General features: G+C 44.4%; 56 protein-coding genes, 7 tRNA genes, 1 rRNA gene, 3 pseudogenes and 1 riboswitch (2 of these 68 only partly in view). Of the genes and pseudogenes, 51 read left to right on the forward strand and 16 right to left on the reverse strand.

Annotated elements, in window-relative coordinates; translation table 11 throughout:
• The 10 genes from RJD28_00155 to RJD28_00200 all read left to right on the forward strand — a co-directional run.
• Positions 1-2,551: ribosomal RNA gene (locus RJD28_00155) — 23S ribosomal RNA — on the forward strand (it extends 344 nt beyond the left edge of the window).
• Positions 2,552-2,817: 266 nt separating this feature from the next.
• A tRNA-Asp gene (locus RJD28_00160) sits at positions 2,818-2,891 on the forward strand.
• A gap of 31 nt (positions 2,892-2,922) precedes the next feature.
• Positions 2,923-2,995 (forward strand) — tRNA-Val (locus RJD28_00165).
• A gap of 22 nt (positions 2,996-3,017) precedes the next feature.
• Positions 3,018-3,090, forward strand: a tRNA-Thr gene (locus RJD28_00170).
• A gap of 11 nt (positions 3,091-3,101) precedes the next feature.
• Positions 3,102-3,183 (forward strand) — tRNA-Tyr (locus RJD28_00175).
• 36 nt (positions 3,184-3,219) lie between these two features.
• A tRNA-Met gene (locus tag RJD28_00180) sits at positions 3,220-3,293 on the forward strand.
• Positions 3,294-3,319: 26 nt separating this feature from the next.
• A tRNA-Phe gene (locus RJD28_00185) sits at positions 3,320-3,392 on the forward strand.
• Between the two features lie 22 nt (positions 3,393-3,414).
• Positions 3,415-3,487, forward strand: a tRNA-Lys gene (locus RJD28_00190).
• Between the two features lie 104 nt (positions 3,488-3,591).
• Positions 3,592-3,670: riboswitch (Fluoride riboswitch) on the forward strand.
• A 220-nt stretch (positions 3,671-3,890) separates the two neighbouring features.
• Entirely contained in the window at positions 3,891-4,328 is a 438-nt protein-coding gene (locus RJD28_00195; protein ID WNV58035.1) for a hypothetical protein, read from the forward strand.
• A 50-nt stretch (positions 4,329-4,378) separates the two neighbouring features.
• The gene (locus tag RJD28_00200; protein WNV58036.1) at positions 4,379-4,573 is read left to right on the forward strand and encodes an FAD-binding protein; all 195 of its coding nucleotides are present in this window, start codon (positions 4,379-4,381) and stop codon (positions 4,571-4,573) included.
• Positions 4,574-4,642: 69 nt separating this feature from the next.
• Here RJD28_00200 and RJD28_00205 read toward each other — a convergent pair whose 3' ends face one another.
• Entirely contained in the window at positions 4,643-6,058 is a 1,416-nt protein-coding gene (locus RJD28_00205; GenBank protein ID WNV58037.1) for an ATP-binding cassette domain-containing protein, read from the reverse strand.
• Between the two features lie 115 nt (positions 6,059-6,173).
• Positions 6,174-6,953, reverse strand: coding sequence for a DeoR/GlpR family DNA-binding transcription regulator (locus tag RJD28_00210; protein ID WNV58038.1), 780 nt, complete (start codon positions 6,951-6,953; stop codon positions 6,174-6,176).
• Between the two features lie 211 nt (positions 6,954-7,164).
• On the opposite strand from RJD28_00210, the gene RJD28_00215 reads away from it, so the two are divergent.
• From RJD28_00215 to RJD28_00240, 6 genes are all read left to right on the forward strand, one after another.
• Positions 7,165-8,649 carry a sugar ABC transporter ATP-binding protein gene (locus RJD28_00215; GenBank protein ID WNV58039.1) on the forward strand — a complete coding sequence of 495 codons (1,485 nt, stop codon included), beginning with the start codon at positions 7,165-7,167 and terminating at the stop codon, positions 8,647-8,649.
• A gap of 14 nt (positions 8,650-8,663) precedes the next feature.
• Positions 8,664-9,605, forward strand: coding sequence for a ribose ABC transporter permease (locus RJD28_00220; GenBank protein WNV58040.1), 942 nt, complete (start codon positions 8,664-8,666; stop codon positions 9,603-9,605).
• A 75-nt stretch (positions 9,606-9,680) separates the two neighbouring features.
• A complete protein-coding gene (locus tag RJD28_00225) occupies positions 9,681-10,259 on the forward strand; it encodes a sugar ABC transporter substrate-binding protein (GenBank protein ID WNV58041.1) in 579 nt (192 codons plus the stop codon).
• Entirely contained in the window at positions 10,168-10,746 is a 579-nt protein-coding gene (locus RJD28_00230; protein WNV59525.1) for a sugar ABC transporter substrate-binding protein, read from the forward strand. Before RJD28_00225 ends, RJD28_00230 begins: the two co-directional genes overlap by 92 nt.
• 89 nt (positions 10,747-10,835) lie before the next feature.
• The gene (locus RJD28_00235; protein ID WNV58042.1) at positions 10,836-13,115 is read left to right on the forward strand and encodes a DUF3029 family protein; all 2,280 of its coding nucleotides are present in this window, start codon (positions 10,836-10,838) and stop codon (positions 13,113-13,115) included.
• Positions 13,115-14,008, forward strand: coding sequence for a glycyl-radical enzyme activating protein (locus RJD28_00240; GenBank protein WNV58043.1), 894 nt, complete (start codon positions 13,115-13,117; stop codon positions 14,006-14,008). The genes RJD28_00235 and RJD28_00240 overlap by 1 nt, the downstream gene beginning before the upstream one ends.
• A gap of 280 nt (positions 14,009-14,288) precedes the next feature.
• Here the strand turns inward: RJD28_00240 and RJD28_00245 are convergent, their stop codons facing one another.
• From RJD28_00245 to RJD28_00255, 3 genes are all read right to left on the reverse strand, one after another.
• A complete protein-coding gene (locus RJD28_00245; GenBank protein WNV59526.1) occupies positions 14,289-14,927 on the reverse strand; it encodes an ATP-binding protein in 639 nt (212 codons plus the stop codon).
• A complete protein-coding gene (locus RJD28_00250; protein ID WNV58044.1) occupies positions 14,812-15,273 on the reverse strand; it encodes a hypothetical protein in 462 nt (153 codons plus the stop codon). Before RJD28_00250 ends, RJD28_00245 begins: the two co-directional genes overlap by 116 nt.
• A gap of 81 nt (positions 15,274-15,354) precedes the next feature.
• Positions 15,355-15,786 (reverse strand): hypothetical protein, encoded by a 432-nt coding sequence (locus tag RJD28_00255; protein WNV58045.1) that lies wholly within the window; start codon positions 15,784-15,786, stop codon positions 15,355-15,357.
• A gap of 643 nt (positions 15,787-16,429) precedes the next feature.
• Here RJD28_00255 and RJD28_00260 point away from each other — a divergent pair.
• Complete coding sequence (locus RJD28_00260; GenBank protein ID WNV58046.1) at positions 16,430-17,104, forward strand: DUF1287 domain-containing protein; 675 nt, start codon at positions 16,430-16,432, stop codon at positions 17,102-17,104.
• A gap of 38 nt (positions 17,105-17,142) precedes the next feature.
• Here RJD28_00260 and RJD28_00265 read toward each other — a convergent pair whose 3' ends face one another.
• Together RJD28_00265 and RJD28_00270 are read right to left on the reverse strand one after the other, a co-directional pair.
• Positions 17,143-17,781: an SdpI family protein gene (locus tag RJD28_00265; GenBank protein WNV58047.1), complete on the reverse strand. Its 639-nt coding sequence runs from the start codon at positions 17,779-17,781 to the stop codon at positions 17,143-17,145.
• Positions 17,765-18,049, reverse strand: a complete 285-nt coding sequence (locus tag RJD28_00270; protein ID WNV58048.1) for an autorepressor SdpR family transcription factor — start codon at positions 18,047-18,049, stop codon at positions 17,765-17,767. Before RJD28_00270 ends, RJD28_00265 begins: the two co-directional genes overlap by 17 nt.
• 320 nt (positions 18,050-18,369) lie before the next feature.
• Here RJD28_00270 and RJD28_00275 point away from each other — a divergent pair, with 320 nt between their 5' ends.
• From RJD28_00275 to RJD28_00310, 8 genes are all read left to right on the forward strand, one after another.
• Positions 18,370-19,275: a prepilin-type N-terminal cleavage/methylation domain-containing protein gene (locus RJD28_00275; GenBank protein ID WNV58049.1), complete on the forward strand. Its 906-nt coding sequence runs from the start codon at positions 18,370-18,372 to the stop codon at positions 19,273-19,275.
• 151 nt (positions 19,276-19,426) lie between these two features.
• The gene (locus RJD28_00280) at positions 19,427-20,707 is read left to right on the forward strand and encodes an O-acetylhomoserine aminocarboxypropyltransferase/cysteine synthase family protein (protein ID WNV58050.1); all 1,281 of its coding nucleotides are present in this window, start codon (positions 19,427-19,429) and stop codon (positions 20,705-20,707) included.
• A gap of 112 nt (positions 20,708-20,819) precedes the next feature.
• Positions 20,820-21,425 (forward strand): hypothetical protein, encoded by a 606-nt coding sequence (locus RJD28_00285; protein WNV58051.1) that lies wholly within the window; start codon positions 20,820-20,822, stop codon positions 21,423-21,425.
• 37 nt (positions 21,426-21,462) lie between these two features.
• On the forward strand, positions 21,463-22,929 hold the full coding sequence (locus RJD28_00290; GenBank protein WNV58052.1) for an aminopeptidase: 1,467 nt from the start codon (positions 21,463-21,465) through the stop codon (positions 22,927-22,929).
• A 274-nt stretch (positions 22,930-23,203) separates the two neighbouring features.
• The gene (locus tag RJD28_00295) at positions 23,204-23,446 is read left to right on the forward strand and encodes a hypothetical protein (GenBank protein WNV58053.1); all 243 of its coding nucleotides are present in this window, start codon (positions 23,204-23,206) and stop codon (positions 23,444-23,446) included.
• A gap of 255 nt (positions 23,447-23,701) precedes the next feature.
• Positions 23,702-24,136, forward strand: a complete 435-nt coding sequence (locus RJD28_00300; protein WNV58054.1) for an Rrf2 family transcriptional regulator — start codon at positions 23,702-23,704, stop codon at positions 24,134-24,136.
• Between the two features lie 313 nt (positions 24,137-24,449).
• Complete coding sequence (cysK, locus tag RJD28_00305) at positions 24,450-25,379, forward strand: cysteine synthase A (protein WNV58055.1); 930 nt, start codon at positions 24,450-24,452, stop codon at positions 25,377-25,379.
• Positions 25,380-25,601: 222 nt separating this feature from the next.
• A complete protein-coding gene (locus RJD28_00310; protein WNV58056.1) occupies positions 25,602-26,912 on the forward strand; it encodes an O-acetylhomoserine aminocarboxypropyltransferase/cysteine synthase family protein in 1,311 nt (436 codons plus the stop codon).
• Between the two features lie 214 nt (positions 26,913-27,126).
• On the opposite strand, the gene RJD28_00315 is transcribed toward RJD28_00310, so the two are convergent.
• Complete coding sequence (locus RJD28_00315) at positions 27,127-27,621, reverse strand: HD superfamily hydrolase (protein ID WNV58057.1); 495 nt, start codon at positions 27,619-27,621, stop codon at positions 27,127-27,129.
• 195 nt (positions 27,622-27,816) lie between these two features.
• Here RJD28_00315 and RJD28_00320 point away from each other — a divergent pair, with 195 nt between their 5' ends.
• The 11 genes from RJD28_00320 (at position 27,817) to RJD28_00370 (ending at position 38,707) form a co-directional block, all read left to right on the forward strand.
• Positions 27,817-28,341, forward strand: a complete 525-nt coding sequence (locus tag RJD28_00320; protein WNV58058.1) for a sigma-70 family RNA polymerase sigma factor — start codon at positions 27,817-27,819, stop codon at positions 28,339-28,341.
• A 58-nt stretch (positions 28,342-28,399) separates the two neighbouring features.
• Entirely contained in the window at positions 28,400-29,302 is a 903-nt protein-coding gene (locus tag RJD28_00325; GenBank protein ID WNV58059.1) for an RsiV family protein, read from the forward strand.
• A gap of 291 nt (positions 29,303-29,593) precedes the next feature.
• Positions 29,594-30,745, forward strand: a complete 1,152-nt coding sequence (locus RJD28_00330) for an ATP-binding protein (protein ID WNV58060.1) — start codon at positions 29,594-29,596, stop codon at positions 30,743-30,745.
• A 179-nt stretch (positions 30,746-30,924) separates the two neighbouring features.
• Positions 30,925-31,383, forward strand: a complete 459-nt coding sequence (locus RJD28_00335) for an N-acetyltransferase (GenBank protein ID WNV58061.1) — start codon at positions 30,925-30,927, stop codon at positions 31,381-31,383.
• The gene (locus RJD28_00340) at positions 31,335-32,360 is read left to right on the forward strand and encodes a lysozyme inhibitor LprI family protein (protein WNV58062.1); all 1,026 of its coding nucleotides are present in this window, start codon (positions 31,335-31,337) and stop codon (positions 32,358-32,360) included. The genes RJD28_00335 and RJD28_00340 overlap by 49 nt, the downstream gene beginning before the upstream one ends.
• 70 nt (positions 32,361-32,430) lie before the next feature.
• A complete protein-coding gene (locus RJD28_00345; GenBank protein WNV58063.1) occupies positions 32,431-33,009 on the forward strand; it encodes a hypothetical protein in 579 nt (192 codons plus the stop codon).
• 332 nt (positions 33,010-33,341) lie between these two features.
• On the forward strand, positions 33,342-33,581 hold the full coding sequence (locus tag RJD28_00350) for a DUF6061 family protein (protein WNV58064.1): 240 nt from the start codon (positions 33,342-33,344) through the stop codon (positions 33,579-33,581).
• 249 nt (positions 33,582-33,830) lie between these two features.
• Positions 33,831-34,520, forward strand: coding sequence for a response regulator transcription factor (locus tag RJD28_00355; GenBank protein ID WNV58065.1), 690 nt, complete (start codon positions 33,831-33,833; stop codon positions 34,518-34,520).
• On the forward strand, positions 34,517-35,548 hold the full coding sequence (locus tag RJD28_00360) for a HAMP domain-containing sensor histidine kinase (protein ID WNV58066.1): 1,032 nt from the start codon (positions 34,517-34,519) through the stop codon (positions 35,546-35,548). The genes RJD28_00355 and RJD28_00360 overlap by 4 nt, the downstream gene beginning before the upstream one ends.
• 151 nt (positions 35,549-35,699) lie before the next feature.
• On the forward strand, positions 35,700-36,365 hold the full coding sequence (locus RJD28_00365; protein ID WNV58067.1) for an ABC transporter ATP-binding protein: 666 nt from the start codon (positions 35,700-35,702) through the stop codon (positions 36,363-36,365).
• Positions 36,366-36,379: 14 nt separating this feature from the next.
• A complete protein-coding gene (locus RJD28_00370; protein WNV58068.1) occupies positions 36,380-38,707 on the forward strand; it encodes an FtsX-like permease family protein in 2,328 nt (775 codons plus the stop codon).
• Between the two features lie 196 nt (positions 38,708-38,903).
• Here RJD28_00370 and RJD28_00375 read toward each other — a convergent pair whose 3' ends face one another.
• From RJD28_00375 to RJD28_00395, 5 genes are all read right to left on the reverse strand, one after another.
• On the reverse strand, positions 38,904-39,611 hold the full coding sequence (locus RJD28_00375) for a DUF6040 family protein (protein WNV58069.1): 708 nt from the start codon (positions 39,609-39,611) through the stop codon (positions 38,904-38,906).
• A complete protein-coding gene (locus tag RJD28_00380) occupies positions 39,589-41,310 on the reverse strand; it encodes a MobA/MobL family protein (protein ID WNV58070.1) in 1,722 nt (573 codons plus the stop codon). Before RJD28_00380 ends, RJD28_00375 begins: the two co-directional genes overlap by 23 nt.
• On the reverse strand, positions 41,267-41,638 hold the full coding sequence (locus RJD28_00385; protein WNV58071.1) for a hypothetical protein: 372 nt from the start codon (positions 41,636-41,638) through the stop codon (positions 41,267-41,269). The genes RJD28_00380 and RJD28_00385 overlap by 44 nt, the downstream gene beginning before the upstream one ends.
• Positions 41,638-41,952 (reverse strand): relaxasome subunit MobC, encoded by a 315-nt coding sequence (locus tag RJD28_00390; protein ID WNV58072.1) that lies wholly within the window; start codon positions 41,950-41,952, stop codon positions 41,638-41,640. The genes RJD28_00385 and RJD28_00390 overlap by 1 nt, the downstream gene beginning before the upstream one ends.
• A gap of 140 nt (positions 41,953-42,092) precedes the next feature.
• Positions 42,093-42,323, reverse strand: a complete 231-nt coding sequence (locus RJD28_00395) for a helix-turn-helix domain-containing protein (protein WNV58073.1) — start codon at positions 42,321-42,323, stop codon at positions 42,093-42,095.
• Positions 42,324-42,494: 171 nt separating this feature from the next.
• Between RJD28_00395 and RJD28_00400 the strand changes: the two genes are divergently transcribed.
• The 14 genes and pseudogenes from RJD28_00400 to rsmI all read left to right on the forward strand — a co-directional run bounded on the left by RJD28_00400 (position 42,495) and on the right by rsmI (position 55,142).
• Positions 42,495-43,124, forward strand: coding sequence for a helix-turn-helix transcriptional regulator (locus RJD28_00400; protein WNV58074.1), 630 nt, complete (start codon positions 42,495-42,497; stop codon positions 43,122-43,124).
• Positions 43,125-43,210: 86 nt separating this feature from the next.
• Positions 43,211-44,506: a tyrosine-type recombinase/integrase gene (locus RJD28_00405; GenBank protein WNV58075.1), complete on the forward strand. Its 1,296-nt coding sequence runs from the start codon at positions 43,211-43,213 to the stop codon at positions 44,504-44,506.
• A 325-nt stretch (positions 44,507-44,831) separates the two neighbouring features.
• Positions 44,832-46,121 carry an ATP-binding protein gene (locus RJD28_00410; protein ID WNV58076.1) on the forward strand — a complete coding sequence of 430 codons (1,290 nt, stop codon included), beginning with the start codon at positions 44,832-44,834 and terminating at the stop codon, positions 46,119-46,121.
• Between the two features lie 353 nt (positions 46,122-46,474).
• Positions 46,475-46,990: a flavodoxin gene (locus RJD28_00415; GenBank protein WNV58077.1), complete on the forward strand. Its 516-nt coding sequence runs from the start codon at positions 46,475-46,477 to the stop codon at positions 46,988-46,990.
• Positions 46,991-47,040: 50 nt separating this feature from the next.
• On the forward strand, positions 47,041-47,577 hold the full coding sequence (locus RJD28_00420; protein WNV58078.1) for a DUF4143 domain-containing protein: 537 nt from the start codon (positions 47,041-47,043) through the stop codon (positions 47,575-47,577).
• 110 nt (positions 47,578-47,687) lie between these two features.
• Positions 47,688-48,290: a Type 1 glutamine amidotransferase-like domain-containing protein gene (locus tag RJD28_00425; protein ID WNV58079.1), complete on the forward strand. Its 603-nt coding sequence runs from the start codon at positions 47,688-47,690 to the stop codon at positions 48,288-48,290.
• Positions 48,291-48,370: 80 nt separating this feature from the next.
• Positions 48,371-48,955, forward strand: a pseudogene (locus RJD28_00430) (flavodoxin family protein).
• A gap of 225 nt (positions 48,956-49,180) precedes the next feature.
• The gene (locus RJD28_00435; GenBank protein ID WNV58080.1) at positions 49,181-49,336 is read left to right on the forward strand and encodes a hypothetical protein; all 156 of its coding nucleotides are present in this window, start codon (positions 49,181-49,183) and stop codon (positions 49,334-49,336) included.
• Between the two features lie 72 nt (positions 49,337-49,408).
• The gene (locus RJD28_00440; protein ID WNV58081.1) at positions 49,409-50,920 is read left to right on the forward strand and encodes an aminotransferase class I/II-fold pyridoxal phosphate-dependent enzyme; all 1,512 of its coding nucleotides are present in this window, start codon (positions 49,409-49,411) and stop codon (positions 50,918-50,920) included.
• A 7-nt stretch (positions 50,921-50,927) separates the two neighbouring features.
• Complete coding sequence (locus RJD28_00445) at positions 50,928-51,512, forward strand: guanylate kinase (protein ID WNV58082.1); 585 nt, start codon at positions 50,928-50,930, stop codon at positions 51,510-51,512.
• Between the two features lie 99 nt (positions 51,513-51,611).
• Positions 51,612-52,601 (forward strand): DNA polymerase III subunit, encoded by a 990-nt coding sequence (locus tag RJD28_00450; GenBank protein ID WNV58083.1) that lies wholly within the window; start codon positions 51,612-51,614, stop codon positions 52,599-52,601.
• 1 nt (position 52,602) lies between these two features.
• A pseudogene (locus RJD28_00455) lies at positions 52,603-53,545 on the forward strand (stage 0 sporulation family protein).
• The gene (locus RJD28_00460; GenBank protein ID WNV58084.1) at positions 53,535-54,272 is read left to right on the forward strand and encodes a tRNA1(Val) (adenine(37)-N6)-methyltransferase; all 738 of its coding nucleotides are present in this window, start codon (positions 53,535-53,537) and stop codon (positions 54,270-54,272) included. Before RJD28_00455 ends, RJD28_00460 begins: the two are co-directional and overlap by 11 nt.
• Positions 54,273-54,289: 17 nt before the next feature.
• Positions 54,290-55,142, forward strand: a pseudogene (gene rsmI, locus RJD28_00465) (16S rRNA (cytidine(1402)-2'-O)-methyltransferase).
• A 100-nt stretch (positions 55,143-55,242) separates the two neighbouring features.
• Here the strand turns inward: rsmI and RJD28_00470 are convergent.
• A complete protein-coding gene (locus tag RJD28_00470) occupies positions 55,243-55,500 on the reverse strand; it encodes an AbrB/MazE/SpoVT family DNA-binding domain-containing protein (GenBank protein WNV58085.1) in 258 nt (85 codons plus the stop codon).
• A gap of 226 nt (positions 55,501-55,726) precedes the next feature.
• On the opposite strand from RJD28_00470, the gene RJD28_00475 reads away from it, so the two are divergent.
• Positions 55,727-56,455: a nucleoside recognition domain-containing protein gene (locus RJD28_00475; protein WNV58086.1), complete on the forward strand. Its 729-nt coding sequence runs from the start codon at positions 55,727-55,729 to the stop codon at positions 56,453-56,455.
• Here the strand turns inward: RJD28_00475 and RJD28_00480 are convergent.
• Both RJD28_00480 and RJD28_00485 read right to left on the reverse strand, forming a co-directional pair.
• Entirely contained in the window at positions 56,391-57,455 is a 1,065-nt protein-coding gene (locus RJD28_00480) for a PilT/PilU family type 4a pilus ATPase (protein WNV58087.1), read from the reverse strand. The two genes, RJD28_00475 and RJD28_00480, sit on opposite strands and share 65 nt — an antisense overlap.
• A 10-nt stretch (positions 57,456-57,465) precedes the next feature.
• Positions 57,466-57,671: the end of a hypothetical protein gene (locus tag RJD28_00485; GenBank protein ID WNV58088.1), read on the reverse strand. It continues 490 nt past the right edge of the window; only the last 206 of its 696 coding nucleotides appear in the window; its start codon lies beyond the right edge, outside the window; its stop codon occupies positions 57,466-57,468.

The raw sequence follows: 57,671 nt of genomic DNA on the forward strand, positions 1-57,671 counted from the left end.
GCCGGCCAGAGAGGGTGAAAGCCCCGTAATCGAAATCAGGAAGGAGCGAGCAGGATCCGAAGTACCGCGAGACACGTGGAACCTTGCAGGGAAGTCGGGGGGACCACCCCCCAAGGCTAAATACTACTTAGTGACCGATAGCGCATAGTACTGTGAAGGAAAGGTGAAAAGGACCCCGGGAGGGGAGTGAAAGAGAACCTGAAACCCTGTGTTTACAAACTGTGGAACCGCTTTACATGCGGAACCGCGTACTTTTTGTAGAACGGTCCGGCGAGTTACATGATCTGGCAAGGTTAAGCACTTAAGGTGTGGAGCCGAAGGGATACCAAGTCTTAATAGGGCGTCAAGTCAGATCAAGTAGACCCGAAACCGGGTGATCTATCCATGTCCAGGCTGAAGTTGCCGTAAAAGGCAATGGAGGGCCGAACCCACATCCGTTGAAAAGGGTGGGGATGAGGTGTGGATAGGGGAGAAATTCCAATCGAACCCGGAGATAGCTGGTTCTCCTCGAAATAGCTTTAGGGCTAGCCTCATACAAGTCTTGCGGAGGTAGAGCACTGAATTTCCTAGGGGGCGTCAAAGCTTACCGAAGAATATCAAACTCCGAATGCCGTAAAGATGGTGTATGGGAGTCAGACTGCACGAGATAAGTTGGGTAGTCAAAAGGGAAAGAGCCCAGACCTCCAGCTAAGGTCCCAAAGTGCGTGTTAAGTGGAAAAGGATGTGGGATTTCAAAGACAACCAGGATGTTGGCTTAGAAGCAGCCATACATTAAAAGAGTGCGTAATAGCTCACTGGTCGAGAGGTCCTGCGCCGAAAATGTCCGGGGCTAAAACACGACACCGAAGCTGAGGAATGATACTTTTAGTATGATTGGTAGAGGAGCATTGCATGCGAGACGAAGCAGTACCGTAAGGAGCTGTGGATTGCATGGAAGAGAGAATGCCGGAATGAGTAGCGAGAAGAAGGTGAGAATCCTTCTGGCCGAATATCTAAGGTTTCCAGAGTAAAGCTGATCTGCTCTGGGTAAGTCGGGGCCTAAGGCGAGGTCGAAAGACGTAGTCGATGGATAACAGGTTGAAATTCCTGTACCTCATAATAACAGAACTGTGGGGACGCAGAAAGAGAGCACGAGCCGGGGATGGAAGAACCGGTACAAGCGAGGTGGGAGGTTTGTTGGCAAATCCGCAAACCAATCCGAAGGCGTGATGTGGACCGAAATCTAGTAGGGAAGCGTGTGAGCTGGCTGCCAAGAAAAGCCGCTATTGTTTATTATGAGCCCGTACCGTAAACCGACACAGGTGGATGAGGAGAGAATCCTAAGGCCGACGGGAGAAGCATTGTTAAGGAACTCGGCAAAATGACCCCGTAACTTCGGGAGAAGGGGTGCCTCTGTAACAGGAGGCCGCAGAGAATTGGCCCAAGCAACTGTTTAGCAAAAACACAGGTCTATGCAAAACCGCAAGGTGAAGTATATGGGCTGACGCCTGCCCGGTGCTGGAAGGTTAAGGGGAGGGCTTAGCGTAAGCGAAGGTCCGAACTTAAGCCCCAGTAAACGGCGGCCGTAACTATAACGGTCCTAAGGTAGCGAAATTCCTTGTCGGGTAAGTTCCGACCCGCACGAAAGGCGTAATGATTTGGGCACTGTCTCAACAATGGACCCGGTGAAATTGAAGTACCAGTGAAGATGCTGGTTACCTGCGCCAGGACGGAAAGACCCCATGGAGCTTTACTCTAGCTTGATACTGGGATTCGGTATTGCATGTACAGGATAGGTGGGAGGCTATGAAAGAAGGACGCCAGTCTTTCTGGAGCCGCTGTTGGGATACCACCCTTGTGGTACTGGGTTTCTAACCTGCCGCCATGAACTGGCGGAGGGACAATGTCAGGTGGGGAGTTTGACTGGGGCGGTCGCCTCCGAAAGGGTATCGGAGGCGCTCAAAGGTTCCCTCAGAATGGTTGGAAACCATTCGTAGAGTGCAAAGGCAGAAGGGAGCTTGACTGTGACACCGACGGGTGGAGCAGGTACGAAAGTAGGACTTAGTGATCCGGTGGTATAAAGTGGGATTGCCATCGCTCAACGGATAAAAGCTACCCTGGGGATAACAGGCTTATCACTCCCAAGAGTTCACATCGACGGAGTGGTTTGGCACCTCGATGTCGGCTCATCGCATCCTGGGGCTGTAGTAGGTCCCAAGGGTTGGGCTGTTCGCCCATTAAAGCGGTACGCGAGCTGGGTTCAGAACGTCGTGAGACAGTTCGGTCCCTATCCGGCGTGGGCGTAGGATATTTGAGAGGAGCTGTCCTTAGTACGAGAGGACCGGGATGGACTGACCTCTGGTGCATCGGTTGTTCCACCAGGAGCATGGCCGAGTAGCCAAGTCGGGACGGGATAAACGCTGAAGGCATCTAAGCGTGAAGCCCCCCTCAAGATGAGATATCCCAGCGAAAGCTGTAAGACCCCTTGAAGACGACAAGGTAGATAGGGCAGAGGTGGAAGTGCGGTAACGCATGCAGCTGACTGTCACTAATAGGTCGAGGGCTTGACCAAAGAACTTGGAGAGCGGCATGGAGTAGCTGGAGGCGGAGAAGAATGTTTACATTCTGAGACGCTGACAGATGGGACATGACATTCGCGAAGCGAAAGGCAGCGAGAAGAAGCGAAGCGGATTCGAGCTGACCGCCGCGGAGTGTTCAAAGAGTGCGTTGGTCGTTCGAGTGAATGAAGATGAGTTCGAACTTCCGACAGTGGTTCAGGAAAACAAACAATTCGGATGTAATACAATATGTGGTTTTGAAGGTACATTTCCTTTATACGGCCCAGTGGCTCAGTTGGTTAGAGCGTCGCCCTGTCACGGCGAAGGTCGTCGGTTCGAGTCCGATCTGGGTCGTTTGTTTTTATAAGCTACAATTTATCAGCGCGGGATCTTAGCTCAGCTGGGAGAGCATCTGCCTTACAAGCAGAGGGTCATAGGTTCGAGCCCTATAGGTCCCATTTAGAGGTAATCGCCTCGAATGCCGATGTGGCTCAATTGGCAGAGCAGCTGATTTGTAATCAGCAGGTTATCGGTTCGAGTCCGATCATCGGCTTATAAAAATATGGATGGATTCCCGAGTGGCCAAAGGGGACAGACTGTAAATCTGCTGCAAATTGCTTCGGTGGTTCGAATCCACCTCCATCCATTTTCAGACAAATGTCTGAGAATAACCATATACCGTCGCGGGGTGGAGCAGTCTGGAAGCTCGTCGGGCTCATAACCCGAAGGTCGTAGGTTCAAATCCTGCCCCCGCAATTTTTAGCTGTAGCACAGCGTAACATGCCCAGATAGCTCAGTTGGTAGAGCAGAGGACTGAAAATCCTCGTGTCGCTGGTTCGATTCCGGCTCTGGGCATTTGGTTGTATCAATCAACCGTGGGATATTAGCTCAGTTGGTAGAGCACTTGACTTTTAATCAAGTTGTCCGGGGTTCGAATCCCCGATGTCTCATTTTTTGAAATTGTGGAAGTACTGAGAAATTAGTACTTCCATTTTTTATAAGATCATATGAGATTGATTGAAGCTTGCTATTTATCAAAATATTAAGTATAGTATTATCTATCGGGAATGAAGTGCTCCCTTGGCATCCATAATACCAGAACCGCTTATAAAGCTGATGACTTCTGCGATCAAATCACGCAGATAGTATCAGCTTTTTCTGCGTATAAAGGAGGATTTTATGTTAACTTCTGGCATGTGGGGGATATTCTGCCAACCGTAAAATGGTGCAGGAATATAATACGAGTGGAAAATGGGCAGATCTTAGCTGTGTTCCCACGACAAACCGGACGTCCTGTGCGCAGGGAGAAGGAATCCGTCTGGCAGAACAGGCAGGAGCCGGGGAGTGAGAGATATGGATCAGATTCAGCTGCTGTATCTTGGCAACATGAAAAATGGAAATATGACGAAATATCCGCCGCGGTGTGTATGTGCCACACCGGAAACAATTTTTGTGAATCAAAACGGGGACCGTTTTGTGAGAGAGGATGGACGAAGAGATGATATCTGTGCAGCAATTCTGAGACAGCCCGGGCGGCGATATTATGTAATCGAGTCTGCAGATGGAGCACATTATACAGATATTACAAGTCCAAAATGGCGCTCCGGAGATGGCTTTGACAGAAAATATTTGGAAGAAAATGGATACATTCAGGTAGCGGATACACTGACAGAACTGGCTGAAAAAATTGGGATTTCTCCGGAACATCTGCTCCAAAGTGTGAACAGTTATCATGCATGGAAAAAGGCAAAGATGCGGAATTTGGAAGAGTGGCATTTGGATGCAGGCTGAAACATGGGCCGTATACGGCAACGCCACGTCAGGTTAGCATTCACTATACAATGGGCGGCGTGACGATTGATTCGGATGCGCATGTATTGGACAAGGAAGGCCGCATTATTCCAGGGCTTTATGCAGCCGGTGAGATTACAGGAGGGATACATGGCAGTAACCGGCTGGGTGGCAATGCAATTACAGATATTATCGTATTTGGGTTACAGGCCGCGAAAAGTATGGTAAAAGATACGATTGGCTGATGATTTAAAAAAATTATTGGCGTGTATGGGCCACAGTGTAAAGCCCACCGAGAGTGCAATCGGTGGACTTTAGTTTACCGTATAGATCATTTTGTAGAGGTCATCAGCCGTCGTTTCCTGAGAAATGATTTCGTCGACGATTTCCCCGTCCTTAAGAATGAGGATTCGTTCACACATGTTGATTACTTCCAAAACATTGGACGAGAAGAGAATAATTGCTTTTTTGCTCAGAAGTAAATTGTTTATGATGTTATAAATCTGTACTTTTCCTATATTGTCGATGCTGACAGATGGTTCATCCAGCAGAAGCAGTTGAGCACCTGACATGATAGAACGAGAGAAAGCAATTTTTTTCTGTGTGCCATTACTGAGATGTTTTACTTGTTCACTTTTACTAAGTTCCATTTCCAGATTGTCTTGAAGGTTAATAGAAATCAAGGTTTCTTTTGTAGAAGAAATTACAAATGGCAGGAAACGATGAGAACTCTGTCTGTAATTACCTAGTAAAATATTATCAGATAGGTTCATGTCAGGAACCAGGTTATTATTATCTACCGTGTTGGAAATCAGAGCTATTCCATGGCGGCGGGCATCAGATTTGTTACGAATCTTCACAGTTCGGTGGTTGATACGGGTTGTACCCGATGTGTTGTGTAAATGTCCGGCAATTACTTTGGCAAGCGTGCTTTTCCCGGAACCTGATGCACCAATGATTCCGATAATTTCTCCTTCATGAATTTCCAAAGAGATATTTTTCAGAGCATTTCCATAAGATAATTGACTGCACTGATAGATGATATCTCCTTTTGTTAGATGCATTTTGGGAAAAAGAACACGGTTTTTCATAACATCCGTTAAATAGGTGTTTTCATCTTTTGTGTGATACTTCGATGAAAGGTAGCCATCTTGGATGATTTGAATGGAATCGCAAACTTGGGTCAGTTGTATAATGTTTTGAGATGCAATTAGAATTGCAAAACCTTCGGAGGACAATTGTTTCAATAGTCGGATAAATTCCTGCTGTTCTTTTCGATCCATTTCTGAAAGACAATCATCAATCAGAAGAACTTTTGCAGAGCGTACAACCGCACGCATAATGAGAATAATATAACGTTCTGCAACTGTGAGCGTTTGTAATTTGGCATTTAAATCGATGGAACACTGATAATGCTGCAAATGTTTATTTGCTTCTTTTTCCAAAGCCTTTTGATGATACCAAGGAGTATAAAAGGCTTTTGGCTGAAAAGAACCGAGATAAATATTATCGCCTGCGGACATATTGAAAGCGAGCTGTTCATCTCCCAGGATTGCTGAAATACCAAGAAATGTTCCCTTTTGACAGCTTATTGAGGAATAAGGCACATTTTCAATATAGAAAATTCCGGTATCTACGCTGACGATTCCGGAGAGTACTTTGATTAAAGTGGTTTTTGCAGAGGCATTAACACCCCAAATTCCCAGTATTTCTCCTTGGGTGAGATCCACGGATACATCATTTAAAATGTAATGCTGGTTGTATTGTTTGTTTAAGCCTACAGCTCGAAAAAATAGAATCGTTTGTTGTCATAACAGCCTCTGTAAATAATAAAACCGGAGAAAATCAGTGAATGGATTCTAAATCGTAGGAAGAATATACACGAATGGAATTATTAATGAAATATTCAATATATTCTTCCGGAAGATTTCCGCTGGACACAACTAAATCGACTTGATCCAGTGGAGCTAACTGGAAGAGTGCATTTTTATCAAAAGCATCTTCATTGACACATATAATTTTTTGACTTGTATTGGACAGAACCGTTTTATAAATTGCACACCTATCAGAATTACGCATAAGAAAACCACGCGTTTTATTGATAACATCCACGCCAATGATTGTTTTATCATAGACCAGCTTGGATAAATAAGCAGTTACATCGTTGCCGGAAGTATAACTGCAGGAGTCTTCTTTGGTAAGAATTCCACCGGGAATAATTGTTTGAATGTGAGGATAATCGGCCAGTATTACAGCGGCAAGCATGTTGTTGGTTACCACGGTCAGCTGGTGCTTTTCCGAAAGAAGCGGGGCAATGGATGTCCCAAAAACATCTGAACCAAGATAAATGACATCGCCATCATTTACCAGGGAAGCTGCAATTTTACTAATATTTTCAGTATAGCGAGAGCCTGTATTAATGGAAAAACCTGTAGGTGAAGCGGCATCTTTTAAAACAGCGCCCCCATGGGTACGAATCAGAAATCCGATACTTTCTAGATATTCAAGATCCTTTCGAATCGTAACTTCTGAAACTCCGAACTGTGTACTGAGTCTTGAAACATTAATTTGCCGATTTTCCATTAATAATTCTTGAATGGCTTTTCTACGGTCTTTTGTAAACATTTTCTGCCTCTTTCTTACTAATCTCTATCGTCGTTATTATATCACACATTAAAAATAATGGCAAAAAAGTTTTGAAAAAAAGTGTTTGATTTGTCATAATTCACAAAAAATTAACAAAAATATTGTGAAAAGAAACACTAGAAGTTTTGAAACGAAAGGTGTATTGTTGTTATATGAAGTACATAAACGAGAAGAAGGGAGGAGATGTGAAGTGGCAGAAAAGTTTCTTGAAATGAAGTCGATATGCAAATCATTCGGAACAACCCAGATCTTATTCAATATTGATTTTGATATTGAATGTGGAGAAGTTCATGCACTGGTTGGTGAGAACGGAGCCGGTAAGTCAACCTTGATCAAGGTACTTGCAGGGGTACATAAACCGGAAAGTGGACAGATATATATAAATGGGCAGGAAGCAAAGATAGAGTCTCCAAAGAATGCGTTTGATTATGGAATCAGTACAATTCATCAGGAATTTAATTTGGTCGAGGAATTGGATGTTGCAGCAAATATTTTTCTTGGCAGAGAACCTTATACGATGAAGGGAATTATTGATAAAAAGAAAACATATGAAGTAACACAGCAGTTACTTGATCGAATTTCGGCTACAATCAGTCCTAAAGATATTGTAAAAAATTTGAGTGTTGCTGAAAAACAAATGGTTGAGATTTGCAAGGCACTTTCAATAGAATCTAAACTTTTAATTATGGATGAGCCTTCTGCAGTATTATCACAAAAGGAAATTGTTAAGCTATTTGAAATTATTAAATCGCTGCAGAATCAAGGAATTTCTATCATTTATATTTCTCATCGTCTGGATGAACTTCCGGTTATCGCTAATCGATGTAGTGTTATGAGAGACGGACATATGGTTGGACAATTGAATAAAGAAGAACTTCAGAAAAATCGAATTACAACAATGATGATTGGCCGAGAATTAAAAAATCAATTTCCAGCTGTTGACAAGAACATTACAGACGTTGTTTTGAAAGTGGAAGATTTGAATGAAGAAGGTGTTTTGAAGGATATTTCTTTTGAGGTTAGAGCAGGAGAGATTCTAGGGTTTTCCGGTCTGGTGGGATCTGGAAGAACGGAGATTATGAGAGCGATCTTGGGTGTGGATAAGAAGACGAGTGGTAAGATCTATTTAAATAATCAGGAAATTGAATTCAAATCGACGATAGATGCGAAAAGAAAAGGCGTTGTCATGGTTCCGGAGGAAAGAAAACTTCATGGTTTGGTTCTGACTATGTCTGTGGAGGATAATATTGGCCTTCCGTATTATAACACCATGAGTAAAGCCGGAGTACTGCGTTTCCGGCAGATGGAAAAACAGACAGACAATCTGATTGAGGATTTTAATATCAGACCAAATCGGAAGGATATTCTAACCGGAAACATGAGTGGAGGAAACCAGCAAAAGGTAGTAATTGCCAAATGGTCATATCAGCCGCAGAAGGTTTTAATACTGGATGAGCCGACAAGAGGTGTTGATGTAGGAGCAAAAGCGGAAATTTATCGAATCATACAGAATATTGCAAAACAAGGAGTGGAAATTATTATGATCTCTTCTGACTTGCCGGAAATTCTAGGTATTAGTGATCGTATTCTTGTAATGCGGGAAGGAAAAATCTCCGGTGAAATTACGAATAAGGAGATGTTTACGGAAGAAGAAGTTATGAAATACGCATTCTAAAAGGGGTTAATACAATGGATAAATTTAAAAAATTTAAAAATTCATTTTCTGTAGGCGGGGCGTTGATAGGGCTTATTGTTTTGTTTATTGTATTTTCAATTTTGTCACCTGCTTTTTTAAAACTTTACAACATTACAAATATTTTAAGACAGAGTTCTATCAATCTAATTCTTACGGTCGGAATGACCTTTATTATTCTTACAGGCGGTATTGATTTGGCAGTCGGTGGTATTCAGGCCTTAGTAGGAACATTGGTGGCAGGAATGCTGGTAAATGGTTTGGGTTTGGTTCCAGCGTTCATTTTAGGACTCCTTGTAGGGGCCGTATTTGGAGCGTTGGCGGGAGCACTGGTTGCGTATGGAAAAGTCCCGGCATTTATTACTACCATGGCTACCTGTATGATAGCAAGAGCAATTGCATTCCTGTATAGCGGTGGTTATCCAATTACTGGTTTGCCAAGTTCATTTTCTTATATTGGGACAGGCATGGTTGGAGGCATTCCGGTGCCAGTTATCATCGCAGTTATTGTTGTTATATTTGGATTCTTTATTTTAAAGAAAACGATTCTTGGCAGATATATTTATGCAATTGGAGGAAATGAGCAGGCGGTTGCATTCTCTGGGGAGAATGTTAAAGCGCGTAAGGTAATCATTTACACATTATCGGGGGTACTTACAGCAATTGCGGGGTGTATTTTGATTGCTCGAATGAATTCCGGACAGCCGAGTGCAGCAGATGGAGCTGAGACGGATATTATTGCTGCTGTGGTTATTGGCGGAACAAGTTTGAGTGGAGGAACCGGTGGATTATTTGGATCTGTGATAGGGTGTTTACTGATTACGGTTTTAAGAAATGGATTGACCCTTCTTGATGTTAATACTTATATTCAGAGTATTATTCTTGGAAGTGTTATTCTGGGAGCTGTTTTGCTTGATATGAAGAAAAAAGATAAATAAAGGGGAAAAGGGATTTTCACTGCGCAGTGATTTCTATAAAAACTAAAAATAATGTATATTTGGGAGGTTTTCACTATGAAGAAAAAAATGATGGCTCTTGTTCTTGCTGTAGTTATGAGTGCTTCAGCAACAGCGTGTGGTTCTTCGACAGGCACAACAGAAACAAAGGGAGAAAAAACAGAAGATGCAGCTTCTGAAGAGGGAACTGTAGTTGTGGCACAGGCAATGCCTACTTTAAACAATCCCTGGTATGTACAGTTTGCAAATGGATCTAAAGATATGGCTGAGAAACTGGGAATTAAGTTTTCTCAGGTTACAAACCCGGGTGATTCTGAATGGGATCCGGAAGCACAGATTGGTATAATTGAGAATTTAATTGCAACAGAACCAGATGTTATTGAGATTGACCCGACTTCCACAGATGGTATTAATACAGCCATTGAAGAGGCAGCAACTATGGGAATTACGGTTGTAACCTCCGGATCCAGAACATCTTCTGAACATGTATCCTGCTCCATTACAGCCGATAATTATCAAGGTGGCGTATCTTGCGGAAAAAGAGATGGTAAAACTTTTGAATGGTGCTGGGAAGATTATTGTTTTGGATGCGACACCTGGAAGAGATGTTATGGATGCACGTGTAAAAGGTTTTAAAGATGGAATTGCTGATTCTCAAATTGAAATCGTTGCAGAGCAGTGTGGTAATTCCACAAGAGAAGAAGCATTGACGGTTATGGAGAATTTATTACAGGCAAATCCGGATATTGATGCTGTATGGGCTGCAAATGATGAGATGGCACTTGGTGCAGTTGAGGCACTCAGAAGTGTTGGTAAGGTCGGCCAGGTAATTGTCGGCGGATTTGATGCAACTGAAGATGCTACGAATTCTATTCAGGCAGGAGAAATGACATATACAATTGATCAGATTCCTTATGAAGAAGGTGTTCGTGCAATTGCGATTTCTTTTATGCTTGCCAAAGGTCTTGATATTCCGGATGAAGATATCGAGCTTCCGATGACAGAAGCTTCCGTTGTTGACCCTAATACAGTTGACGCATTTGTAAATGATAAAGATTCTATTAATGCTGAAACGCTTGACAGTGTTATTGAAGCGTATGGATTAACAGACTATGTAAAATAGTATCCCCCTAATAAAGAATAATACGGGCAGAGGCTAGGATAATACAGCTTCTGCCTGTATTATCCCATCCTGATGAGCGAGGTATGAATATGAAAATAGCAAAGGAAAATATCCCGGTTTTTAGTTTAGAAGACTTTATGAAGTCTATCACATATCCGCCGGAAGGTATGACCACAAATCTTGCAAGAAAGCAAGTGACTGCAGATGGCATACAGCAGAATAATATTCTGGACAGAGAAATGGAAATCTTAAAGCGTGCACTGGAACTTCTTCCTATAGGCATCGGAGATGAAGATGTGATTGCCGGAAATTATGGATCACAGTTTGCCAGTCCGGAATTAATTAGTCAAATCGCACAAGCAGATGCAGATGAATATAATAATAGTGAAGAATATAAGATTTACAGTGAGGATGAGTATATGATTAGTGGAAGATATTTACTGTTTGGCATTTATACTCCTTCACATATATGTTTAGATTACGAAACCATTATTTCTAAGGGATTGAAAGCATATGAAAAAAGAATTGATGATCGTTTAATGCGCCCAATAGATTTTTATGGCAGGAATTATTTGCTGGCGATGAAAAAAGGTATCCGCATTTCGCAGAGTTATGCGATGCGGTTCCATAATCTTGCCGTTAAGAAATTGGAAACTTGTCAGGATGAGAAGCAAAGAACTAATTTGAAGCGTATGATTCACGCTCTTGGACGTGTGCCCTATGAACCTGCGGAAGATCTGTTTGAAGCATTACAGTCGATCTTTCTCATACATACAATTGTGCCAACTGCAGAACGCTCCTGGGCATCAGTTTCTTTTGGGAGAACTGATCAATACTTGCTTCCGTATTATGAAAAATGGATTGCAGATGGAAATACCCGTGAAGATGCTAAATTTTTGCTGATGGAATTTTTTAAGACATTTGATAAGTACGGAGATGGTTCATGTGCCATGAACTTAGGACCGGAATATAATGAGATGACAAAGTTGCTTCTGGAAGTGGAAAAGTCTGTTCGATTGCGGGCACCTATTATTGCTACAAGAATGAAATCTGATTCAGATGATTTTTACGATGATTTGGTTAATAGGACGCTGTTTGAAATTGGACAACCAACATTTTACAGTGAACCTTCTTGTAAAGCAGCAATGACCTACCGTGGTATGCTGAATGAGCAGGATTATTCTATCAATAGCTGCATGGGTGAAGTGATTGTAGGAAAAGAACTTGCAGACATGTGGGGATGCTGCGTTAATATGAATCTTGCCTTGGAACTTTCGGTAAATAAAGGAAAACCTTTCAGTGGAGAACTTCCGGAATCTCTGAATATTTATTTTAAAGATGTGATTCCGATGGAACCTACCAGTATGGAGATAATCAAGGCGCAATACTATCGTTATACACAGTGTATTGTAAGATATGTGACTGATTTGAATAAAAAACGCTCTGCGTGGGTTGCCTGGAACAGACCGAATCCGGTTCTATCTATGCTATTGGATGACTGTATTGAATATGGCCGAGATCGTGCACACGCATCTATCCACTCCATGGGAATGGAGGCGAAAGAGTGGTTAAAGATTCCGGATGAACAATTTGAGGCTGTTCGATCTGGAAGGGGAGTAAAATATCATAATGTAACTGTTCTTGCACAGGGGTTTGCCGATGCAGGAGATTCTCTGGAAGTTATCAAAAAGCTGGTATTCGAAGAGAAAAAATACACACTTGAAGACTTGATTCAGGCAACGATTTATAATTTTGAAGGTTCTAAGAGAAATTTAGAGATTTTTAGTGCGGTAAAAAATTGTCCGAAATATGCAGATGGAAGTGATGATGCAGATGACATGGCTGCATTTGTTCTGAATGCGTTAGCAGATGCAGCAGAAAATTGTTATCATGGAAATGTCAGATATTTGCCTACCTGCCACACAATTGATTCCAATGTTCAGTTTGGTCGTTGTGTTTATGCAAACCTTGATGGAAGAAAAGACGGGGAAGCCTTTGGTAAAAATGCAGGTCCTGTTATGCAGGTAATTAAGAATACACCTACCGATTTGATGACAAGTGCACTTCATTTGCCGCAGTATCGATTCAGTGGAGGTGTGCCGATAGATATATACATACCGGCAAATATTCTTGATGATGAAGAGGGAAGAGCAAAAGTGAAGGGGCTGCTGAAGGTATATCTTGAAAATGGTGGCATGCAGGTTCAGGTAAATAGTGTAAGTCTTGATCTTTTGAAAAAAGCCTATGAGAATCCGGAAGAATACCCAAATGTTATTGTCAGAAAGGGTGGCTTTAGCATTTACTTTACAGATATGTTAAAAGAAGTTCAGAAGGATATGATTGAGCGATTTGAAAAGGAAATTAGTTAATGGGACTTTTAATTTTTGATGTGCAGAGATTTTGCGTGCAGGATGGACCGGGAATCCGAACCACGGTATTTCTGAAAGGATGTGGTCTGCAATGTCGTTGGTGTCATAATCCGGAATCCCTGGATATGAAAAAAATACTTCTTTACTATAGTGAGAAATGTATACTTTGCGGAATGTGCGCTTCAGTATGTCCGAAGATAGTTCATCAGGTTAATGAAGAAATGCATGCGGTTCAATGGAATAAATGCATTAGATGTGGTCGATGTGCAGAAGTATGCCCGGAAAAAAGCCTGGAAATAGCAGGAGAATGGATAGAAAATCCGGTTTTAACAGAGAAAATATTCAGAGATCGATTATTCTATATGAAAACCGGAGGTGGCGTAACATTCTCTGGAGGTGAGCCACTTCTTCAGGCAAAAAATCTTCTTCCGGTTATAAGGGCCTGTAAAGAACAACAGATTCATGTGGCGATTGAAACAGCTTCTTATGTGACATGGGAGAATATGGAAAACCTGCTTCCTTATGTAGATTTGTGGATTTGTGATATCAAAGCAATCTCGGCCTCCTTATTTAAAGAGGGTTGTGGTCAGAATATTGATGTTATATGTGAAAATTTGAAACGATTGTCTGCTTGTCAGGGAGCTAAGATGTGGATCCGTGTTCCGCTTATAACGAACTTTAATGATACCAAAGAAGAATTGGGAAAAATAAGGAAATTTATTGATAGCCTGGGGAACTCTGTAGAACGGGTGGAAATTCTTCCTTATCACGATATTGGAAAGACAAAATACTATGCAATGGGTAAATCTTATGAATTAGAAGAACTTCCTATTCCCACCGAAGAGATGATATTGTTAGCGGAACAATGTTTGCGTGCAAAACGAAGAATATAAATAATATGGAAGCATTGGAAGGAGTCTTTCAAAAGATTACTTCTGATGCTTTCTTTTTTAACAGCTTGCGTTTTTTCGATGCCAAGAACAAACTTTGCATAAGTGTTTGAAGTGATATATATTTTAGCCGAAGGATTTTAAATATCATTATTAAATTAGACATTATTCCTGAAAAAATTGACAAAGTTCCGAAATGTGCATATTCCGCAAGAACTGCGCATCCGTTCCAGAGGAACGGAGCGCCATTCCGCTTTAAACTGAGCAAAGCTCAGCACGTTTATTAGTTACCATTATTTACTCTGCGATCCCTACCAGGAAATTCAAGACGATATGCCTTGTATGTCATTCGGCTTAAGCAGGCATCTGCATAGGTGGAATCCCCAAAAAGTTGATACCATCCGGATACTGGAATCTGAGAGATAATAATAGTTGCCTTGCGGCAGTCTCTGGACTCGATGATTTCAAACAGGTCGCGGCCTTTTTCGATGTCCAGATCCATTAAACCGAAATCATCTATCACCATGAGATCATAAGCTACCATTTCATTCGAATACTCAAAGTAAGTACCTTCCTGTCTGGCATGATCGGATTCCTTTAAAAGTGTGTTCGCACGTATATATTTAACAGTACGATTCTGATGCATTGCTGTGATACATAAGGCGCAGGCAATGTGCGTTTTCCCAGCACCGGCCCCTCCGGTCATCAGCAGGTTATTCGGCTCATTGATCCAATCACACTTGGCCAGAAGTTCTATGACGTGTGTATTCAGCTGACGTTCTGGATCATAGATTGAACGGTCAAGATCAGCTGCAGGATATTTCAGGGATGCTTTTGGGGATTGAATGTGGTATGGCTGTATGAGGGGAAATATCTTTCGTTTCCACAGCGGGGTTTTCCTGTGGCTGCTCTTCGGTTTTATCCGTAGATTCTGCTGTATCCTCTTTCAAGAGCTGGTTGCGTTTCCTCGTTTCCAATCGTTTGACATTGATCTCTTCCCGCTGTGCTTTTTGATAGGCCATGACAGCATCTGCGGATGTCTGAAAGTAATCCAAGTGGGTGATTTCATAATTTTTATCCGTGTTTAAATGATGAAGGACTGTTTGTGGATAAGGCTTCCGCTTAATGTTGTAGTTTCCAGGAATCCGCATGATATGACTTGGATTGCGGCAGGCGATATCTCCGTGAAAATAAGTAAGCAGATAGCCGGTGTAGGTTTTTCGCATCTCGGATTGTGTTGGATCAAAAAGATCCAGCTCATGGATCATGTAATATAGGTGGAGACCGTGTCCGCTGGCAACAACCCAGTTGGGTAAGAGATGATCCGGCAGGCGGTAGGTGTTTGTGAGCTACTGTTTTATTTGCAAATCGTCCATGTCGGGAAAGTATTCGTCAATGCCGTCGATGTCGATAAATATTGTGCGTATGTAGTGTGCATGAGCATCCGTTCTCCAGCCGAAAAATAAGGCGGGCGTGAAGAAAAGATTGTATTCGTTGGGCAGGAGAGCGGAGATCGTCTGGATGAGGTCTGACTGGTTGGTATACCCGTAGTTGACCTGGCGGTTGTGATCAGATACCATAATCCAGCGTTTCAAGTCGGTTCTGTTATCACTGCCATATATATCATCAAAAAATTCGATGGTTTGCGGGTCGCATGGAAGGGCTGTGTTCTGAAGAATGTCCGTTGTTTCGATTTTCAAGAAGTCTTTGTCTGTAAAATCATCCAGATCTTTGCCGATCATCTCTTCATAAGTCATGATTAAATTTTTGGTTGCGCTCATTTGTATAAACTCCTTTCGTAGTATTGTGTGTACAACATGAGTATGACGGACGAAGGGGAAACGAAAGATGCATATATAGAAAATTTTTGACATTTTGAGTTAGGCGTGATAATATGATGATATAAAAGAGTGCTACCGATAGACGGTTAGTCCAATAAAAGTATTTAGCAAAAATTGCCGCTTACTTAGTTTGTCAGACTTGGGCGGCTATTTTTGCGTCTTATCACTATCTTTGCCGAATGTGTATCCGGCACAAAAGCAGGTCAAACCGAAGCTTGCGACTGCAATGAAATCCAAGATACTCATGGCTTAGCCCTCCTTTCCAGTGGATTCCCTTTCGGGTTTCTATGTAATCAGAGGGTCGCAGTCCCTCTGGAGAAGGACTAACCGCCTACCGTTATGGCAACACCCATATCTTAATTATAACAGTGAGGAATCAGGGATGCAATGAAAATCTTGTTGAATCTGGATAGTAGATTTTGTTGTCAAAATGAGATGGCAGCTTCAAAAACCTCCTTTTTATGGTCTTTTCACGAGTTTGTTGTGGGGTTCGAATCCCCGATGTCTCATGAAAGAGAAAGACCGTACAGATTTGTATGGTCTCTTTTTTTATTTTGCATAATTGAAGGAGCAGTGGCAGGTAATGAGAAAACAAAAACGACTATATAACTTATGTATCTTCTTGGGAGTTGCAGGTGTGATGGCACTCCTGGTTATTGGTGGGATTATATGTCGATACCAGCATACTTCTCCAGAAAGATTGCCTGATCTGGCAGAAATGGAATTTACAAAGATTCACAGTGAATCGGATGCGGATCAGGATGGAATAGATGACCAGACGGACATTTTGCAGGGAGCGCTTGCTTATGTGAATACAAAGCCAAAATATAAGAGTAAATACTATGAAAACGGTTATCCGGATGATGGCTATGGTGTATGTACGGATGTGGTGGCGTTTGCGATGAAAGATGCCGGATACGATCTCAAGGCGCTGGTAGAAAAGGATATAGAGGAGCATCCGGATGCGTATGAGGTTGCGCAGCCGGATGCCGATATTGATTTTCGGCGGGTAAAAAACCTGCAGATATTTTTTAAAAATCATGCCAGAAGCCTGACTACAGATGTATTTCAAACAGAAGAATGGCAGGGTGGCGATATTGTTATTTTTCAAAAGCATATAGCAATTGTATCGGACAGGCGCAATGAAAAGGGGATTCCATATATCATCCATCACAATGACCCCTGGCAAAAATCTTATGAACAGGATATTTTGGAAAAAAGGGATGATATTGTAGGACATTATCGCTGGGAGCCATAATTATAAAAAATCCAGAAAGAATGCATGCATATCTCATCTTAGTGTTTTTTATAGTAGAGATAGGATGCAATCGCCGGAATCATGGTCACCACAACTATAATGGTCAGGGATACTGCCATAGGTGGAACAACCGTCTGAAAACCAAGAAGGATGATGAGTACTCCTCCGATCATCCATAATTTGCCGGCCAGTCGGTGAGTATAATCCCAGTTTTCTTCGTCGTCCAGCGTCCAGGGCAGTTTGATGCCGATGGTGTAATTTTGTCTGCACTTGGGCAGGTAGTTTCCGGTAACAAGAAAGATAACACCCATGAGAAGACTGCCCCAGTTGATGAAATGAAGCGGGGCGTGCAGCGCATTACTGTAGATCAGTGCGGCACACCAGAGAGAAACCAGTGGACAAATGCACAGGATCAGACGATAAATCTTGGGACTGACGTTCTTTTTCTTTGGATCGAGACATGTCATTATAGCACAGAACATGTGCATAAACAGGCAGAATACATAAATACCGATGACAGCAAATCTTTTACTGCTGTATCCGTTCGGTGTACCGTTGAAGTCAAAATGCGTGGCAATCTGGTCAGGCAGACGATTCCACAGGAAGAGACCTAGGAATATGGGCAGAATCGTGATAATACAGGTTACAAGGAAAAATTTTCTATTCTCTTTCGGCATCGGAAGATCCTCCTTTCAGGTCTGACAGCCAGAGTAATACTTCTTCTACGACTGAAGTATTCAGAGTGTAATAAATATAGTTCTTTTCTTTTTGTTCAAAAATAAGGCCGGATTTCTTTAAAATACTCAGGTGATAAGAAATCGTTGCCCCTGTCATATCAAAATGTGCGCCAATTTCTCCGGCAGACAGTCTTCCGTCCTTCAAAAGTGTCAGGATTTCCCGGCGGGCAGGATCGGAAAGTGCTTTAAATGTCTCTGCAAATCCCATGTGAAACAGCATCCTTTTCTGTATATATCTTTTGTTGATGAATCTATTTAGAAAAGTTTCTAATTACTTTATAACACAGATGTTTGGAGGAGTCAACAAGTATTTAGAAGAATCTCTAAATAACAAAATAAGATTCATTTCATCGTTGTCTGAGACAGAAATAAGAAAATTTATGGAACAGAATGATCATAACTTATTTGTTATTTGGTAATTTTTCGGAAATTACTGATATTGCATTGATTTTATCATAATGCTATGATAATAAAAGACAGGAACAGCAGACAGGAATAGCTGTTGCTTTGAATATTTTGAGGTGAAATATGCAAAAAGACAGGAATAAAGGATTTACACTTGTAGAGCTGGTGATCGTAGTTGCAATTCTGGCAATTCTTATAGGAATTCTTATGCCAACTTATTCAAAATATGTGGAGAGAAGCCGAGAGTCAACGGATCTTGAGAATGTTCGAACAGCGTATAGCAAAGTGATGATAGAGACGGGAATAGAAGAAAAAGAGGATGTGAAGGAGATTGTTCATCTGAAACAGAAAATTGCAAAATGGCAGTCAGCAGATACGGTTACGATTGCCGGAATTTCTCATTCAAACAGTGATCCTGATACCGTGCACTGGAAAGGCTATCCGGTTCCGGGTGGTATATGTGAAGTTTCCATAAATCCGGAAACAGGTGTACTGTTTGAGTGGAAGGATGGAGACGGAGATAGCATAAAAACAAACTGGTTTAATATGAATGAAGATTTTGATAAGCTTTTGAAGGAGAGCGGTGCCCTGAATGGTGTGAAGGGAACATTTGAGATTGATTCCAGATGCCAGAAGTCGTTGATGGTTTCTAAAATTGTGGACAAAATGGAGTCTGACAGTTTGCTTAAGCGGGGAACATGGGCATTTTATGGAAATCCTTCTACGGCATCCAAGCGTTGTATGATTTGGACTTCAGCAAATACAAATGAGGTTGGCGAAGGTAAAAAGATTCCGGTAATTATCTGTACAGCAGATAATAAATTCTATGTTTCAGAGTCAACAACTGCAAAACGGGTCGGTTATGGTCCTGATTATATAGCAATTGCCGGTCATTTAAATGCAAGTGTGAGAACGGAAATAGCGGGTGCTGCGAAAAAATATGACAGTTTACAGGATGCTTATAATGCATATGAAAAGCTGCTTACAGAAGGGGACTACAAACAATATAAAGACACATTGCCCCAATAAGGACATTTCCATAAAATCGGGCGGCAGCTGAAGTTGATTCGTCCGCGAAGATGTAAAGCCTTTGAGAAACAGGATTCTTTTCCCTTTACAGGAGTAGGAAATGCGTATAACATAGAAAATAAAAAATATCATATAAATGTGGAGGAAAACTATGGATTATTCAATTAACACAAAATGTGTGCAAGCAGGTTATACTCCCGGCAATGGAGAGCCGAGACAGATTCCGATCATTCAGTCAACCACCTTCAAATACGATACCAGTGAGGATATGGGTAAGTTATTTGATCTGGAGGCATCCGGCTATTTCTATACCAGACTTCAGAATCCAACCAATGACCATGTGGCGGCGAAGATCGCGGCACTGGAGGGTGGTACTGCAGGAATGCTTACTTCTTCCGGACAGGCGGCAAACTTTTTTGCCCTGTTTAACATCTGCGAGGCAGGCAGCCATATTGTCTCTTCCTCATCTATTTATGGCGGAACATACAATCTGATTTCCGTAACAATGAAGAAAATGGGCATTGATGTAACGTTTGTGGATCCGGACTGTTCCGAAGAAGAGCTGAACGCAGCTTTCCGGGAGAATACAAGAGCGGTATTCGGGGAGTCCATTGCCAACCCGGCGCTGACGGTACTGGATATTGAAAAGTTCGCAAAAGCAGCCCATGCCCATGGTGTACCGCTGATCGTGGATAATACTTTTCCCACACCGGTAAACCTGCGGCCGATTGAGTGGGGGGCAGATATTGTAACGCATTCTACTACAAAATACATGGATGGTCATGGAGCTGCTGTGGGTGGTGCAATTGTAGACAGCGGCAAATTTGACTGGATGGCCCACGCAGACAAGTTTCCGGGACTGTGTACGCCTGATGAGTCCTATCATGGCATTACTTATGCAGAGAAATTCGGCAAAGAGGGGGCATTTATCACGAAATGTACATCCCAGCTTATGCGTGACCTGGGCTGCATTCAGTCCCCACAGAATGCGTTTATCCTGAATCTGGGACTGGAATCCCTGCATGTGCGCATGCCGAGACATGTGGAAAACGGTCAGGCAGTGGCTGAATTTCTGGAAAGCCAGGAGAAGGTGGCGTTCGTCAACTACCCCGGCCTGCCCTCCAATAAATACTATCAGGTGGCGCAGAAATACATGCCCAACGGCGGCTGCGGCGTCGTTTCCTTCGAGTTAAAGGGCGGAAGAGCAGCGGCAGAGAAGTTCATGAAAAATCTGAAGCTGGCAGCCATCGAGACCCATGTGGCCGATGCCAGAACGTGCTGTCTGAACCCAGCAACCTCCACCCACCGGCAGATGAACGATGAGCAGCTGGCTGTAGCAGGCATCCCGGCAGGGCTGATCCGGATTTCCTGCGGCCTGGAGGACAAAAAAGACCTCATCGCAGACATTGCTCAGGCGCTGGAGGCGATCTAAGGACATAGAAAAATGACGGTCTGTGTGAAATGCAGGCCGTTATTTTATGGGGAACTTTAGTCTTGGCACAGGGTTGTGAGGATGTTATGCTATGGAAAAGGAGGGGATATATATGTACCAGTTGAACGTCATAGATGGAATGGGAATTGCGGGAAAGACCCGTTTCCTTAATCGGATTTCGCAGAAGGGCTGGCGGCTGACCGGTGGAAATGTGTGGTGCTTTTGCTGGGAAAAGGGCGAGCTGGAGCAGTATGCAGTCGTGCCGGACAGATATTTTACGCTGTCCTGGACGGAGGCCGGGGAGAAAGGCTGGGAACATGTGTGCACGGTGAATAAGACCAGCTATTATCGGGCAATCAAGGGACAGGAGCAGCAGCCCCTGTTGCAGCAGGAAAATCTGGATCTGAAAGAACAGCCGCAGTCGCAGTTCCTGTTGGTAGTGCTTTTGTGCGTAAGTGTTTTTTATGCCGGGAAAACATATCTGACAGAACAGCCGGTACTGGGTATTTTATATTGGGTAAGTTTTCTGATGGTAATATTGCATATACTGCTCAGAGCGATCATGGAAAGCCGTGATATTTCCCAGATAAGGGAAAATGGAAAGCCGCAGGAAGGATCGGCGACAGGATACCGGCTGCAGGAAGGCTTTGGCTGGGTAGAATGGGTGGCTAAGATCGTATTCCTTGCAGTTGTTGTTGTAAAACTGTTTCTGGAGTAGGAGGGGACTTTCGACGGCTGCGGGTGTTGGAGTTTCAATGGTTACAGGCGTTGGATTTGTGATTGTCTTTCCCGATCTGCTGCTGTACAATGAAGAAAGTATGACAGCAGGAAAGGAGTATTACAAAATGGAACAGTTTTCTTATAAAAGAACCAATGTATATGAAGTGGCAGACGAAGTGCTGATGCAGGATATCTTTGCTTTTGCAGAGGAGTATAAAACATTTCTGGGAAAGGCAAAGACAGAGCGGGAAGCGTGCTCGTATGTGGAGGAGGAAGCGCAGCGGCAGGGCTATCGGCCTTTCCGGTTCGGTACTAAGCTGGCACCGGGAGATAAGGTGTATTACAATAACCGGGGAAAGAATATTTATCTGATCCGGGTGGGCAGTCGGGATGTGGCCGAGGACGGCATCCGCATTGTGGGTGCGCACATCGACAGCCCGCGGATCGATCTGAAACAGATGCCGCTCTATGAGTCGGACGGCGTGGCACTGGGTAAGACCCACTACTACGGGGGCCTGCGCAAATACCAGTGGGCGGCAATTCCGCTGGCGCTGCACGGCGTGGTGGTGTTGAAGGACGGCAGTGTGCTGACTGTGAAGATCGGCGAGGATGCGGCGGATCCGGTGTTTTACATTAGTGATCTTCTGCCCCATCTAGCGGCCAAGCAGAATAAGAAACCGTTGGGCGAGGCCATTGAGGGTGAGGATCTGAATATCTGGTTTGGCAATATCCCTTATCAGGCAGCGGACAATGATAAAGACAAGACGGTGAAAAACAACCTGCTCCATATTTTTAAGGAAAAATACGGCATCGAGGAGGCAGATTTCCTGAGCGCAGAGCTTTCCCTCGTTCCGGCATTCCAGCCCTCCGATGTGGGCCTGGATCGCTCCCTCATCGGCGGCTATGGCCATGACGACAGGGTGTGCGCCTATGCGGCCCAGAAAGCCATGTTTGACGAGACTTCCCCGGAGCACACGGTGATGGTCGTTCTGGTGGATAAGGAAGAAATCGGCAGCGAGGGCACCACCAGCATCCAGAGCGCCCTGTTTACAGACCTCATCGACGCCATTGCGGCTTCTTTCGGTGCGTCTTCGGCAGCCGTGCGCGCGGTGTCCAAGTGCATTTCCGCGGATGTGGATGCGGCCTTTGATCCCAACTATCCGTCCGTCAGCGAGAAAAACAACGCGTTTTATCTGTCCTGCGGCGCAGGCATGATGAAATTCACCGGTGTGCGCGGCAAGGGCAATTCCAGCGACGCGGATGCGGAGTACATCGCTTTCCTGCGGAAGATTTTCGATGAAAACGGCGTTATCTGGCAGACCGGTGAGCTGGGCAAGGTAGATTTCGGCGGCGGCGGAACCATCGCCAAATTCGTGGCCCAGATGAACATTGACACCATCGACCTGGGCGTGCCGGTGATCTCCATGCATTCACCCTATGAGGTGATCTCCAAGGCCGATCTGTATGAAAACTACCTGGCATTCCGGGCGTTCCTTAAGTAAAAACCCAGATGCCTTACAGAAAGAGAATGATGCCTTTCGAATTGCTCCGTACGTTGTACTCCCGCAATTCTCCCCCACATTCGGATATCGTTCGACATGCGTCGAACTTTTATCCTCATATTGGGGCGGGTCTCAAGTTCAAAAGTTTTATTGTGCAAGCACAACCGTCTTTTGGACCTTTCGACCCTGGCATCTATAACATAATTTCTACATAAAGGAAAAGCAGATTTCATATATCCTCTTTACAATGAAAGACAGTAAGGAGGAGAAACAGATGCGTTATTTATATGAAAAAGCAGATCATTTACACGATAAATGCAAGATCAGCACCAATACGATATTTCTCCTGTACACGATCGCAGCATCGTTTGTGATCGGATTTGCCGTGATGACGGTGGGAGCGCTGGCTACAGGACATCCGCTGGGAGAGAGCCTGATGCTGATTATGGTCGGAGCGCTTTATATCAGCGCGGGGCTTGGATTTTTCGGAGGCGTGCTGTATCTGATGCGGCGCTGATCCGGGAAAACACGATAAAAGAATATGAGATACCCCTTTGGGAGGTGCGGGAAGAGATTCCTGTGCCTCCTTTTTGCATGCCCTTGTCATCCGCGCTATTCTGCAGTTCACGCGCGCCATTCGCAAAACTGTATCCCTGTAAATATATAGGAAAAAGAGGTTGCTTTTTTCCTATCAGGATAGTATGATATAAGAAACGAATGAAAAAACCGAGAAAATCTCAAAAGACTATATAAGGTAAGGAAGGGATATCATATGAAAATTTCAACGAAGGGAAGATATGCGCTGCGGCTCATGCTGGATATTGCGCTCCACGATACAGATGAACCCGTGCGGGTGAAGGACATTGCAAAGCGGCAGGACATTTCTGTGAAATATCTGGAGCAGATCATTTCCGTGCTTGTGCGGGCGGAATACCTGCGGAGCATCCGCGGTCCCCAGGGCGGTTATCGGCTGACGAAAAAGCCGGAGGATTACAAGGTAGGCATGATTCTGCGGCTGACAGAAGGCAGCCTGGCGCCGGTGGACTGCCTCATGGGCGAGGACAACGACTGCTCCCGGGCATCAGAGTGCGTGACACTGCGGTTGTGGAAGGAGCTGGATCAGGCCATCAAGAGCGTGGTGGACAAATATACGCTGGCTGATCTCATCGAGTGGCACCAGGAAATGGGAAACGACTACGTGATCTAACAGTTCACGCAGATTTTAAAAAAAAGGTATTGACAAATCCAGAAAAAAGGAAATACAATCTACTTAATTCCTACGGAACATATAGGAAAACAAAACTTAGTAGGAAAGCAAGAGAATACAAATTAAGAAAAGAGGAGATGCATATGAGGTATAAGGCACAGAGCAGTACGGATCGTTGTTGGATGCAGCGAATGTGTAGCGGCAAGATGGATGCAGCCGTCATGTGCAGCTGCCTGAACAGATAAAGCAACCGATGGTAAATGGGATCATATGAAAAAATCAGATTTGAAAAAAGGAAAGGATGGAACAAACAATGGCTATTTATAAAGGAACATTAGGACTGATTGGAAATACACCTCTGGTTGAGGCAGTGAATATTGAGAAGAAATACGACCTGAAAGCAAGACTTCTGGTGAAGCTGGAGTATTTTAACCCGGCAGGAAGCGTAAAGGACCGTATCGCCAAGGCGATGATTGAGGATGCAGAAGAGCGCGGCCAGTTAAAGCCCGGCTCCGTCATCATCGAGCCCACTTCCGGTAACACCGGTATCGGCCTGGCAGCCATCGCAGCAGCCAAGGGCTACCGCGTGATCCTCACCATGCCGGAGACCATGAGCGTGGAGCGCAGAAACATCCTGAAAGCTTACGGTGCAGAGATTGTTCTGACAGACGGCGCCAAGGGCATGAAGGGGGCCATCGCCAAGGCAGATGAGCTGGCAGCAACCATTGAGAACAGCTTCATCCCGGGACAGTTCAACAACCCGGCAAACCCGAAGGTTCACAGAGAGACCACCGGCCCGGAGATCTGGAATGACACCGAGGGTGCTGTTGACATTTTCGTAGCTGGTGTTGGTACCGGCGGAACCGTAACCGGTATCGGTGAGTTCTTGAAGAGCAAGAAGCCGGAAGTGAAGATCGTGGCTGTTGAGCCTGCAACTTCCCCGGTGCTTTCCGAAGGAAAATCCGGCCCGCACAAGATTCAGGGTATCGGCGCAGGATTTGTTCCGGAAGTGCTGAACACACAGATTTATGACGAGATCATCCCTGTGGAGAACGAGAAAGCTTTCGAGACATCCAAGGAGCTGACAAGAACCGAGGGCGTCCTCACCGGTATTTCTTCCGGTGCAGCCCTGTACGCAGCACTGCAGCTGGCACAGCGTCCGGAGAATGAGGGCAAGACCATCGTGGCACTGCTTCCCGACAGCGGAGACCGATATTATTCCACACCTCTGTTTACAGAGTAAGAGGCGGAAGGGCTAAATATCATTTGTGTTTGCACAATCGCGGGAAAAGGCTTCGTGATGTATTTTCCCATGAACATAAAAGCAAAGCACTATTTCACAGTATGTGGATAGCGGAGCATGCATGGTGAGCGTGTGAAGCACGGAATAATTTGAGAGATAAAGATAAGAAAATAATGATATAGGAAAAGTAAAAGTAATATTAAAAAATGGAGGATATATAAAATGGGTGAAAAAATTAAGAGAGCAGACAGAAAATTCAAATTTGAGACATTACAGCTTCATGTGGGACAGGAGAATCCGGATCCGGTCACTGACGCAAGAGCCGTGCCGATCTACCAGACCTCTTCCTATGTATTCCGCAACTGCGACCATGCAGAGGCCAGATTCGGCCTGGCAGATGCCGGCAACATTTACGGCCGTCTGACCAACCCCACCGAGGATGTTTTTGAGCAGAGAATCGCAGCCTTAGAGGGCGGCGTTGCAGCACTGGCTGTTGCATCCGGTGCAGCTGCCATTGCATACACCATCGAGAACCTGGCACACAACGGCGATCATATCGTTGCTGCTGAAAATATTTACGGCGGTACTTACAATCTGCTGGCACATACCCTGCCGGAGTACGGCATCACCGCTGATTTCGTAGATCCTTTCGAGGAAGGCGCTTTTGAGAAAGCCATCAAAGAGAACACTAAGGCAATTTTCATCGAGACACTGGGCAACCCCAACTCCGATGTGGTAGATATCGAGAAGGTGGCAAAGATCGCGCATGCGCACAAGATCCCGCTGGTTGTAGACAATACGTTCGCAACCCCTTATCTGGTACGCCCGATTGAGTACGGCGCAGACATCGTGGTACATTCCGCAACCAAGTTCATCGGCGGCCACGGAACAACCATTGGCGGCGTTATCGTAGACAGCGGTAAGTTTGACTGGGAGGCATCCGGCAAGTTCCCGTCTCTCACAGAGCCCAACCCCAGCTACCACGGCATCAGCTTCACCAAGGCAGTTGGCCCGGCAGCATTTGTCACCAAGATTCGTGCGATCCTGCTGCGTGACACAGGAGCAACCATTTCTCCGTTCCATGCATTCATTTTCCTGCAGGGCCTGGAGACACTGTCCCTGCGCGTAGAGCGTCATGTACAGAACGCATTAAAGGTGGTAGAGTACCTGAACAACCATCCGCAGGTAGAGCGCGTACATCATCCTTCTGTTACCGATGATCCGGAGCAGCAGGCATTATATAAGAAATATTTCCCGAATGGCGGCGGTTCCATTTTCACCTTCGAGATCAAGGGCGACGAGAAGAAAGCCCGCGACTTCATCGACAATCTGGAGCTGTTCTCCCTGCTGGCAAACGTGGCAGATGTGAAGTCCCTGGTCATCCATCCGGCTTCCACCACCCATTCCCAGCTGAACGAGGAGGAGTTAAAGGAGCAGGGTATCTACAAGAATACCATCCGTCTCTCCATCGGAACGGAGAATATTGACGATATCATCCAGGATCTGGATGAGGCGTTCAAGGCGATCCAGTAATATTCGCCTACATCATTATTTTCATATTACCCATATATACCTCAGAAAAAGAGCTGACGCGACGCAGAGCAATCTGTGACGCGGAGGCTCTTTTCATTTCATATGAGACAAATGAAAAAGAAAAGAGACTGCCTAGTACAGACAGTCCTTTTCGGTCGTTCTGCCACCCACAGAATATAAATGTAAAAGGTGGTAATTTTTTTGATAAATGATATTAAGCGGGCAGAATGGTAATCCGTCCTTCTCTTGCCAGCGCAATGTCCACGTGGAAGAATTCCACGGAAGCGCACACCTTATCGGTAAACGTGAGCAGCCAGGCCTCTCTGCTGGTGGGCACAGGCCCCAGAGGGAACATGTGGGACAGGATTGCCTTACGCTCCTTCTCGGAAATGTCAAAGCGCTCTGCACTGTTCTTCGCAGCTGTCCGCGGGTGGTCAAAGGCCATCAGCTTGCCGGAGGGGGTATCCTCGCCGTATGCGTATAAGAAAAAGTCATGCAGCAGACCTGCTCTTGCGGCTGCGGTCGCGTCCCATCCCAGCTTTCTGGCGATCAGCCAGGAAATATAGGAGACGTTGATGCTGTGCATCAGTCTGGTTGTCTTTCTGTGCTGCCGGTACAGACTTAATTTCTGAAATTCTGTGTCTTCCAAAATATCACGGACAAGCGCAAGAAATTCCTGCTCAATATCACCGGAGACTGTAATGTCCATCGGTAATCACATCCTTTCCGTTCATAAGAAGAAAATCTTCTGTTACTATCAGTATGACTTTATGGTAACCAAAAGTCAATCGGGTAATTGCAATCATCATAAAAATTTAAGAAATTAAAAAAAAGAAAAGTGAAACTATTTTTTCGGTTTCGTGGTCTAATATATGTAGCTACAAAGAAATACGAGGTGGTAGACATGAGAGATGTGCAGACACCGGAAGAAGTGATCCATGCAACGCTGGTAAAACAGTATGACAAATATTACCGGCTGGCCTTCTGCTATGCGAGCAATCAGGAAGATGCCATGGACATTGTGCAGGAAGGGGCCTGCCGGGCCATCGCAGCAGCAGAGCAGTTAAAATATCCCCAGTTTGCAGATACATGGGTTTACAGAATTATGATCAATACGGCGCGGGAATACCTGCGCAGGAACCGCAGGGAAGTGGCAGCAGGCGAGGAGCTGCCCGAGGAAGGACGGGAGGATACCTACGAGGAAACCGATCTTTACCGGGCATTGCAGCAGCTGGACGAGAAGGAGCGCACCGTGGTGATCTGTAAATATTTTGAAGATATGACACTGGATGAGATCGCGGATACGGAAAAAGAAAACGTCAATACCGTGAAATCCCGGCTTTACCGGGCGCTGAAAAAGCTGCGGGGGTATCTGGAGGAACCGGCAGGGGCCGGAAGCAGCAGAACAGGAAAGAGGGGTGTCGTTTAAATGAAGGACAGAGAAGAAAAGAAAAAATGAAGCCGGGGAATGCAGGATGGAACTGTATATGCAGAAGCTAAAAAAACAGTATCAGGCAATTCCGGTCCCGGAGGAGGGCATTTTCCGCATGGAGCAGGCCATCCGGACAATGAAAAAGCAAAATGGGTATAAGATACAGAGGCAGAGAAGATCATTTTGGAAGGGTGCCGGTATGACAGCCGCTGCAGCAGCGGTGTGCATCACTGTTCTGGCCAACAGCAGCGCATCTGTCAGCATGGCCATGGAGAAGATCCCGGTGTTGGGTGTTATCGTGAAAACTGTGACTTTCCGGGATTTCCAGGTGGATGAGGAACATTATCAGGCAGACGTAAACGTACCGCAGATGAGTGCCGGGGATGAGAACGGCAGTCAGGAGCTGCAGGATAACGTGGCAAAAATCAATGCGAACATTCAGTCCTATACCGATCAGTTTGTGGAAGAATTCAAGCAGTCCATGGAGGAAAACGGAGAAGAGTATGAAGGCCTGAACATTTCCTATGATGTGGTAACCGACAATGACAAGCTGTATTCCATCAAGGTCAGTGCATTGCAGACTGCAGGGGATGCTGTGGAGACGAACCGGTATTATCATCTGGATAAAACCACCGGAACGGAATTAACGCTGTCCAACCTGTTCAGAAGTGGCAGTGATTATACCACCGCCATCAGTGATGAAATCAGGAAACAGATGAAGGAACAGATGGAAGAGGATGACAGCAACAGGTATTTTCTGGATGAGGAGGACTTCCCGGAGTGGAATTTCAGGCAGATCCGGAAGGATCAGAACTTTTATATCAACAGTGATGGAAAACTGGTCATTGCCTTTGACGAGGCAGAGGTTGCGCCTGCGTCCATGGGATGCCCGGAATTCGTCATCCCCACAGAAGTTATCCAGGATATGTTGAATCCGGGACTGTCGTTGATCCGGTAGTTGATTGAGTAAGGGAATGAAATTATAAATGAAGTGCGTAAATTGAGAAAATATATTCAAAATTTACGCACTTTATTTTTGGGTGAAGGATTGTACCGGTAAAGCTTTCAAGCTGCTGTCTGTGATCAGGAAACGTTCCATCCGACGGAGGTCTGCTTGTTGACAAGAGCGGAAATAAAAAGGTATGATAGTTGCTGTAAAGTTGCTATAAAAAATGAAAAAGAGATCTACAGAAAAATTCTGTGACAGACAGAACAGAGAACCGGATCAGATGACAATGGAGCGAATATCATGGAAATTACAATAGCGGAATTTAGAAAATGGGAGCCGGGCAGTTACCGGCTGATTGACATAAGAGGTGATCAGGATGTGGCTTATGGCATGGTGCCGGGAGCAATCCACATGCCGGCAGAGGGACTGCTGGAGGCTGTCAGGGAGAATCCGGAATTTGCCGGACAGAAGCTGGTGGTCTACTGTACGAGAGGACGGTTCAGTGTAGATGCTGCGGCAGAGCTTAAAGAGGCCGGATATGAGGCATACAGCCTGGCAGGAGGTTATCTGGGATGGCTCATGGACGAGATGAAGCGGGAGGAAGAGACGGAGGAGGATGTCTGTGAGAAGGTGGAGCGGAGTCTGATGAAGAAGTTCCGCCGCTCCGTCTGGTGTCAGTTTACAAAAGCAGTGCGCCGATATGAGCTGGTAAAAGAGGGAGACTGCGTGGCGGTCTGTATTTCCGGCGGCAAGGATTCCATGCTGATGGCTAAGCTGTTTCAGGAGCTGCAGAAATACAGCAAGGTGCCTTTTTCGGTAAAATACATTGTCATGGATCCGGGCTACAGCCCTGAGAACCGGCAGGTCATCGAGGATAACGCCAAGAAGCTGCACATTCCGGTGGAGATTTTCGAATCCGATATTTTTGATTCGGTGTACCATGTGGAGAAATCCCCCTGTTATCTGTGCGCCAGAATGCGCCGCGGCCACCTGTACAATTTTGCAAAACAGCTGGGCTGCAATAAGATCGCCCTGGGCCATCACTACGATGATGTCATCGAGACGATTCTCATGGGCATGCTCTACGGCGCCCAGATCCAGACGATGATGCCCAAGCTGCACAGTACCAACTTTGAGGGCATGGAGCTGATCCGCCCGCTGTACCTCATCCGGGAGGATGACATCAAGGCGTGGCGGGATTACAACCACCTGCATTTCATCCAGTGCGCCTGCAAGTTCACGGACACGTGTACCACCTGCAACAACGAGGAAAATCGTTCCAAACGGGTAGAGATCAAGGAGCTCATCCGCACCATGAAGGAGAAAAATCCCGATGTGGAGGCCCATATTTTCCGCAGTGTGGAAAATGTAAACCTGGATACGGTGATCGCCTATAAGCAGGGCGGGAAAAAGCATCATTTCCTGGACAGCTACGACGACAGGCAGGAGTAAGAAGATAAAGATAACGGCATTGTGTGTTGCGGCATACGGTGTCGTTATTTTTATGATATAATGTGCGAATCATGATATAATGTGCGAAGGGAAAAACAAGCGGCTGTTATTGGAAAAGGATTCGCAGGATAAGAGAAAATGTAGAATGCTAAATCGGGATATGCAGGAGTGTCACTGTTATGATCAGAGAATTACGAAAAGCAGATATAAATAAAGTTGCAGAGATCTGGTTAAATACCAATATAAAGGCACATGATTTTATTCCTGCTCAATATTGGAAAAGTAATTTTGAATTGGTAAAAGAACTGTTGTTACAGGCAACGGTCTATGTCTATGAGGATAATCAGGAAATACAAGGCTTTATAGGGCTGAACGACGAATATATAGAGGGCATTTTTGTTTCTGATGAAATGCAGGCGCAGGGTATAGGTAAAATCCTGTTGAATTATGCGAAGGATAAAAGGAACAAATTGTTTTTGAACGTATATTGCAAAAATACACGGGCAGTATCTTTTTATCGAAGAGAAGGATTTGAGATTCAGTATAGTGGCCTGGATGAAGCTACCGGGGAAAAAGATTATGTAATGGCATGGCAGCAGGAAAATCAGACGCATTTCGATCGGAAGTTAGGGCGGTGAATGTTATGTGGTTTTGGTGGTTTATGTTACAGAACAGTCCGTTCAATGAAAAATATGGATACATGGAAAAAAGAATCCATATGCTGGCATTGGTGTTGATCGTGGGAATTTGTACCGGATGTGGTAAGGAGAATACAGGAATCGAAAATTCTCCGGTGAAAGAACAGACCGCTTCTACAAGCAGTGAAAATGATGAACTTGAATCGAATGAAGAACTGAGAATTGATTTTACTTATGATTATTCTATGGATATTAAAGCAGATGTAGATGATGTAGTATCTGACTCCACATCTCTACAGGAAGAATTAACAAATATTGAGAAGATTACACAAAAGTATACCCCATTAGCTGAGGCAGCACAAACGCAGAGCGAAATGAATGTAGCCGCTCAATGGCTTTATACGATATGGGATACGGAATTGAATAATCTTTGGAGCAGATTCAGCAATTTGGCGGATCAGCGGACGAAGGAGAACCTTCTTACCAAGCAGAGAAACTGGATAAATATGAAAGAAGAAGTAATTTTATTAAATGTTGGATCCAGAGAAGAAAATGGTAGCATGTATCCGCTCCTTCAGAATTCTTTCCTGGAGGAAATTACAAAAAACAGGGCTTATATTCTGGCAAGAGAGTTAGCGAAGATAAAAGGGGAAGCATTTGTTATGCCGGAAACTTCCGCAAAGTATGGAACATTTGTAGACAATCAGGGAACCGATGCTGTATACAGTTCTTTGATTACCAGGCAGAACTGGGAAGGCGAAGATGAGGCTGTGATTTCCATTTACAGACAGGGCGAAACAGAAGGAACTTTTGTCGATAATGGAAACGGAGAACTGGTCTATGCATCAAAAGATGGGAGTGTGAAGGGCATTATCAAAATCAACGGATGGAATGGAGCAAACTTTAAAGTTACGGAAATATCCGGTGAATCTCCTTTCTCCCCAGGAGAAGAATTTGAATTTCCCTTGCTGTTTTAGCAGGTATCCTTTGGGGATAGAAAAAGAAGAATACGCAATGTTGTGACAACAGAAAGGTGTCGGTTATGCAATGAGTGATACAACGGACTTTTATGATATGATTGAATGGTCAAAAAAAGGCGGGTATCAAGGTTCAACGATATCTTTTTATGATTATGATACTGGTAAAATTTATGAGCCATTTCAAAAGCAGAGAAATGTATTATATGGAAAACCGGTTTATCTAAAGAATTCTTTTTGGCTTTTACAGGGAGATTATAATAGCGGGAAAATCGCTCTATTCCAGTATCTTCCAGATAATCCCCCGAAGTTGATCACACAACTGAATATAGGGGACGTAGACCCTTATAATCTGCGCATTATCGGAGAGGATGTTCACATTACAAGCGAGGATGATGCGTTTACCAGCTATTATCCGGAAAGTTTTAGATTTCCCAAGAATCCCAATGAAAGTGTAATGATGATAGCAGATGGAAAAGTATATCTCTCAGCCTGGGTGGAAGAGGGCTGGGACGATGAAAAAGACTGTGCAACCGAAGAATATAAATATTATGAAAAAGTGATCGTGAGAGATTTCAAGGGAAATGTGTTATCAGAGGCGCTTGGCTCTTTGCAGCAGCACCAAGATGGAACATGGTGGATATCATAGAACAATCAGATTATATTTTCCATAGAAACGGACAACTTCCAGTTGATATTTCACATATTTTAGGAAATTTAATAACTGTTATATTTGATTATCAAATTCTTCGCAAACCCTTGAAAATACTAAGTTTGTAGCAAGTGAACTTTCCCTTACTCTTTCCCTTGTGTTACATTTTCCCATTGCTTTTCATGAACCTTAATATGGGAAAAATTAAGGGAAAGAAAATTTCATAACACAATATAACATATAACAATAACGACATGGTGAACTGATTGAAATGTTTTCGATATTTAACTCTGTAACTGATTATCAAAAGAAAATGGAGATAAGATACGATGAGAACAATTTATGCAGAATATAATATAAACCACGATAGTATTGATGTTTACACAAGTGCTGGATATATGCTTCGCATTGATTGCTGGGAAGCTGAAAAAAATTTAAAAACCACATATGGATCAGAATGTGCGCTTACTTCATTGGCTGTGGATGAGCCTTTGGAATATGCAAGATTATATCTTGATGGCAATTTACAGATGTGGGTGGATACAGAAGATTCATTAGAACTTTATTAAGCAAGAAGTGAGATAGTGTTGTAGGGAGTTTCCTGTAGTTAAAGATACCACACCCGATATGATGAACCCACGCTTATACACTACCAGCTATGATAAAAGAAAGGACAGCAATTTGACACTGCTGTCCTTTCTTTTATAAAATTGCAGTACACAGAAAAAAGCTGTAAAATGAAAAATATATTTGTCCTTGTAACAATTCTCGGACATTTGCCTGTTATACTATCTGCAAAAAGAAAAGGAAGTGATAATATGAAGCATATTTTAATTGTCGAAGATGATAATCTTTTGAATAAAACGCTTACTTATAATTTGGAATTGGACGGTTACACAATAACTTCTGTTCTGAATGCAAGGACAGCCGCTGAATCATTAAAAACAAACATTTTTGATTTGGTATTGCTGGATATAAATTTACCAGACGGAAATGGTTATGACCTATGCCGTCTTATCAAGCCAGAGCATCCTGATACAGTAGTTATATTTCTAACTGCCAACGATCAGGAAAGCAATCAGATACGGGGATATGAAGCTGGTGCAGTGGATTATATCACGAAACCTTTTTCGATTAGTGCTTTGCAGCGAAAAATCAAAGCCATGTTCGCTATGTTGGAGCATCACAAACCAGCTAAGGATATTTACGAGGATGGTAGCTTGTTTCTGGATTTTTCGGAACAATTTGCAAGTTTGAACGGGAAACCATTAGCACTTTCTGCGATGGAATATAAAATGTTGAACCTATTTCTTAAAAATCCGAAGCAGGTACTTACTCGCCAACAATTTTTAGAAAAACTGTGGGATGTTGATGAAAAATATGTAGATGAACATACCCTTACTACTTCTATCAGCCGTATTCGCAGTAAGATTGAAGCGGATGGCGACACATATATCAAAACGGTTTATGGTATGGGGTATCAATGGACAGGAGGCGAAAAGAAATGAATCTGAATAACCTTTCTGCTAAGAAAATTTGTAGACTGGTTAGTGCTGGCATGGTTTTCTCTATGCTGGTAATTACCGGTATTTTCGGCGGTATAATGCAGGATATACGAATTTTTATAGTGGGTGGAACATTGACACTCTGTGCGTTTTTCTGGATTTGGCTATTGGTGCTGATTTTTGGAAAACGCCTTTCTCATTTTACTTCTAATTTGTGCCGGACGCTGGACAACATGATTGATGGAAACGAGGAATTACAAAAGTCAAATGATAGTGAAACTCTTTTTGCCCGTATCAACCACCGCTTAATTCGGTTGTATGAGATTATGCAGAAAAACCGGCACAAGGTAGACATGGAACGACAGGAGCTTCAAATGCTGATTTCTGATATTTCACATCAAGTTAAAACGCCTGTCAGCAATTTGCAAATGGTAACGGACACACTTTTAACAAAGCCTGTTTCAGAAGAAGAACGGATGGACTTTTTACAAGGCATACGTAGTCAGACTGATAAACTGGATTTTCTGTTCCAAGCACTGGTTAAAACGTCCCGGTTGGAAACCGGAGCAATACGATTAGAAAAGAAAGACAGCAGCTTATTCCATACGCTTGCACAAGCCATGAGCAGTATTGTATATGCCGCAGAGAAAAAAGAAATTGCTGTATCCGTGGATTGCCCGGAAAATTTGATAATCTCCCATGACAGCAAGTGGACAAGCGAAGCCCTTTTCAATCTGCTGGACAATGCAGTAAAATACACTCCGTCAGGTGGAAAGATTTCTGTATCAGTGGTTCAGTGGGAAATGTACGTAGAGGTCAAAGTGACCGACACCGGCAAGGGCATTTCAGAAAGCAATCAGGCTGCCATCTTCCGGCGCTTCTATCGTGAGGAAGAAGTACACGATCAACAGGGTGTGGGAATAGGTTTGTATTTGGCTCGTGAGATTGTAACAAGGCAAGGGGGCTATATCAAGGTTGTTTCAGAGCTGAGGCAAGGCTCAGAATTTTCTATTATGCTTCCTGTAAGGTAAGATATAACCACTTTTTTTGAAATGTCCGAGCGTTGTAACATTTCACTCTGATTTTCGATAAAAATTTTTTCTATCTCGGACATTTGTGTAACATTTGTGGTTTACAATGGCTTTATCAACAGATAGAAAGCCTTGAAAGGAGCATTTGAATATGAGCATTTTACAAACAATCGACTTAAAGAAGTATTACGGCACAGAACCAAATATTACTCGTGCCCTTAATGGTGTAAATTTTACTGTGGAACAGGGAGAATTTGTTGCCGTAGTTGGAACTTCCGGCAGCGGTAAGTCTACATTGCTTCACATGATGGGAGGACTTGATACCCCCACTTCCGGCAGCGTGATTGTACGGGGAGAAGAACTCGCAAAAAAGAATGATGATGAATTGACAATTTTCCGCCGTCGTAACATCGGATTTATCTTCCAAAATTATAATCTGGTTCCGATTTTGAATGTATATGAAAATATCGTCCTGCCTGTGGAACTGGATGGCGATACAGTAGACCAGAAATTTATGGACGAAGTTGTGTATATGTTGGCTTTAGAAGATAAACTGGAAAATATGCCGAACAATCTTTCAGGCGGTCAACAGCAACGTGTAGCGATTGCACGAGCTTTAATTACGAAGCCTGCGATTATCCTTGCTGATGAACCGACCGGAAATCTTGATAGCAAGACCAGTGCAGATGTGTTAGGGCTTTTGAAGCATACCAGCGGAGAATTTAATCAGACCATTGTAATGATTACTCACAACAACGAGATCGCTCAACTCGCAGACCGCATTGTACGGATTGAAGATGGTAAAATTGTTGGCTAAAGGAGGTGGGAATTATGAATTATCCTTTTGAAAATGATACCAGTGCAGTAATTAAAAAATTAGCACGAAAAAGTGTGCGTTTTGATAAGAAGAAAAACTTATTTTGCCTTTCGGCAATTATTGTAGCCGTTGCTATGATAATGATGTCGTTGCTCACAGTGCAAAATATCATTTATCAAAATCAGAAAGAAATCGAAGGATTACATCAAGGGATTTTCTTTGACATTACGCAGGACAGTAAAGAAAAGTTGTTAGCAAACGAAGAAGTAAAAAGTGTAGGACTTTCCTGTAATATCAAAACAGTGAAAGAAAATTCTAAAGAACTGTCTCTGATTTATTATGATGATGACATGCTTAGTTTGATTCCTGCCTTTGACGGAAAATATCCAGAGAAAGCAAGTGAAATTGCTGTTACAGATGCCTTTTTTGCCAGTGAAAATAAGTCTCCGGAAATCAACGCCATAGTTCAGTTGAATCTGGATGGTACTTTGAAGAATTATACTATTGTTGGTATTTATCATGATAAAACTTCTACCGCTTATCCTGTTTTTGTTTCACTTGAAAAATGCCGGGAATTACGTGGAAATAACCTGCTTAATGGATATGTTTGGCTTGAAAATGCAGATACCCTTACAAAAGACGAAGCAACAGAAATATTATCTCAAATTTCAGAGGAGACTGGACTGAATAATTGGACAGTCAGCAGTTACTATGATTATGTAAATACAACTTTGTCCTTCAGTAATTATGCGGTATATGGTGTAGTTGCTGCCATTTTGTTTTTAGCTGCCGCACTTGTAATTTACAGCATTTTCTATATTTCGGTTGGACAAAAAGTTGCTGAGTTCGGACAGCTTCGGACAATAGGGGCAAGTAAAAAGCAAATTTATAAAATAGTTCTTAAACAGGGTTATATGCTTGCAGTTCCGGGGATTTTAATTGGTAGTATCATGGGAACGATCATCAGCTATTGTCTGCAATCAAAAGGCTGGTCAGTATTTGCATTTATTGTTTCTCTATGTGGCGCATGCCTTTTTGGAATACTGCTTGTTTATATTAGTGTTCGTAAACCAGCAAAAATTGCAGCGAATACTTCTCCAATTTCCGCCCTGAAAAATCCAGTGGGAATTGTAAATTACCGCACTCACAAAAGACATCGTATTACGCCTGTATATTTAGCGAAAATCAGCTTTTCCAGAAACAGAAAAAAATCTCTATTGACCATTTTATCATTGGGACTGTGCGGAGTTATATTTTTCCTTGCAGCAAGTTATCAGAGTTCTTTTAATGCCGAGAGTATGGCTCGTTATTGGGATATGAAGTACGGAGATTTCAAAATCAGCATTGATTTAGAAAACGAAAGTGAAAATTTGGATGCTCTCTTGCAGAAAGAATATTTTTCTGATTATGTAAAGCGTGTTGGAGATATAGAGGGAGTTAGCAATATATTTACTTATGCTACCGTACCAGTTGATTTCTCAACAGACAATGATATTTCAGATAGCACCTTGATGCTCGGCTATAATGAAAAGGATTTGGCGTCGCTAAATGCAGCGGTTTTGTCTGGAAATATTACTGATGATACAGAATTAGTTGTAAGTGATCCCGAACGTATTTATGATGTTTACCATTGGAAACCTCAAATTGGGGATACTGTGACCTTTAATTTCAAAAATCATAGTGGTAAAACAATAACAAAAGCATTCAAAATTGGTGCAATCACTTCCAGCAATGATGGAATGGGTGGCTATATTTTCAGAATGCCGGAAAATATGCTCAAAGAACTTGCAGGTTATGACTGTACATACGCAATCGAAATACAAGCAGAAGCTGAATATCAGGAGATAATCGAGCAAGAACTCAAATTACTCGTTTCTGACAATAGGGATGTTCGCTTACAAACCCTTCAAGATTTTATTGTAGAACACCAATCAGACAATCGTGCAGGTTTTACATTAGCTTATGCGATTGCAGCCATCTTGTGGATATTTGCGGTCATCAATCAAATCAATCTTACTGTGACAAATCTTTTATCACAGAAACAGGAAATGGGCACACTAAAATCTATTGGTATGACAAATAAGCAGTTGAAGCAAGCATTTATGATGGAAGGTCTTTTTACTACTTTGATTGCATTGCTTATAACTGCTGTTGTTGGAATCCCCGGCGGATATGCAATCGGTATATTTTTGAAAAATGCAGGCATGTCTACGGGATTTGTATTTCCGGTTGTTGCTTTTACTCTTTTTGCTGTTGCTATGTTTATGCTTGAAAGTTTGATGACAATATTGCTTATTCATTCATGGAAGAAGCAATCTGTTATTGCAATAATGCGAAATTGATGATAGAAAGCTTTTCATATCTCGGTCAGCTCCACAATTACATTACTCTGCTGATACAGCCAGTCCGTAAATTCTTTCGGGCTGGCTGTTCCTGTTTTTACAGCCTTTTTTCTCTGTAATACTTCTTTTTCATACAGTAAATTTTCACTAGGCTGGTATGGAGTAATTTTACTGTCTATACAGTAAGTTGAAAATACTAATATGGTCTTTTTTCTAACCAAACTTTAAGATAACATCTAATTCCAACATATGCGCCCTGCGAAAGTACGAAAAGCAATAGAAGATTTACTGACAGTACTTTTTTGATTGATTCTCCAAAATAAATGACAATAGCAACACTTGTCAGTATCATTAGTAGAGTAATAACATCCCAACAGTTTTTCTTATATAATTCTATAACCTTTATTTCTATCAGTATCGCCAGCATCCCTGTTCCTGCCATACATATTCCTACAATCAATATTAGCAATAACCAATATACCATTCCGGCTATAAAAGCATTTGGAATTTTTGTACTAATCTGTGCCGCAGAATGCCCGGCATCAATCGTCCATCCGACAAAGGTTTGTATGAATGATGCTAAATCATTGAAGAATGATTTACAATCGACAAGGAACATATCTGACTGTACTGCCTGAAAAAGAGTGGTTGTCAACGAATACCATGCAAGAAGGAACAAGGTTGTTTGGAACATTACCGTTTTTGCTTTATACTGTCCTGCAAGTCGCTCTTTTTGTGTTTCGTATTTTGCTTTTGCATTCTGATAGGCTGTCCGGTTACAGGCTTCACATTTTTCATAGAGTACCGGCTTTTCTACCGGTATTTCTACGATTTTCTGATGTGTCCGGGCATAATCCCGTTCCTGTGTTAAATAGCATATTTTATCTTGACATTCCTCTATCATGACGTTTGCGCTTCGCAACTTCTCTTTCTCGATCCGCAATGCTCTGTCTGCCAGCTTCAAGTCGTTCTTTAATGCTTGAATATTCCCGGCTCTGTTCTCTTTGTTTAATTTCTCGTTCAAGGTCAGAGATTCGCTGAGCTGCGTCTTCAGTTCCACGATAAGCTGTTCTTTCTGTTCTAGTTCTTCTTGTATCTCCTCGGTCAAGAGCAGAAGTTCTTCCAACTGTTCGGCGTTCTTTGATTCTCTGGATTCGTTCATCTATATCACGTCCTTTCTCTATCTGCTGTTCCAGTTCAGCAATTCGGTGTTCTGTTTCAGTAATAAACTGTTTTCGCTGTTCAGCTTCTGTGCCAATTTCTGCCATTGCTGATTTTCGTTTTCCAAAAGCTCTATCTTCGTTTTCTGTTCTTCCATCTTGGAAAGCAGTTCCTCGGTATTTGGCAAAATGTTGAGCAGCTCGGATAACTCGTTGTTTAATTTTTGTAATTTCTGATTCTGTTTTTGCATAAGAGAGAGTTGAGTGTCCCGGTTCTGCATTTCCAGAATCATTTCTGCCATTAGGTTCTGCTGTTCTTCGATTTGACCAATCATGGATTCCATTAAGGGTATAATTTCCCGGCTTTCTTCTAATGTCATTTAATCGCTCCTTCCATAATGATAATGCACCCGATACTTTCCCAAAGGTGTTTAGTATCTTTTGCAATAACGTGTTTTGCTGTTTTATGATTTGATTTTCCGCTACTTTCCACGAACCTTTTATTTCCTGCCCGGCAAGAAATTTTTGTTCAATCTTTCTTGCGTCAGCACCTTCATGGATGGTAGGAATCTGGAGTTTTCCCTGTTTTTCATAAGAACGGTGATTAACCTGATTATGCAAAGGAAGATGTTCATTACACACCTTTGCCCACTCACTCCGCCACAGCTCACAATTTTTTGGATTGTTCCATCCAGTAGCATCGGTCAGCACCCGTTTCCATTGCAGGCGGTTTCTTGCTCCAATCTTCTGAATTCCGTTTTCGTCTAATACAGGGATACGGATTCCATGACGGTCAGGGTTTTTCTTATCCTGCCACCAGTTCGGATGGGATTCATCAATCACGATATTTCCGTTTTTATCTCTGACAAAATCCCAATCCTTGACTTCTTTCTTTCCCCAAGAATGATCCGGGTTAAAAGGACGCATAGTTAGAAGCAGATGGACATGGGGGTTGCCATCCCCTTTGTCGTGGATACTCCAATCAGCGCACATTCCTCTATCTACAAAAGTTTTTTGGATATAGTCGGTTGTATATTGAATTTGTTCCTGTCTGCTCCATTCTTTGGGGAGGGCAAATTCAAATGACCTGCCAAGTTGGGCATCTGCATTTTTTTCAATCTTCAATACCTCATTCCATAACCTCTGTTTCTGAAATGTGATTTTGAATTTTTCTAAAGCAGCTTCTTTATCTTCTGACCTTTTGTAGCGGACAGATTTTTGAAAGCGTTTTATATTTTCTTCTGGTACTATCTGCCATTCAGGAGGTGCGTTTTCACACATCATCAGACTGGTGTAGACCACTTCTTTTTTAGAAGTGTAATAACTGATTCTCCCGGTTTCCTCGTTTTTCATCACATCCCCATTGAGATATGCGGAAGCGGAGATAACAGATTTCCCTTTACTTCGTCCGACTATTTTGATTGTGTAATGAAAAATCGCCATATCTGGATTCCTCCTTTCTGCACATCCGGTATAGATTTCCGGCAACATTGCTTTCGATTTTAGAAAAAGCAGCATTGCCAGAACGCCCTCTGCGTAAGAGTGCCCTGCGCATAGCAGCCTGCATGGAATGCGCCTCTCTGGCGAAGAGTGCCTCCTGTGGCATGAGCAGGTCTGGCTGAAAGCCCCGCCGACGGAACGAGCCCGGCAAGCGTGAGCGCAGACCGGTTGCCACTTGTGGCAAACTTATTGGGACGACCTCTGGTTGTCCATAAGTGCGCCCTTCATGAAAAAGCAATGAAGGGAATGAAAAACTCATCCCATCCGCCATTACACTTCCTCCATATCGGTATTTGTTTCTTTCTGCATTGCCTTTGAGAAAAATTTCCCATTGGCTTCCTGCTTTTTCAGAAAACCAATCAGCTTTGGGATGTCTTCCTCCTCAATAGTCGCACCAAGAACGGATTCCACCGCACCGCCAACCTGACAGAGCCTATGGGTTCGTTTTTTACTTTCTTCGGCTTTCTTTCGTTTTAGAAGTTCTTTCTTCTGTGCTGCATATCGTTTTGCTTTTTCAAGGCTTTCCTGTTCCTTCTTTTCCATTTCAAGCATTCGTTCTTCATAACTTTTTGTTGATTTTGCCATTCTTACATTCTCCTTTCCTTCACAAACATAAGTTCTCGGTTGCGTATCAGAAGAAGCACATGGTATAATCTTCTTGCGTGTAGGTATATCATGGCTTCGGTCTGATAGAACCTTTGGCGGTTTCTTCGGAAGCCGCCTTTTTAATTTGCCGCAGTTCTTGTTACGGCTTTTACATTTCCTCTATCCCTCAAATCACGACCTTCATTAGCTTCCATAAACATTTCCAGAATATCGGTTTTAATCAGGACTTTGCGACCAACCTTTAATACTGGAAGTTTCTTCCATTCTACAAGCTGTCTTAAGGTATTTCTGCCGATTCCCGTATAGTCAGCAGCTTCTTCGATGGATAATGCAATTTTTCTTTGCGTCATATAATCACCTCCTTATAAATTGCATTATGCAATTCTTGTGATGTAAGTATATCCTTTTCATATCTTTTTGTCAAGCGTTACGAAATATCAAAAACAAACTTTATGTTGCATATTGCAATTTTGGAAAAACAATGCTATAATTCATACATACCGAAAAAGGAGGCAGTCAGCATGAAAGATAAAGAACTACGCAAGCTGATAGGCAGCAGAGTAAAACAGCGCCGTCTGGAATTGAATCTGACACAGCCTTATGTCGCAGAAAAGATGGGGGTTACCGCTTCTACAATCCTGCGTTATGAGAATGGTTCGATTGACAATACGAAAAAAATGGTGCTGGAAGGTCTTTCGGAAGCACTCCATGTATCTGTGGAATGGCTCAAAGGGGAAACAGATGAATATGAAACCGACATTACGGATAAGAGAGAGTTACAGATTCGTGATGCGATGGGAGATATTCTGGAACAGTTACCGCTTGCCCTTACCAAAGAAGAAGATGCTTTTTCAAAAGATTTATTACTGCTGATGTTAAAACAATATGGTCTGTTTTTGGATTCCTTCCAGTTCGCCTGCAAAAATTTCAAGGGGAATGCTGGTCAGACGGATATTGCCAAAACAATAGGGTTTGAATCGAATGAGGAATATAATGAGATTATGTTCTTAAGGGAAATCACTCCTACCATCAATGCTCTTAATGAGATGGCAGACGTTGTAAGGCTCTATTCCAAGAAACCAAAAACAGCAGAACAAAGGCTTGCAAATCTTTTATCAGAAGTCTTATACGAAGATTCCGAATCGGTATAGTAAGACAACCGGAGTTATGATATACTTACACGCACGAAGCATTTCATCAGTTCCGATTGTCTAATATCGAAAGGAGATATACGATTATGGCAAAAGGATCTGTAAGAAAAAAAGGAAAGAAATGGTACTACCGCTTCTATGTAGAGGACGCAAGCGGCAATCTTGTTCAAAAAGAATGCGTTGGAACAGAAAGCAAAAGTGAAACTGAAAAGCTGCTCCGTCAGGCAATGGATGATTATGAAAAAAAGAAATTTGTTGCCAAAGCGGAAAATCTCACAGTCGGACAACTTCTGGATGTGTGGGCAGAGGAGGAATTAAAAACAGGTACGCTCAGCAATGGTACTGTGGAGAATTACCTCGGAACAATCCGAAATATCAAGAAACACCCATTGGCAGAACGGAAATTAAAAAATGTAACCTCTGAGCATTTGCAATCCTTCTTTGATTTGCTTTCCTTTGGGGGAGTTCATCCCGATGGAAAAGAGAAAAAGGGTTACAGCAAAGATTACATCCATTCTTTTTCCGCAGTCATGCAGCAGTCCTTCCGCTTTGCAGTATTTCCAAAACAGTATATTACGTTCAATCCCATGCAGTATATTAAACTGCGGTATCAGACGGACGAAGTTGATTTGTTTTCGGATGAGGACATGGACGGAAATATCCAACCAATTTCACGAGAAGATTATGAAAGACTGCTTACGTATCTTCAAAAAAAGAACCCAGTCGCAATACTTCCAATCCAGATAGCCTATTATGCCGGGCTTCGTATTGGAGAAGCCTGTGGTTTGGCATGGCAGGACGTAAATCTGGAAGAACAATGCCTTACCATAAGACGCAGCATCCGATATGATGGCTCAAAACGCAAATATATCATCGGACCAACCAAGCGGAAAAAAGTGAGGATTGTTGATTTTGGAGATACGCTGGTAGAGATTTTCCGTAATGCCCGGAAAGAGCAGTTAAAAAATCGAATGCAGTATGGAGAACTTTATCACACGAACTACTACAAAGAGGTCAAAGAGAAAAACAGAGTGTACTACGAGTATTATTGCTTAGACAGAACAGAGGAAGTCCCGGCAGATTATAAAGAAATTTCTTTCGTCTGCTTAAGACCTGATGGCTGTCTGGAACTTCCGACTACTTTGGGAACGGTATGCAGAAAGGTAGCAAAAACATTAGAGGGATTTGAAGGCTTTCATTTCCACCAGTTACGTCACACCTATGCAAGCAACCTTTTAGCAAATGGAGCTGCCCCAAAAGATGTGCAGGAATTGTTAGGACACTCAGATGTCAGTACCACAATGAACGTCTATGCTCACTCCACAAGAGATGCGAAACGAAAATCGGTTCGGCTTCTTGATAAAGTGGTAGGCAATGACTAAAAAATTTCCCTTATTTCCCTTGTGATTATCTCATAAGGGCAAAAATAAGGGAAACTATATATCATTTCACTAATGGACAGGCGGGAAAGCCTATAAAATGGGGAAAGTTAGAGAGATAATTATATAAATTCCAATTTGTAAACCAAACAATAAAAGTATCTGTGAAAAAGCGTATGAAGTTTTGATGAGTTCGTACGCTTTTTGTTATGAATAGAGAAGAAAAAATGTAAGATCAGGAGATGTATAGGTAAGAAAAAATGTGAAAAATATACTTGAATAGATCTGAAAAAATGCGATATACTATTTGGGAAAGGATGGTGGGATAATGCTTCGGTTTGCGATGGATGATCTTTTACAGTGGAAAGAGAAGAAAAAAAGAAAACCTTTAATTATCATGGGCGCCAGACAGGTTGGAAAAACATGGCTGATGAAAGAATTTGGAAAAAACTGTTATGAGAAAACAGCATATATTTCTTTTTATAATAATCAACGGATGGATGCGGTTTTTGAAAATGATTTTGATGTTAAACGGATCATTATGAATTTAAATATTGAATCAGGCGTAACCATCACTCCCGGGGATACATTGATTATTCTGGATGAGATTCAGAATGCGCCAAAAGTGCTGGAATCTTTGAAGTATTTTTGTGAAGAGGCGCCGGAATATCATATTGTAGCGGCGGGATCGCTGCTGGGGGTAGCAATCCATGAAGGCGTATCGTATCCGGTGGGGAAGGTTGATCTGCTGGATTTATATCCGCTTAACTTCAGAGAGTTTTTATATGCTATGGGAGAAAATGGATTGGCCGATGCATTGAAAACGAAGGAATATGCTATTATAGATAATTTCGCGGACAAATATCTTTTCTGGTTAAAAAATTATTATTACACCGGAGGAATGCCTGCAGTCGTTGATGCTTTTCGGGCGGACAAAGATTATATAGAGGTAAGAAAGATTCAAAGTGATATATTAAGACAGTATGAAGGAGATTTTGGAAAGCATATTGAAAGTAAAGTACTGCCGAGAATCAGAATGGTGTGGAATTCTATTCCGATGCAGCTGGCAAAAGAAAATAAAAAATTCTTTTTTGGCCAGATAAAAAAGGGGGCCCGCAGCAGTGAGTTTGAAATAGCGATTCAATGGCTGTTGGATTGCGGATTGATTTATAAGGTTCCTCGTGTAAACGAACCGCATATGCCTTTAAAAGCTTATCAGAGTATGAATGCGTATAAATTATTTATGCTGGATGTTGGACTGCTTGGAGCGCTCAGTGAACTTCCGGCGACATCCATACTGGAAGGAAATGATATCTTTGTAGAATTCAAGGGCGCTCTCACGGAGCAATATGTGCTGCAGCAGTTCATTTCAGATACCCCGTATACGCCCTATTACTATGGAACGGAAAAAGCGACTTTTGAACAGGATTTCATGATTCAAAAAGAGGATATGATTATACCTGTTGAAGTAAAAGCAGAGACGAATATACGGTCGCAGAGTTTAAAAGCATATTGTGATAAATTTCATCCTGAGAAAGCGGTACGTTTTTCAGCTTTAAAATATATGGACCAGGGATGGATGGTAAATATCCCATTGTATGCGGTGTGTAACTTGTAAATCAGGAATTAGTTATATGCCGACAGCTCCGTATGAATTACCCTATGAAGGTGCAAAAGAGATGTTGCTGGTAAATGAAGTTGATAATAAGGAATCTATGGAAGAAAAATAAATGGCAACTTAATGAGGTGTGTTTATGCCACAAATGAATAAGGGCGAAAAATTTATTTTTGGGAAGTCACTCATTCGACCAGATGGCCCCCCCAGATAGATTCCCGATTGTAGAATCAAATGATTAGTTATAATGATCAATATGATAAGAATAAAGATTTGATTGAGAAGCGCGATGGAATTATGATAAAGCTATCCAGAGAAAAAGAACATGAGCAGGAGGTAGCAGAATGTCAAGCAATTTGATCATATATTATTCAAGAAAAGGTGAGAACTATGTGAATGGAAGTATTGTTGATTTGAAAAAAGGCAATACAGAAATTTGTGCAGAGTTTATTCAGAAAGCGGTAGGCGGAGATCTTTTTGAAGTTGAAACGGTAAATGACTATTCAAAGGATTATCATAAATGTACAGAGGAAGCAGGTTGTGAATTAAAGGAAAATGCGCGGCCGGAATTGAAGAAATATTTGGATGATATTTCGGATTATGACAACATTTTCGTGTGTGGCCCCTGCTGGTGGGGAACCTATCCGGTAGCAGTATTTACCCAGCTGGAGAGACTCGATTTTACAGGCAAGAAAGTGATGGCGCTTATGACACATGAAGGGAGCGGACTTGGAAACAGTGAACGTGACCTTAGAAAAATCTGCAAAGGCGCAGTATTTGGATCAGGCATTGCGGTTCATGGTGCGGACGCAGCATCTGCAGAATCGGCAGTAGCCGACTGGGCGTGCAGGAACTGCAGACAGCCATTATAAGATGAAAGGAGTTACGGAAATATGGCAAAGAAATTGGTCGTATATTATTCATGGTCAAATGGAAATACAAAAAGAATGAATTGATTGATTCTAAAACAATTTTACCATGTTATAATTCAACAGATCCAAGGGTTAGTCTGACAGACACAAAAGATTTTGACAGCTACAAATTATATCTTTCGGATACCGGGTTATTCGTGACGCTGATGTTTATTGACCGAGCGGCAGCGGAAAATGATGTATATGCAAAATTATTGTCTGATAAATTACCGGCAAATCTGGGGTATCTTTATGAAAATCTTGTTGCCCAAATGATTGCGGCGTCCGGTAGAGAACTTTACTACCATACATGGGAAAAGGCTGGCAGTACACATTATTATGAAGTTGATTTCCTGATTTCAGAAGGCAGTAAAATAAATGCTTTTGAGATAAAGTCTTCGGAATCGGGAAAACATGAGTCGATCAAGATGTTTTACAAAAAGTTTTCGCAGAGTGTGCATAACATATATTTATTGTCACAGAAAGATGCAGGGAAAGAGGAAAATCTATTATTGAAACCATTTTATCTAATGCCATTTTTGACATAATAAAATTGAATTGACCGAGCTCTTTGAGCGAGGGATACTTCCTGTCCGAAGGGCAGGAAGATGGGTATGAAATGAATGGAACAAATCGGAATTTATTAAGGAGGATATGGATGAAACTGTTTTTATGTTCGCACTTTTCAAGTGTAGGAAGTTTGATAAAAGAAGAATTTGATAACAAAAAAGTCGCATTTATTCCAACAGCATCGCTGCGTGAAGGCTACACCGGTTATGTCGGCTCGGCTCGAAAGCTATTCAATAAACTGGGAGCAGCCGTAACGGAAATTGATATTTCAACGGAGGCTTATTTAACGATACAGTCCGTTTTTGAAGATGCGGATGTGATATATTTTACTGGTGGAAATTCTTTCTTCCTTATGGACCAGCTCCGTAAAACGGGAACGGATGAGCTATTGAAGAAGGAATTGGCAAAGGGAAAACTGATGATTGGTGAATCGGCGGGTGCGATTATATGCGCTCCAACTATCCAATATATTGAACAAATGGATGAAAAACCGGAGGACTACTCACAAGAAGATGATGCAGGGCTTGATTTGATTGATTTCTATGTTCTTCCGCATTATCTTACAGCACCATTTAAGAAAGTTACTGAGAAAATAATGACTGAATTTTCGGATTTGAATCTATGCCCAATTAACAACCATCAGGGAATTGTAATTGATGGTAAAGGTTCAAAGATTATTTGCAAAGACTAATTTGAAAATTCAAGTTTGTGGAGAAATCCGCGGCCTTTATAAGTTGGCACAGGGATATGCGTTCAACAAAGGAGCTATTTATGAAGAAAATATTGGTGATATTGGGTGGAGGTCGCCCCAAAGGGAATACGCGACAACTGGTGAACGCTTTCGCACAGGGAGCTGTGGATGCGGGACATGATGTAGAAATCATCTCGCTTAATAAAGTTGAGGTGAAAGGGTGCATAGGCTGTAATGCGTGCCGCTATGGGAAGCCTTGTGTGCAGAAAGACGGATTCAATGGACTTGTTCCCAAAATAAAAGCAGCTGATTTGATCGTTTTTGCTTCGCCGTTGCTGTTCTGGACAATTTCATCTAAGTTAAAAGCATTTATTGAGAGATTTTACTGTATTGCAGAAGAAGACCCAACTCCTCCATTGGGCTGATATGAGAAATACCCGGTCAAAGATGCCGCATTGCTTATGACTTCTGCTGATGATTTGTTCTGGACGTATGAGCAGGCTGTATCCTATTATAAATTTGCCGTGATAAACTATATCGGCTTTCATGATAAGGGAATGCTTTTGGCTGGCGGTTGTGGTGATACAAATGGGAAACCTCAAATTGACAAAACCAACCACTTAAAAGAAGCGTATGAATTTGGGAAAACTATTTATGAGAAATGAGGAGAGTAGCATGATTTTATCCGAATTAACTCCCGAAAAGATTGCGGAAATGAAGCCGACGACTATGCGTTTCAGGCCGCTGCCGCCGCCAACATTATGGAGAATGCACACCCTAACGACAAATTAGAGGACGGCACACGGCCAGACATTCGGTGTTACCGAACAGGCAATGCGCTGGTTGGGATTGATCTTGTCAGCGGAGCGTTCCATGTAGAAGCTGTGGATATGGCAGAAGCCATACCTGTCTATAATGACTTGTTTGTTTTTCGTGGGTTGAGCGAGGATGATTTGAAGAATTTTGTCTTGGTTGCAGAGTATGTGAGGTTGACACAAAACGACAGTACCAGAGGCGGCAACAATAAGATGCAGGTAAATGAATGAAAAGAAGGATGTTCCCCGGGATTGTCAGAAATGACAACCCGGGGTTTTTATGGTATGATGGAGAAAATGTGCATGAAAATGCATACGTTCTGGGAAAAGGAGCAGCAGGAAGTGGAAAGTCTGTATGAGAAGCTGGTAGCTTACGGAGCGGGGGATGCCTGCCCGTTTCATATGCCGGGCCACAAGAGAAATATGGGAAAATGGGGATTTGCGGATCCCTTTTCTTTCGATATCACGGAGATTGACGGGTTTGACAATCTGCATCATGCGGAAGGGATTCTCAAAGCAGCCCAGGAGCGGGCGACCCGGGTGTATGGTGCCCGGCGGACGTTTTTTCTCATCAATGGAAGCTCGGCGGGCATTCTGTCTGCGGTAAGCGCCTGTGTGTCCAAAGGAGGGAAGCTGCTCATGGCCCGCAACTGTCACAAAGCAGTCTACCATGCGGCGTCGCTGCTGGGTCTGGAAACGGTGTATGTTTACCCGGAGCAGGAGCGGCGGTACGGCCTCAATGGCGGCATTTCTCCGGAACGGGTGGAACGGCTGCTGGAAGAACATCCTGGCGTCCAGGCGGTGATCGTCACCTCCCCTACCTATGACGGTGTGGTATCTGACATTCGCAAAATTGCACAGATCGTCCATGAACGGGGGCTTTTTCTCATTGTGGATGAGGCCCATGGCGCGCATCTGGCGTTTTCGCCTTATTTTCCGGACAGTGCGCTGGAGCTGGGGGCGGATGTGGTGATCCAGAGTGTGCACAAGACGCTGCCTTCTCTGACCCAGACGGCGCTTCTGCATATATCCCGGCAGGTGCCGGGGGAGCAGGCGCGGTTCCTAGAAGACCGGCTTGGCCGTTATCTGGGAGTGTATCAGACCAGCAGCCCTTCTTACGTGCTGATGGCCTCCATTGACCAGTGTATGGCCTGGTTATCCACGGAAGGAGCGCAGGCGTTTGCGGCATATGTGGATAACTTAACGGAATTTCGGAAAAAGATGGGAAAACTTTCTCATCTGCATCTGGTCGGTGAGGAAGTGGTGGGCACTGCCAGTATCTACGGGCTGGATCTGTCCAAGCTGATTTTCTCGGGAAAAGACGCCGGTGTCGGCGGAGAGGCATTAAGCCAGCAGTTCCGGCAGCAGTTTGGCATTGAACTGGAAATGGCGGCGGGCAGTTATGCACTGGCGTTAAGCAGCGTCATGGACAGCCGGGAGAATTTTGCGCGGTTGGCCCGGGCGGCGGAGACGATAGATAATACAACGAAGCATAAAGTCGGAGAAAAGAAACGGTATGAAAAAGAACCCGTACATTCGGATGCCTTGCTTCGCCTTCCACAGATCATGCGCCTTTCTGCGGCGGAGGATGCTCCCTGGGAGGAACTGCCGCTGCCTGATACGGCGGGGCGCATCAGTGCGGAATGGATCTATCTGTATCCGCCGGGTATTCCGCTGGCAGCGCCGGGGGAGCGGATCGTGCCGGAGCTGCTGGCGCAGCTGGAGCGGTATCGGCGGCAGGGCATGTCACTGGAGGGCATGCGGGATTTGACAGGAGAAAAATTGCGGGTGATATACGAGACACCCGGGAAATGAAGGATATATGGGTAAAATATTTTGTGTGATGGGAAAAAGTGCATCGGGAAAGGATACGATCTACCGGCGGTTGATGGAAGCACCGGGGCTGGGACTGGAGCGGATCGTACTCTATACGACCCGGCCGATCCGGGAAGGAGAGGCGGAAGGACGGGAGTATCATTTCGTGGACAGGGCGCGGTATGAGGCGCTGCTGGCGGCGGGCAAGGTCATCGAGGCCCGGTCTTATGACACCATGTATGGCGTGTGGACGTATTTTACCGCGGAGGAAGGGATTGATCTTGCCAAAACAAGCTATCTCACCATCGGGACGCTGGAATCCTATGAGAAGCTGAAAAGCTATTTTGGTGAAAAACAGGTGGTGCCGGTGTATGTGGAGCTGGAGGACGGGGAACGGCTGTCCCGGGCGCTGGCAAGGGAACGGCTGCAGGAGACGCCCCGCTATGCGGAGTTTTGCCGGAGATTTCTGGCGGACTGCGCTGATTTTTCGGAAGAAAAGCTGGCGGCAGCTGGGATCAACCGGCGTTTTGTCAATGATGACTTGGAACGGTGCTGCGGGGAAATACTCCGTTATATTGAAGAAAATAAATAAAAGGCAGCAGTTCAGCCGCGCCATTCGCAGAATCGCGCAGCCTGAAAAAATACTATAAAAGACGTTTTTGGTATGATATAATTTAAGGAGGAACAGGCTATGGCCGGATTTGGTGACATTGTGGGACATGAACAGATCATCTGGCATTTGCAGAATGCGATTCGTATGGGAAAGGTTTCCCATGCCTATTTGCTGAACGGGGAACCGGGCAGCGGCAAGAAGCTGCTGGCGGATTGTTTTGCCATGACGCTGCAGTGCGAAGCAGGGGGGATTGACCCATGCATGGAATGTCATTCCTGCAAGCAGGCGCTGACGAATAACCAGCCGGATATCATTCGGGTGACCCATGAGAAGCCCAACACCATCAGTGTGGAGGACATCCGCACCCAGCTCAACGGTGACATCCAGATCAAGCCCTACAGTTCCAGATATAAGATTTATATTGTGGCAGACGCGGATCTGATGACGGTGCAGGCGCAGAATGCGCTGCTGAAGACGATCGAGGAGCCGCCGGCCTATGCGGTGATTCTGTTGCTGGCGAACAATGCAGACCGGCTGCTTCCGACGATTCTGTCCCGCTGCGTGCGGCTGAATCTGAAGGCGGTCAGGGATCAAGATATCAGGGAGTATTTGATGGACAAAATGAAGATACCGGATTACCAGGCGGATGTGAGCCTGAAATTTGCGCAGGGAAATGTGGGGAAGGCGGTGCAGCTGGCTTCCTCGGAGACGTTTGCGGTAATGAAGGACGAGGCGCTGTCCTTGCTGCATGAGACAGACCGGATGGAGCTGTATGAGCTGATGGATGCGGTGAAGAAGATCAGCGATTATAAGAACGATATCGACTCGTTTCTGGATATCGTGACAATCTGGCTGCGGGATGTGCTGATGTTTAAAGCCACCCAGGACGCCAATTCCCTGATTTTTCGGGAGGATCTGTCCGCCATCACAGCGCGGGCGAGAAAAAGCTCCTATGAGGGGCTGGAAGAGATGATACAGGCAGTGGACAGGGCGCGGGCACGGCTGAAAGCCAACGTGAACTTTGACCTGGTACTGGAGCTGCTGTTACTTACTATAAAGGAGAATTAACATGATAACTGTAATCGGTGTGAGATTCCGCACGGCCGGGAAGATTTATTTCTTTGATCCACAGAAGCTGAACATCCGAAAGGGACAGCATGTCATCGTGGAGACCGCGCGGGGGAGTAGAATATGGAACTGTCGTTGTGGGCTGCAAGGAAGTGGATGATCACAAGGTCATTCAGCCGCTGAAGCCGGTGATCCGGGTTGCCACCAAGGAGGACGATGCCGTGGAGGCAAAGAACCGGGAGAAGGAGAAGAACGCATTTAAGATCTGCCTGGAGAAGATCCATAAGCACGGATTGGAAATGAAGCTGATCGATGCGGAGTATACGTTTGACAACAACAAAGTGCTGTTTTATTTTACCGCGGACGGAAGAATCGATTTCCGGGAACTGGTGAAGGATCTGGCTGCGGTGTTCAAGACAAGGATCGAGCTGCGGCAGATCGGCGTGCGGGACGAGACGAAGCTGGTGGGCGGTATCGGCATCTGTGGCCGGGCGCTGTGCTGCCATTCCTACCTGTCTGAGTTTGCGCCGGTTTCCATCAAGATGGCGAAGGAGCAGAATCTGTCCCTGAACCCCACGAAGATTTCCGGGGTGTGCGGCCGCCTGATGTGCTGCCTGAAAAATGAGGAAGAGACGTATGAGTACCTGAACAGCCGCCTGCCGGGCATCGGCGACTATGTGACGACGGATGACGGCTGCAAGGGAGAGGTGCAGAGCGTCAGCGTCCTGCGGCAGATGGTAAAAGTGGTTGTGGCCGTAGGCGACGAGAAGGAGATCCGCGACTACAAGGTGAGCCAGCTGAAATTCAAGCCCAAGCGCCGGAAGGAAAATAAGAACAACCGGGATGGAAAAGACAACAGGGACGGCAATATTTCCGATAAGGAGTTAAAGCAGCTGGAAGCGCTGGAGAAAAAAGAAGGGAAATCAAAGCTGAATGACAACTGAGTTAAAGCCGGGGGAACGGCTGGATGACCTGCAGAGAAACGGTTACAAAATCATCCAGGATCCGGGCAGATTCTGCTTCGGGATGGATGCGGTGCTGCTTTCCGGGTTTGCCCGGGTGAAAAAGGGGGAGCGCGCGGCTGATCTGGGTACCGGCACGGGCATTATCCCCATTCTTCTGCGGGGCAAGACCGAGGGAAGCTATTTCGCCGGTCTGGAGATCCAGGAGGAAAGTGCGGACATGGCCAGGAGAAGCGTGGCGTACAATTCCCTGGAGGACAGCGTGGAGATTGTCACAGGAGATATCAAGGAAGCAGTGCGCCTGTTCGGGCCTGCTTCCTTTGACGTGGTGACGTCCAACCCGCCCTATATGACCGGGCAGCACGGGCTGACGAACCCTAACGAAGCCAGGGCCATTGCCCGGCATGAGATCCTGTGCACGCTGGAGGATGTGGTGCAGGCGGCAGCAGGGCTTCTGAAGCCCCAGGGGCGGTTTTATATGGTGCACCGGCCCTTCCGGCTGGCGGAGATTTTCGGCGTGCTGGGGAAATATAAGCTGGAGCCCAAGCGGATGCGGCTGGTATATCCTTACGTGGATCGGGAGCCAAACATGGTGCTCATCGAGGCGTGCAGGGGCGGCCGTCCGCGGATCACGGTGGAAAAGCCGCTGATCGTGTACCAGCGCCCCGGCGTTTACACGGATGAGATCTATGATGTGTATGGATATTGAGGGAAAGGAGCAGTTCTATGGCAGGAAAACTGTATTTGTGTGCGACGCCCATCGGTAATCTGGAGGATATGAGCTTCCGGGCCGTGCGCTCGCTTCTGGAGGCCGATCTGATCGCCGCCGAGGATACGCGCAACAGCATCAAGCTGCTGAATCATTTTAACATTCACACGCCTATGACCAGCTATCATGAATACAACAAGATCGAAAAAGGCCACTATCTGGTGGAGCAGATGCTGGCAGGCAAGAGCGTGACGCTGATCACCGATGCGGGAACGCCGGGGATTTCCGATCCGGGGGAAGAGCTGGTGCGGATGTGCCACGAAGCCGGGATCACCGTGACGCCCATTCCGGGGCCTGCGGCCTGCATCAATGCGCTGATCATTTCCGGCAGATCCACGAGACGGTTTTGCTTTGAGGCTTTCCTGCCCCAGGACAAGAAGGAAAGACAGGCGATACTGGAAGAGCTGAAGGTGGAGACGCGGACGATCATCCTGTATGAAGCGCCGCACCGGCTGATTCAGACGCTGGAGGTGCTGCAGGAAGCGCTGGGAGACCGGAAGCTGACCATCTGCCGGGAGCTGACGAAAAAGCATGAGACCGTTTTTTCTGACAACGCTTTCCGAGGCGCTGGTTTATTATAAAGAAAATCCGCCGAGAGGAGAATGTGTCCTCGTTCTGGAAGGAAGAAGCCGGGAGGAAATGGAGGCCGAGAAGCAGCAGAACTGGCTGGAAATGCCGCTGGAAGAGCATATGGCCCACTATGAAGCCGGCGGAATGGATCGGAAAGAGGCCATGAAGCAGGTGGCGAAGGATCGGGGTATCTCTAAGCGGGATGTATATAAAATGCTGCTGGATGCAGAAGAAAAATAAAAGAATAGATAGATACGAAAAAGGGTTGTTGGAAAAGCAATGTCTGTATATCGTGCAGATAGACATTGCTTCGCCTGCAACCCTTTCGTCGTGAAAAAGCTTACGCTTCTTCTTCGAGTAGTTTTGCCAGTTCGCGGATGGTGCTTTTGGAAATTTTCTTTCCACGGAACTCGACCAGATCTTCGGTAGCACCCGTGAATATGTCACAGGGTGTATATTTTTCCAAAACAACCCGGCCATTATCAACGGAAATCTGCAGGGCATCGCGCTCTTTGAGATTCATTGACTTACGCAGTTCCATGGGAAGTGTAATTCGACCCAGTTCATCCAGACGTCTGATTACACCGGTATTTTTCATGATATCCTCCTGCGTTCAAGCTCACTTCTTTATTCATGATTATACTAGTGTCTTGTCAAAATTTCAATAATAATTTTTCTTAACATCGAATAAAGGCAAAAAAACTCAATAAGTGTACAAAAATGCATTTTAGATGGGGGTTTATTTGCAAAATCAATCAGGAATAAACAGAATCTGCCGTCATAGGTATAGGAAAAGGGAAGAGAATGGAGCGGCAGGTAATCGGATGTTGAATGGATTATGGGCGGGAATGCTTTTGCTGGGGATCGCATATGGCGGATTTGCCGGTACGATGACGGAAATTTCGGACGGTGTGCTGGAGGCGGCCAGAGAAAGTGTATATTTATGCATTACAATGACTGGCGTCATGGCGCTGTGGAGCGGCCTGATGCGAATTGCGGAAGAGTCCGGTCTTACGGGGCAAATGACGCGTGCGGTGCAGCCTTTTGTGAACTGGCTGTTCCCGGATATCCCGAAAGGACATGAGGCAAAAGTGCATATTACGGCCAATATTATCGCCAATGTGCTGGGGCTGGGGTGGGCAGCTACGCCGTCCGGGTTAAAGGCGATGGATGCCCTGGCAAAATTAGAAGAGGAACGAAGAAATCGAAGCGCGAAAAAGGCCGCCCGCGCGGTGCCGGTGGCGCCTGGGACGGCCAGTAATGAAATGTGTGATTTTCTCATATTGAATATTTCTTCACTGCAGCTGATCCCGGTGAATATCATCGCGTACCGCAGCCAGTACGGAAGCGTAGATCCCACGGCGGTCATCGGCCCGGCCATTGTGGCCACGACCATCAGCACGGTGACAGGGATCGTATACTGTAAGCTGCGGGGGAAAGCGCAGGAGATAAAATGCTGTTTTCATGCAGACGGCCAGGAGTGCGCCATCAGATCAGCTTTCGCCCCAGCATCTCCGGGTTGGTGGCGTAGGTCAGGGCAGTTTCTTTCGTGATCTGTCCTTTCTTAAACAGGGAAAGCAGGCTGGCATCCATGGAAATCATATCCTCTTTGGCGGAGGAATTGATAACGCCCTCGATCTGCGGGATCTTGCTGTCCCGGATCATATTGCGGATGGCGGGTGTCACGGTCATGATCTCGAAGGCCGGGAGCATACGGCCATCCACGCCGGGAACAAGCTGCTGGGAAATGACAGCAGTGAGTACCAGGGAGAGCTGGACGGCAATCTGATGCTGCTGGTTGGCCGGAAAAACGTCAATGATGCGGTCGATGGTGTTGGCTGCACCGATGGTATGCAGGGTGGAGAATAGCAGATGGCCGGTCTCCGCGGCGGTCATGGCAATGTTGATCGTCTCATAGTCCCGCATTTCTCCCAGCAGGATAACATCCGGGCTCTGGCGCAGCGCTGCACGAAGGGCTGTGACATAGCTTTCCGTGTCCACGTTGATTTCGCGCTGGCTGACGATGGAGCGGCCATGGCGGTGCAGGAATTCCAGCGGGTCTTCCAGGGTGATGATGTGATCCTCCCGGGTCTGGTTGATGCGGTCAATTATGCAGGCCAGGGTGGTGGATTTGCCGCTGCCCGCAGGGCCGGTCACCAGCACCATACCCTTTCGCTCGTCGGCCAGGGACATGACATAATCCGGGATGCCCAGTTCTTTCGGATCCGGCAGATGAAAGGTGATAACGCGGATCACGGCAGACAGGGCGCCGCGCTGCTTGTAAGCGCTGACACGGAAGCGGGAGACACCGGGCAGGGCGAAGGCAAAATCGTCATCGCCGGTCTCGTACAGTCTGTGGATATCCCGGTGGTCTGCCAGCTCGTAAATTTCTTTCAGAAGCTGTTCCGTGTCTGGCGGCAGCATCTTTTCTTCATTTTCTTTTAAAATCTGGTTCTGCCTGCGGAAGGACACCGGCAGACCGGCAATGATAAAAATGTCGGAGGCCTGCCGGGCAACTGCCTGTTCCAGAAGTGTTTTTGCATCAGTATTCATAGGATTCACCTCAATCAATGGGAAGGAGCTGGATGGAATCGTCGCTTTCCCAGTCTGTGTCTGTGATGGTCTGCCAGGTGCGGATCTCGTAAAAATTCCCGGAAACTTCCAGTGTGACCTGCAGATGCTGCCGGTCATCGATGGGCACCTGGAAGGAAATAAAAGGCTCCGCGGCATCCGGACCCGTGGTGGAAGTCAGGGAAATACCGTCCAGCG

It is taken from the genome of Oscillospiraceae bacterium NTUH-002-81, from assembly GCA_032620915.1.
In the GTDB taxonomy this organism is placed as follows: domain Bacteria; phylum Bacillota; class Clostridia; order Lachnospirales; family Lachnospiraceae; genus JAGTTR01.

Bases quoted from the DNA above. Each gene is read 5' to 3' on its own strand.
- RJD28_00195 (WNV58035.1), top strand. From the start codon at position 3,891: ATGGATCAGATTCAGCTGCTGTATCTTGGCAACATGAAAAATGGAAAT.
- RJD28_00200 (WNV58036.1), top strand. From the start codon at position 4,379: ATGGGCGGCGTGACGATTGATTCGGATGCGCATGTATTGGACAAGGAA.
- RJD28_00210 (WNV58038.1), bottom strand. From the start codon at position 6,953: ATGTTTACAAAAGACCGTAGAAAAGCCATTCAAGAATTATTAATGGAA.
- RJD28_00220 (WNV58040.1), top strand. From the start codon at position 8,664: ATGGATAAATTTAAAAAATTTAAAAATTCATTTTCTGTAGGCGGGGCG.
- RJD28_00225 (WNV58041.1), top strand. From the start codon at position 9,681: ATGAAGAAAAAAATGATGGCTCTTGTTCTTGCTGTAGTTATGAGTGCT.
- RJD28_00230 (WNV59525.1), top strand. From the start codon at position 10,168: ATGGTAAAACTTTTGAATGGTGCTGGGAAGATTATTGTTTTGGATGCG.
- RJD28_00235 (WNV58042.1), top strand. From the start codon at position 10,836: ATGAAAATAGCAAAGGAAAATATCCCGGTTTTTAGTTTAGAAGACTTT.
- RJD28_00240 (WNV58043.1), top strand. From the start codon at position 13,115: ATGGGACTTTTAATTTTTGATGTGCAGAGATTTTGCGTGCAGGATGGA.
- RJD28_00250 (WNV58044.1), bottom strand. From the start codon at position 15,273: ATGATCCATGAGCTGGATCTTTTTGATCCAACACAATCCGAGATGCGA.
- RJD28_00255 (WNV58045.1), bottom strand. From the start codon at position 15,786: ATGAGCGCAACCAAAAATTTAATCATGACTTATGAAGAGATGATCGGC.
- RJD28_00260 (WNV58046.1), top strand. From the start codon at position 16,430: ATGAGAAAACAAAAACGACTATATAACTTATGTATCTTCTTGGGAGTT.
- RJD28_00265 (WNV58047.1), bottom strand. From the start codon at position 17,781: ATGCCGAAAGAGAATAGAAAATTTTTCCTTGTAACCTGTATTATCACG.
- RJD28_00270 (WNV58048.1), bottom strand. From the start codon at position 18,049: ATGGGATTTGCAGAGACATTTAAAGCACTTTCCGATCCTGCCCGCCGG.
- RJD28_00275 (WNV58049.1), top strand. From the start codon at position 18,370: ATGCAAAAAGACAGGAATAAAGGATTTACACTTGTAGAGCTGGTGATC.
- RJD28_00280 (WNV58050.1), top strand. From the start codon at position 19,427: ATGGATTATTCAATTAACACAAAATGTGTGCAAGCAGGTTATACTCCC.
- RJD28_00285 (WNV58051.1), top strand. From the start codon at position 20,820: ATGTACCAGTTGAACGTCATAGATGGAATGGGAATTGCGGGAAAGACC.
- RJD28_00290 (WNV58052.1), top strand. From the start codon at position 21,463: ATGGTTACAGGCGTTGGATTTGTGATTGTCTTTCCCGATCTGCTGCTG.
- RJD28_00295 (WNV58053.1), top strand. From the start codon at position 23,204: ATGCGTTATTTATATGAAAAAGCAGATCATTTACACGATAAATGCAAG.
- RJD28_00300 (WNV58054.1), top strand. From the start codon at position 23,702: ATGAAAATTTCAACGAAGGGAAGATATGCGCTGCGGCTCATGCTGGAT.
- cysK (WNV58055.1), top strand. From the start codon at position 24,450: ATGGCTATTTATAAAGGAACATTAGGACTGATTGGAAATACACCTCTG.
- RJD28_00310 (WNV58056.1), top strand. From the start codon at position 25,602: ATGGGTGAAAAAATTAAGAGAGCAGACAGAAAATTCAAATTTGAGACA.
- RJD28_00315 (WNV58057.1), bottom strand. From the start codon at position 27,621: ATGGACATTACAGTCTCCGGTGATATTGAGCAGGAATTTCTTGCGCTT.
- RJD28_00320 (WNV58058.1), top strand. From the start codon at position 27,817: ATGAGAGATGTGCAGACACCGGAAGAAGTGATCCATGCAACGCTGGTA.
- RJD28_00325 (WNV58059.1), top strand. From the start codon at position 28,400: ATGCAGAAGCTAAAAAAACAGTATCAGGCAATTCCGGTCCCGGAGGAG.
- RJD28_00330 (WNV58060.1), top strand. From the start codon at position 29,594: ATGGAAATTACAATAGCGGAATTTAGAAAATGGGAGCCGGGCAGTTAC.
- RJD28_00335 (WNV58061.1), top strand. From the start codon at position 30,925: ATGATCAGAGAATTACGAAAAGCAGATATAAATAAAGTTGCAGAGATC.
- RJD28_00340 (WNV58062.1), top strand. From the start codon at position 31,335: ATGGCAGCAGGAAAATCAGACGCATTTCGATCGGAAGTTAGGGCGGTG.
- RJD28_00345 (WNV58063.1), top strand. From the start codon at position 32,431: ATGAGTGATACAACGGACTTTTATGATATGATTGAATGGTCAAAAAAA.
- RJD28_00350 (WNV58064.1), top strand. From the start codon at position 33,342: ATGAGAACAATTTATGCAGAATATAATATAAACCACGATAGTATTGAT.
- RJD28_00355 (WNV58065.1), top strand. From the start codon at position 33,831: ATGAAGCATATTTTAATTGTCGAAGATGATAATCTTTTGAATAAAACG.
- RJD28_00360 (WNV58066.1), top strand. From the start codon at position 34,517: ATGAATCTGAATAACCTTTCTGCTAAGAAAATTTGTAGACTGGTTAGT.
- RJD28_00365 (WNV58067.1), top strand. From the start codon at position 35,700: ATGAGCATTTTACAAACAATCGACTTAAAGAAGTATTACGGCACAGAA.
- RJD28_00370 (WNV58068.1), top strand. From the start codon at position 36,380: ATGAATTATCCTTTTGAAAATGATACCAGTGCAGTAATTAAAAAATTA.
- RJD28_00375 (WNV58069.1), bottom strand. From the start codon at position 39,611: ATGATAGAGGAATGTCAAGATAAAATATGCTATTTAACACAGGAACGG.
- RJD28_00380 (WNV58070.1), bottom strand. From the start codon at position 41,310: ATGGCGATTTTTCATTACACAATCAAAATAGTCGGACGAAGTAAAGGG.
- RJD28_00385 (WNV58071.1), bottom strand. From the start codon at position 41,638: ATGGCGGATGGGATGAGTTTTTCATTCCCTTCATTGCTTTTTCATGAA.
- RJD28_00390 (WNV58072.1), bottom strand. From the start codon at position 41,952: ATGGCAAAATCAACAAAAAGTTATGAAGAACGAATGCTTGAAATGGAA.
- RJD28_00395 (WNV58073.1), bottom strand. From the start codon at position 42,323: ATGACGCAAAGAAAAATTGCATTATCCATCGAAGAAGCTGCTGACTAT.
- RJD28_00400 (WNV58074.1), top strand. From the start codon at position 42,495: ATGAAAGATAAAGAACTACGCAAGCTGATAGGCAGCAGAGTAAAACAG.
- RJD28_00405 (WNV58075.1), top strand. From the start codon at position 43,211: ATGGCAAAAGGATCTGTAAGAAAAAAAGGAAAGAAATGGTACTACCGC.
- RJD28_00410 (WNV58076.1), top strand. From the start codon at position 44,832: ATGCTTCGGTTTGCGATGGATGATCTTTTACAGTGGAAAGAGAAGAAA.
- RJD28_00420 (WNV58078.1), top strand. From the start codon at position 47,041: ATGGTCAAATGGAAATACAAAAAGAATGAATTGATTGATTCTAAAACA.
- RJD28_00425 (WNV58079.1), top strand. From the start codon at position 47,688: ATGAAACTGTTTTTATGTTCGCACTTTTCAAGTGTAGGAAGTTTGATA.
- RJD28_00435 (WNV58080.1), top strand. From the start codon at position 49,181: ATGGCAGAAGCCATACCTGTCTATAATGACTTGTTTGTTTTTCGTGGG.
- RJD28_00440 (WNV58081.1), top strand. From the start codon at position 49,409: ATGAAAATGCATACGTTCTGGGAAAAGGAGCAGCAGGAAGTGGAAAGT.
- RJD28_00445 (WNV58082.1), top strand. From the start codon at position 50,928: ATGGGTAAAATATTTTGTGTGATGGGAAAAAGTGCATCGGGAAAGGAT.
- RJD28_00450 (WNV58083.1), top strand. From the start codon at position 51,612: ATGGCCGGATTTGGTGACATTGTGGGACATGAACAGATCATCTGGCAT.
- RJD28_00460 (WNV58084.1), top strand. From the start codon at position 53,535: ATGACAACTGAGTTAAAGCCGGGGGAACGGCTGGATGACCTGCAGAGA.
- RJD28_00470 (WNV58085.1), bottom strand. From the start codon at position 55,500: ATGAAAAATACCGGTGTAATCAGACGTCTGGATGAACTGGGTCGAATT.
- RJD28_00475 (WNV58086.1), top strand. From the start codon at position 55,727: ATGTTGAATGGATTATGGGCGGGAATGCTTTTGCTGGGGATCGCATAT.
- RJD28_00480 (WNV58087.1), bottom strand. From the start codon at position 57,455: ATGAATACTGATGCAAAAACACTTCTGGAACAGGCAGTTGCCCGGCAG.